The organism is Sphingomonas sp. CFBP 13733, assembly GCF_014841795.1.
Taxonomy (GTDB): domain Bacteria; phylum Pseudomonadota; class Alphaproteobacteria; order Sphingomonadales; family Sphingomonadaceae; genus Sphingomonas; species Sphingomonas aerolata.
Genome location: NZ_JACYUP010000012.1, coordinates 1 through 48,762 on the forward strand (window position 1 = coordinate 1; position 48,762 = coordinate 48,762).

At 58.4% G+C, this 48,762-nt stretch carries 40 protein-coding genes and 3 pseudogenes; 12 read left to right on the forward strand and 31 right to left on the reverse strand.

Going from position 1 to position 48,762, the window contains the following annotated elements; all coding sequences use genetic code 11:
• Positions 1-286 precede the first annotated feature (286 nt).
• From IFT71_RS22060 to IFT71_RS19795, 4 genes and pseudogenes are all read right to left on the reverse strand, one after another.
• Positions 287-855: pseudogene (locus IFT71_RS22060) on the reverse strand (replication initiator protein A).
• Positions 856-1,232: 377 nt separating this feature from the next.
• Positions 1,233-1,517, reverse strand: coding sequence for a CopG family transcriptional regulator (locus IFT71_RS19785; protein ID WP_192071964.1), 285 nt, complete (start codon positions 1,515-1,517; stop codon positions 1,233-1,235).
• Positions 1,518-1,530: 13 nt separating this feature from the next.
• Entirely contained in the window at positions 1,531-2,217 is a 687-nt protein-coding gene (locus IFT71_RS19790; protein WP_342212704.1) for an AAA family ATPase, read from the reverse strand.
• Between the two features lie 224 nt (positions 2,218-2,441).
• The gene (locus tag IFT71_RS19795; RefSeq protein WP_192071965.1) at positions 2,442-3,329 is read right to left on the reverse strand and encodes a hypothetical protein; all 888 of its coding nucleotides are present in this window, start codon (positions 3,327-3,329) and stop codon (positions 2,442-2,444) included.
• Between the two features lie 348 nt (positions 3,330-3,677).
• Between IFT71_RS19795 and IFT71_RS19800 the strand changes: the two genes are divergently transcribed.
• Entirely contained in the window at positions 3,678-4,913 is a 1,236-nt protein-coding gene (locus tag IFT71_RS19800; RefSeq protein WP_192143118.1) for an integrase, read from the forward strand.
• Positions 4,914-4,935: 22 nt separating this feature from the next.
• Here the strand turns inward: IFT71_RS19800 and IFT71_RS19805 are convergent, their stop codons facing one another.
• The 9 genes and pseudogenes from IFT71_RS19805 to IFT71_RS19845 form a co-directional block, all read right to left on the reverse strand.
• Positions 4,936-5,337 (reverse strand): hypothetical protein, encoded by a 402-nt coding sequence (locus IFT71_RS19805; protein ID WP_192143120.1) that lies wholly within the window; start codon positions 5,335-5,337, stop codon positions 4,936-4,938.
• 234 nt (positions 5,338-5,571) lie between these two features.
• Complete coding sequence (locus IFT71_RS19810) at positions 5,572-7,725, reverse strand: xanthine dehydrogenase family protein molybdopterin-binding subunit (protein WP_192143122.1); 2,154 nt, start codon at positions 7,723-7,725, stop codon at positions 5,572-5,574.
• A complete protein-coding gene (locus IFT71_RS19815; protein WP_192143124.1) occupies positions 7,722-8,741 on the reverse strand; it encodes an FAD binding domain-containing protein in 1,020 nt (339 codons plus the stop codon). Before IFT71_RS19815 ends, IFT71_RS19810 begins: the two co-directional genes overlap by 4 nt.
• A complete protein-coding gene (locus tag IFT71_RS19820) occupies positions 8,741-9,355 on the reverse strand; it encodes a (2Fe-2S)-binding protein (RefSeq protein ID WP_197976248.1) in 615 nt (204 codons plus the stop codon). Before IFT71_RS19820 ends, IFT71_RS19815 begins: the two co-directional genes overlap by 1 nt.
• 364 nt (positions 9,356-9,719) lie before the next feature.
• Positions 9,720-10,169: a hypothetical protein gene (locus IFT71_RS19825; protein ID WP_192143128.1), complete on the reverse strand. Its 450-nt coding sequence runs from the start codon at positions 10,167-10,169 to the stop codon at positions 9,720-9,722.
• Between the two features lie 148 nt (positions 10,170-10,317).
• Positions 10,318-10,515, reverse strand: coding sequence for a hypothetical protein (locus IFT71_RS19830; protein ID WP_192143130.1), 198 nt, complete (start codon positions 10,513-10,515; stop codon positions 10,318-10,320).
• 61 nt (positions 10,516-10,576) lie between these two features.
• Positions 10,577-12,208, reverse strand: coding sequence for a methyl-accepting chemotaxis protein (locus IFT71_RS19835; protein ID WP_244655074.1), 1,632 nt, complete (start codon positions 12,206-12,208; stop codon positions 10,577-10,579).
• Positions 12,209-12,717: 509 nt separating this feature from the next.
• Positions 12,718-12,978, reverse strand: a pseudogene (locus IFT71_RS19840) (transposase); the annotation flags it as partial.
• A 644-nt stretch (positions 12,979-13,622) separates the two neighbouring features.
• A complete protein-coding gene (locus tag IFT71_RS19845) occupies positions 13,623-14,171 on the reverse strand; it encodes an FxDxF family PEP-CTERM protein (protein WP_192143134.1) in 549 nt (182 codons plus the stop codon).
• A gap of 407 nt (positions 14,172-14,578) precedes the next feature.
• Between IFT71_RS19845 and IFT71_RS19850 the strand changes: the two are divergent.
• The 4 genes and pseudogenes from IFT71_RS19850 to IFT71_RS19865 all read left to right on the forward strand — a co-directional run.
• Positions 14,579-15,050, forward strand: a pseudogene (locus IFT71_RS19850) (DsbA family protein); the annotation flags it as partial.
• 754 nt (positions 15,051-15,804) lie between these two features.
• Entirely contained in the window at positions 15,805-16,608 is an 804-nt protein-coding gene (locus IFT71_RS19855; RefSeq protein ID WP_192143136.1) for a Crp/Fnr family transcriptional regulator, read from the forward strand.
• Positions 16,609-17,178: 570 nt separating this feature from the next.
• Positions 17,179-17,673, forward strand: coding sequence for a MucR family transcriptional regulator (locus IFT71_RS19860; protein WP_192143138.1), 495 nt, complete (start codon positions 17,179-17,181; stop codon positions 17,671-17,673).
• A 90-nt stretch (positions 17,674-17,763) separates the two neighbouring features.
• On the forward strand, positions 17,764-18,012 hold the full coding sequence (locus IFT71_RS19865) for a hypothetical protein (protein WP_244655075.1): 249 nt from the start codon (positions 17,764-17,766) through the stop codon (positions 18,010-18,012).
• 2,860 nt (positions 18,013-20,872) lie between these two features.
• Here the strand turns inward: IFT71_RS19865 and IFT71_RS19870 are convergent.
• Together IFT71_RS19870 and IFT71_RS19875 are read right to left on the reverse strand one after the other, a co-directional pair.
• Positions 20,873-21,424 carry an FxDxF family PEP-CTERM protein gene (locus tag IFT71_RS19870; RefSeq protein ID WP_159513506.1) on the reverse strand — a complete coding sequence of 184 codons (552 nt, stop codon included), beginning with the start codon at positions 21,422-21,424 and terminating at the stop codon, positions 20,873-20,875.
• Positions 21,425-22,586: 1,162 nt separating this feature from the next.
• Entirely contained in the window at positions 22,587-23,126 is a 540-nt protein-coding gene (locus IFT71_RS19875) for a hypothetical protein (RefSeq protein ID WP_192143140.1), read from the reverse strand.
• 1,373 nt (positions 23,127-24,499) lie between these two features.
• Here IFT71_RS19875 and IFT71_RS19880 point away from each other — a divergent pair.
• On the forward strand, positions 24,500-24,919 hold the full coding sequence (locus IFT71_RS19880) for a BLUF domain-containing protein (protein ID WP_081874117.1): 420 nt from the start codon (positions 24,500-24,502) through the stop codon (positions 24,917-24,919).
• A 1,115-nt stretch (positions 24,920-26,034) separates the two neighbouring features.
• Here the strand turns inward: IFT71_RS19880 and IFT71_RS19885 are convergent.
• Positions 26,035-26,475, reverse strand: coding sequence for a hypothetical protein (locus tag IFT71_RS19885; protein ID WP_156360315.1), 441 nt, complete (start codon positions 26,473-26,475; stop codon positions 26,035-26,037).
• 277 nt (positions 26,476-26,752) lie between these two features.
• Between IFT71_RS19885 and IFT71_RS19890 the strand changes: the two genes are divergently transcribed.
• A complete protein-coding gene (locus tag IFT71_RS19890) occupies positions 26,753-27,487 on the forward strand; it encodes a hypothetical protein (RefSeq protein WP_081874116.1) in 735 nt (244 codons plus the stop codon).
• Positions 27,488-27,636: 149 nt separating this feature from the next.
• Here the strand turns inward: IFT71_RS19890 and IFT71_RS19895 are convergent, their stop codons facing one another.
• Together IFT71_RS19895 and IFT71_RS19900 are read right to left on the reverse strand one after the other, a co-directional pair.
• Positions 27,637-29,820, reverse strand: a complete 2,184-nt coding sequence (locus IFT71_RS19895; protein ID WP_192143142.1) for a TonB-dependent receptor — start codon at positions 29,818-29,820, stop codon at positions 27,637-27,639.
• A 131-nt stretch (positions 29,821-29,951) separates the two neighbouring features.
• Positions 29,952-32,114: a bifunctional diguanylate cyclase/phosphodiesterase gene (locus IFT71_RS19900; protein ID WP_192143144.1), complete on the reverse strand. Its 2,163-nt coding sequence runs from the start codon at positions 32,112-32,114 to the stop codon at positions 29,952-29,954.
• Positions 32,115-32,343: 229 nt separating this feature from the next.
• Between IFT71_RS19900 and IFT71_RS19905 the strand changes: the two genes are divergently transcribed.
• A complete protein-coding gene (locus tag IFT71_RS19905; RefSeq protein ID WP_192143146.1) occupies positions 32,344-32,730 on the forward strand; it encodes a hypothetical protein in 387 nt (128 codons plus the stop codon).
• A gap of 582 nt (positions 32,731-33,312) precedes the next feature.
• On the opposite strand, the gene IFT71_RS19910 is transcribed toward IFT71_RS19905, so the two are convergent.
• Together IFT71_RS19910 and IFT71_RS19915 are read right to left on the reverse strand one after the other, a co-directional pair.
• Complete coding sequence (locus IFT71_RS19910) at positions 33,313-33,765, reverse strand: response regulator (RefSeq protein WP_192143148.1); 453 nt, start codon at positions 33,763-33,765, stop codon at positions 33,313-33,315.
• The gene (locus IFT71_RS19915; protein WP_192003758.1) at positions 33,762-34,868 is read right to left on the reverse strand and encodes a histidine kinase dimerization/phosphoacceptor domain -containing protein; all 1,107 of its coding nucleotides are present in this window, start codon (positions 34,866-34,868) and stop codon (positions 33,762-33,764) included. Before IFT71_RS19915 ends, IFT71_RS19910 begins: the two co-directional genes overlap by 4 nt.
• Before the next feature lie 276 nt (positions 34,869-35,144).
• On the opposite strand from IFT71_RS19915, the gene IFT71_RS19920 reads away from it, so the two are divergent.
• Positions 35,145-37,529: a hybrid sensor histidine kinase/response regulator gene (locus IFT71_RS19920; protein ID WP_192143150.1), complete on the forward strand. Its 2,385-nt coding sequence runs from the start codon at positions 35,145-35,147 to the stop codon at positions 37,527-37,529.
• 431 nt (positions 37,530-37,960) lie between these two features.
• Here IFT71_RS19920 and IFT71_RS19925 read toward each other — a convergent pair whose 3' ends face one another.
• Genes IFT71_RS19925 through IFT71_RS19970 form a run of 10 tightly spaced genes read right to left on the reverse strand, consistent with a single transcriptional unit; the run spans position 37,961 to position 45,188 of the window.
• Entirely contained in the window at positions 37,961-38,851 is an 891-nt protein-coding gene (locus IFT71_RS19925; protein ID WP_192143152.1) for an MBL fold metallo-hydrolase, read from the reverse strand.
• 20 nt (positions 38,852-38,871) lie between these two features.
• A complete protein-coding gene (locus tag IFT71_RS19930; RefSeq protein ID WP_192143158.1) occupies positions 38,872-39,513 on the reverse strand; it encodes a DsbA family protein in 642 nt (213 codons plus the stop codon).
• Between the two features lie 2 nt (positions 39,514-39,515).
• A complete protein-coding gene (locus IFT71_RS19935; protein ID WP_244655077.1) occupies positions 39,516-40,103 on the reverse strand; it encodes a DsbA family protein in 588 nt (195 codons plus the stop codon).
• Positions 40,104-40,138: 35 nt separating this feature from the next.
• Positions 40,139-40,918 (reverse strand): TlpA disulfide reductase family protein, encoded by a 780-nt coding sequence (locus IFT71_RS19940; protein ID WP_244655078.1) that lies wholly within the window; start codon positions 40,916-40,918, stop codon positions 40,139-40,141.
• 29 nt (positions 40,919-40,947) lie between these two features.
• On the reverse strand, positions 40,948-41,730 hold the full coding sequence (locus IFT71_RS19945; protein WP_159513085.1) for a sulfite exporter TauE/SafE family protein: 783 nt from the start codon (positions 41,728-41,730) through the stop codon (positions 40,948-40,950).
• Positions 41,727-42,959: an NAD(P)/FAD-dependent oxidoreductase gene (locus IFT71_RS19950; RefSeq protein WP_192143164.1), complete on the reverse strand. Its 1,233-nt coding sequence runs from the start codon at positions 42,957-42,959 to the stop codon at positions 41,727-41,729. Before IFT71_RS19950 ends, IFT71_RS19945 begins: the two co-directional genes overlap by 4 nt.
• The gene (locus IFT71_RS19955) at positions 42,956-43,390 is read right to left on the reverse strand and encodes a TIGR01244 family sulfur transferase (protein WP_192143166.1); all 435 of its coding nucleotides are present in this window, start codon (positions 43,388-43,390) and stop codon (positions 42,956-42,958) included. Before IFT71_RS19955 ends, IFT71_RS19950 begins: the two co-directional genes overlap by 4 nt.
• A gap of 18 nt (positions 43,391-43,408) precedes the next feature.
• Positions 43,409-43,834: a DUF6691 family protein gene (locus IFT71_RS19960; RefSeq protein WP_192143168.1), complete on the reverse strand. Its 426-nt coding sequence runs from the start codon at positions 43,832-43,834 to the stop codon at positions 43,409-43,411.
• On the reverse strand, positions 43,834-44,271 hold the full coding sequence (locus IFT71_RS19965; protein ID WP_192143170.1) for a YeeE/YedE family protein: 438 nt from the start codon (positions 44,269-44,271) through the stop codon (positions 43,834-43,836). Before IFT71_RS19965 ends, IFT71_RS19960 begins: the two co-directional genes overlap by 1 nt.
• Positions 44,271-45,188 carry an MBL fold metallo-hydrolase gene (locus IFT71_RS19970; RefSeq protein WP_192143171.1) on the reverse strand — a complete coding sequence of 306 codons (918 nt, stop codon included), beginning with the start codon at positions 45,186-45,188 and terminating at the stop codon, positions 44,271-44,273. Before IFT71_RS19970 ends, IFT71_RS19965 begins: the two co-directional genes overlap by 1 nt.
• An 85-nt stretch (positions 45,189-45,273) precedes the next feature.
• On the opposite strand from IFT71_RS19970, the gene IFT71_RS19975 reads away from it, so the two are divergent.
• From IFT71_RS19975 to IFT71_RS19985, 3 genes are read left to right on the forward strand one after another with little or no spacing between them, the layout of a single operon-like run.
• Positions 45,274-45,897, forward strand: a complete 624-nt coding sequence (locus IFT71_RS19975) for a peroxiredoxin (RefSeq protein WP_159513080.1) — start codon at positions 45,274-45,276, stop codon at positions 45,895-45,897.
• A complete protein-coding gene (locus IFT71_RS19980; protein WP_192143173.1) occupies positions 45,894-46,304 on the forward strand; it encodes a metalloregulator ArsR/SmtB family transcription factor in 411 nt (136 codons plus the stop codon). The genes IFT71_RS19975 and IFT71_RS19980 overlap by 4 nt, the downstream gene beginning before the upstream one ends.
• 28 nt (positions 46,305-46,332) lie before the next feature.
• The gene (locus tag IFT71_RS19985; RefSeq protein ID WP_446740778.1) at positions 46,333-46,878 is read left to right on the forward strand and encodes a DsrE family protein; all 546 of its coding nucleotides are present in this window, start codon (positions 46,333-46,335) and stop codon (positions 46,876-46,878) included.
• A 1,108-nt stretch (positions 46,879-47,986) separates the two neighbouring features.
• Here the strand turns inward: IFT71_RS19985 and IFT71_RS19990 are convergent.
• Entirely contained in the window at positions 47,987-48,373 is a 387-nt protein-coding gene (locus IFT71_RS19990; protein ID WP_192143175.1) for a hypothetical protein, read from the reverse strand.
• Positions 48,374-48,762: the final 389 nt, after the last annotated feature.

Consider the following 48,762-nt stretch of genomic DNA (forward strand, 5'->3'; position numbering starts at 1 on the left):
GCTCATCCACGCTCTCCTCACGGAGCATGAATCAGATCGCGCCTCTCACATCAATGGGTCCTGACCCTAGCGGACCGTGCCGAATCGCGGTGTCCGGATAACACCGACGCCCTTCTTGAGGCGATTGCAACGTGGGCTTTGGCGTAATTGTTACTGTATTTGCGCTAGTGTTTGGCCGTTTTCCCTTTTCCAAAGAAATTAATTCCGGGTTCCCTATAACAATGTGATAATCCGGAATGGGGTTTGTCTCGTCAATGCCCTTCATAACGTGACGGAAGTGCTTGAGTCAGTTTTGATAGCCAAGTTGCAAACGCAAATCGTCAAGGCCAACCTGTACCGGACCATCCATACACGTAGATCGAGCTACTTCATATAGTCGCCGTTCCACTGGACCAAGCCGGAAGTACGAGGGAGCATATGCCAGTACCCGTCGATCGCGAAGGATTGCGCGGTAAAGCCAGTCACATAGACGGACTTTTACTCCCGTCAGCCGTTTTTCCCCACGGAAGGTCTTTGTGTAGTGAAGTTGTGCCTCAGATAACCACGAGAAGAATCCTGCCTGTCCCTCGCCACCTGCCTCGATATTAGTCTTAATCTGGGTACCCTGAAGACGCTCGAGCGCATCTGACAGACGTGAGTAGGATCGAGCTGACCCATTGACGCCAGTGACACGAAAAGGTCATGTGCGGTAAAGTAGAAGTCCTGAGCGACTGCTTCTCCAGCATCCAGCTTTGCGACTAGGAGACTAGATATATAAAGTAAAACCTCTTTATCGTAAATGGTTGCGACCCCGCGAGGGCCGGGTTCAATTTCTATTGTTACGGCATCAGTTTTGAGATTAACGATTTTTTCCATGCCGTCTTTGTAAGTGCAAAGAATGGATAAGCCATGAGTGACTGCTCGCCGCGAACTTCGGTAAGCAACGGGCTGTCTAGCACTAGTAGCTCGCCCTGGGGCCCTGGTCGGATACTCACTTCGTTAGCTCCAAGCTGAAACGCCGTTGACCGCCGCGCTCAATGGCACTCTACTCGACCAGGCAGCCCTTTGCCGACGCATTAGGGATTACTTTGGGTTTACACATCAGCAGTCTTGGAATGTAGTCCGAACGCTAAGTCGAATGCGCTACTGGTAAGACAAATCAGCTATCGAGTAGCAGGGCTCAACAGATACTTTCTACAGGCGTCTATTAATAAATAATGTGTGTCAATGGTAATATAATAGAAAACAGTGCCTTACGACTTGAACAGGTCACCTTCGATTGCTTGATATATAGCCATGTTAATAACCGCCGCCCTTGCCTGTCCCGTTCGATTAGCGATTTGATCTACCCGCTCGAGCAGTTCCGGCGCGATCGTCAACGTAATCTGCCGTTTATTTCCCTTCTTAATCCCCTTCTCGTACTCCGCTCCCGCCGCTTTTGTTACCGTCGAACCATCTGGCGCTCCGCTAATAAATGCGTCTTGCGCCGCGGTTTTCAGGGTATTGCCAGCCAATTTTGGCCGTTGAGTGATTGCCATGGCGAACCAGTCCTTATAATTGTATTATAACATTAAAAAGCGATGAAATTAGCATGTTCAGCTCGCCGGTTGCTTTAACATCCCTGCTGGGTAATTCGGAGACTGCGAGGCCCGCACCGGCAGCGTTGCTAAAGGCCTTTCTGCGCCTAATTGGGGACGGGAGGTATTTGAACTGAGGAACATCCTTCACCGCAGCTTCCGCCTCAGCGTTGTCCGTTGACTTATCGCCTGGGTCCGCCTGGTTCATCACGGCAAAACACCGAAGGCCATCTCGCACACTCTTAGCCTCATCGATAAGTGAAGCCATGTCATCCAGCGCCCATACGTCGTACGACCGCGGGGCAAACGGCACGAGCAGTACGTCGGAGAGCACGAGAGCCGCACGAAGTGCGGTGGAGTCGCGTCCTCCAGCGTCAATTATTATCTCCTGCCACTTGTGTCGCTGCTGCTGCACCTGAGCACGTAACGCAGGGCCATCAGGATACTGAGCGCAGGCAATTCCCGGAAGCCGCCCAGACTGTGCCCGTGCTGCGATAGCCGCAGCTGCTGTTCCCTGACGGTCACCGTCAATAAGCCACACATCACGGCCAGAGAGTGCTCGAGAAATTGCTATCTGCACCGCTAAGGTGGTTTTTCCCACACCACCCTTCGTATTTCCTATCGTTATAATCACAAATGTACCCCAAAAGGATATTAACACGACGATATGTATTTGCCTGAGTTTATTGCGTCAATCTGTTAAATCGGAATTCACTCCTTTGGATATTAAAGCACACTGTATTGCATGCTCTTTGCAATGGCTCGTACGATGCTGCCATCCGGTTCGTGGGGGTGTGATAGACGATTATTGATCTGATCTGCTGTAGATCTGACCGGTTGCCACTGGTAGTTGAAAGCCGAACGGATCACCGAGATGTGTGACGATCAAAGACGACTAGAGCGTTCCAACAACCGATCGATATCAGCCATGCTTGCATCGAGGTCGGCCGTGGCAAGGGCCAGCGGCCCGTCCTCCAGGATAGCGGGTTGCTCGACCAAAAGCTGACGTTGCGTCGGTTGAATACGACCGCCTGCTGCGAGGGTAACAAGACCGGCACGAGCGAGCGCATCCGCCTGAATATCGGCCCCGGCTCGAGACAGACTTAGCGCCCGTGCAAGCTGGACCCGCCGCAGCGGGCCTGCCGCAACAATGAGCGCCCACGCGTCGCGCGCGCGCGCGTTGCGGGATAAGCCGGCGAGTGAGTCGCGACCGCGGACGAGTGCGGCCTCGATGCGCTCCAACTCCGAAAGCGCTCCCAATGCCGCATGACTGCTATGGTCAATAAGAGCAGCTGATCGTTCAGTGTCCTCAAGATCAAGGCGAAATGCTGTACGCGGGATGATCCCCGTGACGGACGGCACGGTGCCGCGAGCGAGAAGCGTAAGGTTTAGGGCCCAGCATCCAGCAGGCTCAGCCGCAACGTATTGACGCATTGATCGAGAGGGCAGGGAGATTACGGCGTCATGTCCGTGACCTTCGGCAAAATCCGGCGTGGTGATCAGATTGTCGACCGCAGCAGCGGCACAAGTCAGTCCCTGAAGCGGATGATCTGGACCAAAGTCGGCCAGTCCACAGGCTCGGGTGAGGGGGCCACCGGCAGGCACCTGCCCCACCGCGTCGTGGGCGGCGTTGAGCAACGCCAGCGCATCGGCGTCGAAACCACGCGTCGCGTTGACCATGCGAACAATGGTTGTGGCCGCTTCCGCGATTGCCGACACACCGTTGGCAGCGAGCCAAAGTACGACAGCGTCGCGGCGCGGGTCGTCGGTCATTAGGACCGAGCTAGGATCGCTGCTTGGCTGGTGTGCAGGGCCGACATCACCGCCGCCGGCGTCGCGCCGATACGCACGCCATGCGCCGGCAACGGCTGCCAAGCGGGCAACGCTGCGGATTTCAGGGGACGCAAAGCGCACTGCGCCAGCCAGTCGACCGAACGCGTATCCAAGCGAAATGAGATCAAGGGAAGGCATCGCAAAGGTAATGCGCTAGTAATTCGAAAATTACTAGGCAGCACCTTTTGGCAATTGTGATCACTTACCATAATCGGACATTATGGTAAGTATAGGGGTGTGCTACTATGGCGAAATGCAGGATAAACTGGACCGGCCGGCAGGCGCTGTATGAGTGAGATTGTCGTCCACCGTACAGACGGGGAGGCGTTGCCGGTCCGCACAGCGCGCGGGTTGGTCGAGTCAATCGATGCCCGTGTTACCCGGTTGCTTGGCCTTGCGCTGCCCGCTGATGCCGGCCCTGTCAGCGAGATCGGCTTCGCCGCGCAGCTTGGCGCTATGGCAGCAGCGAGCAAGGCGGCACTGGCTTCGGACCTCGCCTGCTATCTGCGCTGGTGTGAGGACATCCGTGTCGCCCCGCTGCCCGCAGCGCCCGAAAACCTGGTCCGCTACATCGCCATGCTCGAGGCGCAAGGCGCTAAGCCCGCGACGGTCGCCCGGCGGGTTGCCAGTCTTGCCACCGCACACAGCCTGTCAGGAATGCAGGAGAGGGGGCATGCGCCCACCAGCCACGTCATGGTCCGCGCCGCGCTCAAGGGCCTGCGCCGACGGCGTGGCGCTGCTCAGCGCCAGGCGGCCCCGTTGCGCTTCGGGGCCTCGCTAGATCCTCATACCAAGGGGTTCACGTTGACGGCGCTGCTTGGCGCCTGTGGCGGCGATTTGCAGGGCTTGCGCGATGCCGCGCTGCTGTCGCTCGGCTATGACGCTGGATTGCGCGTCAGCGAGCTCGTCGCGGTCGCCGTCGCGCACATCGATCCACACAGCGATGGCTCGGCGCTCCTGTTCATTCCATCATCCAAGACCGATCAGGAAGGGCAGGGGGCCTGGGGCTGGCTGTCAGCGGACACGATGCGCCGGGTCGGGGCCTGGCTGGTCGCGAGCGCCATCACCGAGGGGCCGGTCTTCCGCCGCGTGGGGGTCGATCGGCGCCGTTTGCGCGCCGCGGTCCCGCCGATGGCGTACGAGGCGATTCCAGGGCACACACGGCACTGGCAGGAGAAGCTCAAGGGCAAGAGGGCGGAGCCGGCGCGGACGGTGTATACCGTTGGTACGGCCTCGCTTAGCCGGCAGGGCGTCAACGGGATCTATCGGCGGGTGGCGCTGAGTGCATTCGATCAGGGGCTGGTCGAGATGCCGATCGCGAAGGTTGAGGAAGCTGCTAGGGCGCTATCAAGCCACTCCCTGCGGGTAGGGCTGACGCAGGATCTGTTTGCGGCCGGGGAGGACGGCGTTGGCATTGCCCAGGCACTCCGTTGGTCGTCGCCATCGACGGCACTGCGCTATGGGCGGAAGCTTGCCGCCAGGAGTAATGTTGCGGCGCGCGTGTTGTCGAAGATCAGAGGCTGATAATCGCGTTACCCGGTGAATCTTACGGGACAGACAGCGGTCCCGGCAGCTGCCGCGGAAACCACGTCAGGAGGGCATCCGACAGGGCTGCTGCAACAACCGAGGGTTCGCCCGTTCGCGTCCCGCTCGCGCGCACCGTGGTCGCCTGCCCTTTCCATACGACGTGATTATCGCGGCGCAGCGTCACGGTCACTTCGAGACGGGTCACGATAAGTCCGTGCAATTGATCTTTCCCCGAGGGCAGGGTCAGCGACAGGCCTCCAAGGCCAGCAGCCACGCTTGGTCGGTCTGATCGGTCGTTGCCTGACCGGACAACGCCACGCTGTGTCTGCGATACCTCAACCTTGGCGACGTAAAGACTGTGGTTCGGGTCGGGCAGGGGCAGGAAAGGTGTTCGAAGGAAGGTTCGTTGAACCGCGTCCATGAACGTTCTCGTGATAGCGGGAGACGTGGTCGAACTATCAGCAGCGACGATCGCTATCGTGCCAGGTCTTACCGCAGTGGTGGCAACCGGCGATTGCATGAGCGCTGCGGCTGCAGCGAGAGGAAGTACGTACATCCAACAAGGTCCGATGCTTTAAGAGGCCTTTTGATATAGCTCGGCACGTCGAAGGCATGTGATTTCCCGTCTCAGCCGCGGTCTTTCGCCTCGGTTCGATTACAGAAGATCTTCGATCCTGAACGGCATCTCGCGCAGCCGCTTACCCGTTGCATGATGAATGGCATTGGCAATGGCACCTGCACAGCCCGTCATGGCAACTTCGCCAAGCCCCTTTGCGCCAAGGGCATTGATGAGAGGATCCGGTCGATCGATAAACCCGACGTCTATAGACCCAATGTCGGCATTCACGGGCACGACATAGTCGGCAAGATCGTTGTTCAGCCACCCGCCATAGCGCGGATCGACTTCGGTCGCTTCGCGGAGCGCCGCACCAATGCCCCAGATCACACCACCCCGAACTTGACTCTCGGCCGTGCGCGGCGAGATCACCCGCCCGCAATCGGCAATGCTGACGACGCGTGGCACGCGGACGCGGCGCGTGCCGGGTTCGACATGAACTTCAACGAAGTGAGCAACGTAGCTGTAGGTGGTGAAGGTCGAGTAATCCGGCCCGACCAACGCCATGCCGCCCTTGCGCAGTGCCGCCAAATCCTTCGGGCCCTGGTCGACCGCAACATGCTCGACCTCAACCTGAAGCGAGGGACGTCGCACGGTCGCAAGCTGTCGGTGTAGATTGCCCGCCACCTGACGCCTCGCCAACAGCTCGGCCATGGCAGCGTTCAACTTGGCAGCCGCCTCTGCCGCTGCCGGCACGACACTCGCGGTGCCCCAGGATCCTGCCGTCGTGTGCTGAGGCGCTACACTGGTGTCGCCGATCGCGATCTCCAGCCTCGAAGGATCGATCGCCAGTTCGCGTACGAGAACCTGTTCGATGGTCGAGCGGATGCCTTGGCCCATTTCATGCCCCGCAGCCGAAAACCGGGTCGTGCCGTCTGCGTTCACGCGTAGCGTCACGATGTTGGGATGGGCGGAGCCCGGATACGCCCCCGATGCCACGCCCCAGCCGACCTGCGTGCCATCGGGCAGCGTCATCGATCCCGGCTGAAGACTACGCCGTTCCCAGCCAAAACGACGTGCGCCCTCCGTCAGGCATTCCGACAGATAGCAGGACGAGAGCTTCTGGCCGTGGATCGGATCAGTCGTGGCCCGATGGCGCAGTCGGAAGGCGACCGGATCGACGCCAAGCTTGAGGGCAAGTTCGTCTACTGCGCTCTCGAAGGCGAAGCACGATGGATGCGGCGTCGGCGACCGCATATAACCTGGCGCTTGCGTATCGATCCGCAGATTGGCGGAGGTCCCGTAGTAATTCTCGATGCCGTACAGCATGGGTACGGACTCATGGTAGTCGGGCGGGAACTGGCCTTCGCGCGATTGCTGCTGATCGGCGTCGTAGCGCACCGCGATCATTTTGCCGCTGGCATCCGCACCGATCTCGATCCGGTGACGGTTCTTCGGTCGGAAGGTCGCGTTATGAAAGATCTGCCCGCGCGGCAGGACGAGTTTGACTGGTCGGCCGAGCAGCATTGCGGCGCGGGCGACAAGTGCAGTCTGACGCTGTGCCCCACCACGCTGGCCAAAGCCCCCGCCAATCTGTGGGCTCTTTACCGTGACCTGCTCGGGCGTAAGGCGCATGTTACGCATTACGGCACCCTTCGTATTGCTGCTGCTCTGCGTGCTTTCGTAGATGGTGAGTTGCCCGTTCTCCCATACGGCCGTCGTTGATAGCATTTCGATCGGGTTATGGTGCTGTGGCGGGGAAACATAGTCTGCCTTGTGCCGGGTTACCGCGCGCGCCATCACCCGCGTCGCATCGCCCGCCGTCACCGGCTTGACGGCTTCGCGCACCACCCCCGGCTGCTCGATGAGCGAGGTGAACGCAGGTGCGACTGTGTAGGTCGGACGAATGGCCTCGGCCCCCTCGATCGCGGCCTCGAGCGTTTCGGCAACGACAAGTGCGACCGGCTGGCCCCGATAGGCAATGTCGGCCGTGAGCGTCGCAGGCGGAGGCGGTGCGCCAGGGGACGCAGGAGGGGGCGGCAGAAAGTCAGTCGAAGTCAGCACGCGAACAACGCCTGGTACCTGCATCGCGGCATCGACCGACAGAGCGGCAATCCGCCCCTTCGCAATGGTTGCCGGGACTTGCATGGCGTACAGCAGTCCAGCGACCTGATGGTCGGCTCCATAGCGCGCAGCGCCCATCACCTTCTCACGGGCATCGGCACGGGGACGGTTGGGGAAGGGGGCGGTCATGACCGGTTCCTTACTGCGGCAATAGTCAGGGCATCGGCAACGGTCCGCGCGCCGAGATCGATCTTGAAGCCGTTCTGCTTACCAGCTTTGGCATCGGCAAAGGCAGCGTGCCCTGCCGCCAGTGCGGTCGCCGGGGTCAGAGGCTTTCCAGCCAGCAGTGCTTCTGCCGTGGTCGCCCGCCATGGCTTGGTCGCCACCCCGCCAAGTGCGATCCGAGCGCGCGTTACTGTGTCACCATCCATCTCCAACGCGACCGCTGCCGAGGCAAGCGCGAAGGCGTAGCTCTCGCGGTCACGGATCTTGTGATACGTCGAGTGGCGGCCTGCCTTCGTCTTTGGTACGACGATCGCCGTGATCATTTCGCCCGGCTGCAAGGTGAACTCCAGGTTCGGCGTGCTGCCCGGTAGGCGATAAAGTTCGGCAATCGGGATCGCGCGGCTACCGCTGGCGCCCAGCACTTCGACATAGGCGTCGAGCGCGACGAGCGCGACGGGCCAGTCGCCAGGCGAGACGGCAGTGCACGACGAACTCTGGCCTAGCACGGCCTGACCGCGGTCGATTCCGCCGATCGCCGCGCAGCCCGAACCCGGCTCCCGCTTGTTGCAGGGATAGGTGTTGCCAACCGAAGTTCCGCCGGCGCCGTTGCGAAAATACAGGCAGCGGGTCCGCTGGAGCAGGTTACCACCGACCGTCGCCATGTTGCGCAACTGCTGCGAGGCAGCCTTCCACAACGCCTCGGCAAGGACGGGATAGTCGCGCAGCACGACCTTGTCGGTCGCGACCGTGCTCATCGGTGCGAGCGCCTCGAAGCGTAGCCGCTCACCGTCCGTCTCGACTCCATCGAGCCCTCGGATCGTGGTGACGTCAATCAGGTGCTGAGGCTTCTCGATGTCGAGCTTCATCAGGTCATAGAGCGAGGTGCCGCCTGCGATGTAACGCGCACCGGTGCCCGCCGCTGTGAAGGCCTGGACTGCCGCTACGGCGCTTTCGGGTCGTGCATAGGTGAAGGGGCGCATCAGGCTTTCTCCCTTCCCGCAAACTGCTCGATCGCTGCGACGATGCCGACATAGGCGCCGCAGCGGCAGATGTTGCCGCTCATATATTCGCGAATGCGGTCCTTTGACGTGGCGTTGCCTTCACGCACGCACGCCACTGCCGCCATGATCTGTCCCGGTGTGCAATAGCCGCATTGCAGCGCGTCGTGATCGATAAAGGCCTGCTGCATCGGATGCAGCGTCTCGCCATCGGCAAGCCCTTCGATCGTTGTCACCGCACGTCCGTCGACCTTGGCTGCGAGCGTAAGACAGGATGCTACACGCCGACCGTCGAGGTGGACAGTACACGCGCCGCACTGGCCATGGTCGCAGCCTTTCTTAGCGCCAGTCAGGTGTAGTTGCTCACGCAAGAGATCGAGCAGCGATGTCCGCAAATCGATCTCTACCGGCACCGCCTTGCCGTTGACCGTCGTCTGAATCGCCAATCGGACGCCCACAGGCTTGGCTGCCGGCGCAGCGACTGCGTGATCGCCCTCGGAAATAAATGTAGATGCGGTAAGCGCAGCAGTGCCACCCAGTGCGGTGCGCCGCGTCAGCGGCACACCCAGCAAGTGATCCATATCAGCCATCAACATCTCTCCGGAAGGGCGCCTGCCTCGCGAGGCATTCGTAGCTTAAACAGATGGTTAGCTAAAGCGCTCAGATGAGTCAGGCAGTCGTTGCTGCCATCGTCGCTTGCGGCAGCTAAAGAGGGCAGCTCGCGAGGACGCGCCTACATTTTGGGTGCGGTGCGACCGCGTTGATTGGGCGTCAGTAACTGTTTGCAATCAGCCTGCCAGGGGTGCCGAATTGAAGCCTAGATCACCTATATAGATCGTCGACTTGCCTGGTATCACACAAGACGGCCAACGGTACCTCAAAGCGCGTGGCCCGAAGGCGTGGCTAAGATCGGAGCTAATATCATACAACTCGTGCGTAGATAGGCCTGTGATCTGGCCGTTAGACCGCCTGTGGTAATGAGGGATCGTGATCGGAGCTCGCTAGAATGCTCACTTCAACCGCACATCGTTCGGCCTCTTCGAGCAGCTCGTGATCTGTCAGTGCCCGGTGATCGATCCACCACTTTGCATCAGTTACAAGAACACAAGCCTGGTAGCCGTTTTCCTCTATGACCGGTCGGGTACCGAAACTGCAAAAGCGGCTAGCTCGAAGGGTTGTTGCCCATGCGACCTGACGATCGCTGCCAGTGAGCGATGGAAGATCAAGGTGCGCTATGGCTGCACCGTCACGAACCGCCGCTTCCGCTTGTTCAGCCTGTTTGGTTGCAAGAAAGCAGGTAGTGCACTTAGTCGTCTCCAGCCAGCGGGCTTTCCGCTCCTGCTGGCTTGCGAAGCCAGCGAGATAGTGAATTTGCTCATGCCCGCAGGCGTGCGTGATGATCTTGCTCATAAAGCGAAGATGCTCGACAGCCATGTCAAGGCAACGCGTATGAGTCAGGCTGAATCTGGAATGCGGCAAGCCGTTGACGTGTAACGCCTGCCGGTTGGTTAACATTAGGGTTGGCCCATTGTTTCCGCTCGGCCTGGTCAGGCTGCCGTCAAAGGCTGATATTCCGTTGGGCCATATCCAAGAACGCCAAATCGCCGATCGGCGTGCGAGGCTCGGCTTTGAAGATGTCGGCCAGGTCGAGCAGATCGTTGTCGGCAAGGCTTGTTATGGACGTCTCGATCTTGGCAAGGCGTTCAACGGCGCGATCACCACGATCGGTGATCCGCTTCATTTTTGTTTTGAGCATGCACTCTCCTACCATGCGCGTCTTCGTGCGGGCATCCCACGGAGATGGGGCCGACTTGGCACTACGCTGCCGCAGCATCGTCCGCTTGAAGGAACGAGACGAAAAGGTCGGTCGATGACCGCAAATTTCGCGCGCTAGCCGCCAGATCGCTGGCGCTGCCCCGTACCGACGCCGACAATAGGGCGGCAGACCCTGCAGCTTCCGCCACGCCGTCGATCCGGGTGCCGATTTCCTTCGCGGCGCCGACCGCTCGCGCTGCACCCGCATCCACCTCCTGCGCCGTGAAGCGCTGCTCGCCGACTGCGGTCGCGATTCCCGATGCCGCGACTGAGACCTGGCCGATCGCGGTATTGACGCTACGCAGCTTCTCGCCCGTATCTGCCACGCCCTCGCGAATTCCGGTAAGCAGCATGCTGATCCGATTGCTTGCCTGCTTGGTATCCGCCGACAAGCCTTTTACTTCGCCCGCAACGACCGCGAACCCGCGCCCCGCGTCGCCCGCCCGTGCCGCCTCGATCGTCGCGTTCAGGGCCAGCAAATTGGTCTTGTTCGCCAGCTCTCGGATGTCGTCGAGAATGACTTCGATCTGGACCGCATGATCCTCAAGCATCGCGACCGTCTGCACGCTGCGATGCGCTTCCAGGCTCGCCACCACGGTCAGTTCCGATTGCTGGTCGGCTGCAATCGCGATCGTCCGGATCGATTCCGACAGGTCGCGGATCGATGACGCGACATGCGCGATGTCGCGTGCTGCTCGACCTGCGCCCGATGCGGCCTCAACCGCATCCTGGGTCGCGTCGCCGGTAACGTCCTCGAGCCGAACTGCCGCATGCTCTAGTCGTTCGGTCGCCTGTCCAATGCTCTTCACGACTGACGTCACGGAATGATCGAACTCGTTCGCTAGCACCACCAGCTCGCCGCGCCGCTCGCTCGCGATCCGTGCCGCCTGCTCTTCACGCTGCCGGCGTTCGCGCGTCGCCACCGCCTCCGCTGTGCGCGCCTGAAGCATCGCTTCTTCGGTCTGCCGCTGGCCATCCTCCGCCACTTGGGTCAACTCGCGCGACCGCCGTAACGCCGCACTCTGCGACTGGAACAGCCGCTCGAGCTGGATCGTCAGCACCGTCAATGCGCTACATTGCAGCCCGACCGCCACGACATGAAAGATCACCCGGCCAAGATTGCCCGAGCCGGTGAATACAAACTCCGGGGCCCACCATTGGAGGGCGAGATGATGGACCGCAGTTAGCACCGTCGCCAGCGCGATCGGCCGCCAGTCCGCCAACATTACCAGTGCCGCCATTCCGACGAAGAAATACATGTGCGCATCCATCTGCCACGGATGCCCCTTGAGCAGGAAGACGAGCATCGCCGGTATCGCCGCGGCGAGCGATCCCATCAGTGTCCGGGCCTCGACATCGTAGCGCCCGCTGAGCGCCATCGCGGTTGGCCCTGCCGTGATGATGGTGCCAATGACCAGCAGCGGGACACCCGTGCCCGCGTCCAATACGGCGTTGCCTATCAGCAGCCCTCCCAACGAGGTCCAGCCGATCAACGCCCATGTTTGCACAGCGCGACGCCGCAACCGGTCGAGCGGGTTGAGCCCGGCATCGTGCCCCATTTCCACGGTGGCCCCGAGCTTGGCCCTGAGATCCAACCAGGAGAACGCTGGCTTTAGTGAATTGATGCGGTTCATACTGGCCTCCCAGCGCCGCCATTTGCCCCACAGCCTGCGGGCGGAGCGGCCATGATGACGGTATTCCATGCGACCCGGGGGGCGATGCGGGCCCGATCACCAACGACGACCAGCGATCCCGGAAACGGCCCGGCCCCGAGCAACGCCGCACCGCCCGCTAACGCGCCCTGCACGATTGCTCCGTCATCTGAACCGAGCGGCACCAGAAGCATCGAGCCCGATGCTGGCGGCCACATCGTCAACGCGACAAGCCCAAACGTTGCAGCGACGATCTGCGCAGGGACCAACATCCGGTTTGGCGGGAATTTCATACGCGAACCTATGCACTGCCCGGTTAATGCAAGGTAAGTTCGCGGTCCATGATTGCGCCCGATCTCGCGTCAATAGAGATCTGAATTTGTGACGCAAGCCGGCAGGCATCGCGGAAGACCGGCCATATTGGATTCGCGTCAACAACAAGCGAATTGGTTTGCGATTGGGCGGTCTTGCTTAGGGTGAGGACCCATTGGTCATAGCAAGAAGATGACGGTAGCCGCGAGCGTGATAGTAGAGAACAAAGCGGTCGGGCAGCGGCCGTAGCGATTGGCCACTCGGCGCCAAATCATCAGACGGCCGAACAAGGTCTCGATGCGGTTGCGACACCGGTAGCGGCACTTGTCGTATCTGATTGGCTCGTTGCGCGATCTGCGGTCCGGGATGTAGAGTTGGATGCCCTTGGCTTCCAGGGCGACCCTGAGCCAATCGGCGTCATAATTACGGCCGCCAAGCACCCGACGATTGTCGACCCGAGGCTTGCTATGCTCTTAATAAAGAACGGTTGCAGACGCGCCATCTGCGTATCTGTCAGCCAGTACAGGTCCCTTATCCACGCTCTCCTCACTTAGCATGAGTCAGATCGCGCCTTTTACATCAATAGGTCCTGACCCTAATGGCGCTAAACGTATAGGCGCCATGGGCGCGCTTCCATCGGGCAGCGCGATCAGATTGATAATCCGATCGACGGTAATCACTTTCGAAATCAACCGAACACCATCGCAAGAGGCGATAGGCCGCAGCAGGTGAGCTTCGCCTTGAGGGTGGCAGTAGGCTGGATAACTTATTGATCTGAGAAGTCCGATCTGCCTCGCGCTTCGTGCAAGACCGAGGATGGTGGCGGTGTGTGGTCGTAAACCGATGTATGCCGATACAAGACTTTTTGTTCAATAACACGTATCGATCATTAAGACGCGTTTGCGATCTAGGGTCTTTTACCGCTGAGCGAAGTACCGACTGACTCGCTTTAAAACTTATCGATCAACGGCGTTCATTGCGCGGACCCGAGCTTGCTAAATCTCAAATAAAAACACCCTCCAACCTCGAAAGGCTGGCGGGTGTTTTAAGATAGATGGACACTGGGACCATCTATCAAATGTTCTTAGGCGTATGCGACCTTTGCCTGGCGACGGCGAACACGCATCGATGCACCGATCCCGCCAATACCGAACAACATGATCGCCCAGGTACCTGCCTCGGGAACTGCCGAAGGCTCAAAGGTTGCTGTGCCGGCATAGGACCCATTGCCACGCGACATACCGTTTACAACGATCTGATTCGGAGCACCCGAAGCAATAGCCAGGTTGTTGATCTCGAAAAATTCAGCATTGCCCACAATGGTCTTCGTCGCTGCGAAGCCATTGATAAACACTGATAGGATGTCGAGGTCGGTAGAGCTCGTCAGCCGCGTGGTGTTCGTGCTCAACGTACCGCTAGCCAGACCGGCCTGATCGATGACGAAATTGAAGGTATCTTGGAATGCGCCTATCCCGATACCCGAACGGCCGAAATCTGCCGAAACGGTACCATTCGTGATATCACCGCTGACCGTGAACTCTGGGTCGCCCGGAGTGTAATCAATTGCATGAGCCGCTGGGGCCATCGCGAACGCGGATACGAATGCCATAGTCGAACAAAGTAGACGTTTCATGACGGCCTCCTTCACTTTATGCCTAACAAAGGTATAATGGAGGTCATGACGACTCACAAACCGATATATTGCTGAAATTGGCTGTTAGCCGAATGATGTCTATTTTCGGGACAGCTGTGTTTTTCAATCACAGGCGGCGCTGACTTGAACGCGCCACGATCGCTGATTGTCGGCATGCAGATGGTGGCCGAGGCGATCGATCTGCAGACTTTACGCCATCTTGTCTCAGCAGCTTTCGGCCAGACTTGGACGCGCTGAACATGCAAGAGCCACTTAACCGGAGGCAGGCGGTAGGGCTTGGGGCTGTCGTGGTGGCTGGCTGGGCAGTCGGGCAGGTGCTGCGTCGCACGGCTCCAATCGGTCGGGATGTTGGGCCGACCGCCGACCTGATCCTGACCAGTGGAAANTGCGACGCTCCGGCTTGCCGTTTTCACCGATTACCGCTGCCCCGCCTGCCGTCATGCCTTCCACGCTTTGGAAGAGGCGGTGGAACGCGATAGCAAGGTTAGGGTCATCTATAAGGACTGGCCAATCTTCGGTCCACCGTCCGAACGTGCTGCGAGCATCGCGCTCGCCTGTGCCGAACAGGGGATCTATCCGGCCATTCATCGCCAGCTGATGACCGACAGTCGTATAATCGACGACCACATGCTGCGAGACGTCGTTACCAGTGCTGGAGGGGACTGGCAGCGCGCGACGACGTGGCTTGCTTTACATGCAGAAGTCGTCGCCGCGCGCCTGCGTGCAAACGGCCAAGAGGCCTATTCGATCGGTCTGAGCGGCACCCCGGGCTATCTTGCCGGACGTATGCTGGCGATGGGAGCGATCGAGACAAGTGACTTTAAACGACTGTTTGCGCGGGCGCGAGCGGACGGCTGATGATCCGGGAGGATGCAAACATGATCGAACGCCCTGTCGGAAGAAACGCGTAAGTCGTCACAGGCAGATCGGCGATCGCGTCTTGAGACGATCAGAGGCTGTCGTCGGAGGATATCCCTCTGTCGTGCACCAGTCAGTGACGACAGGTCGAACATCTCAGATACACTCCTAAACCAAGTATTTATGTCCGTCGTTTTGAGTGACGTAGATCCTTCCGCGACGAAAACGGATGTCCGGATTTATGACGCGGGGTGTGCAACATGCTCGCCTGGCGGACGTTAATGGCCGTGTCTAAAGTGAACGGCGAACCAAGGAACGGCGCATGGAAGTGAATACTGAGGGCGAAGACACGGGCTCAGAACGACGTGAAATACACTTTCTTGCGGCCCTATTGGACGAGTTGATGCGAAAGATGCTCGCAACCGGCGCTCTGACGCAAGCCGACTTAAACGAAATAGAATCAGCCGCAGCTAAGCGGGTCGGTGGGCAGCCGCGTGCTTGGTAGTTTCCGGCTTTTTCATCACCGCAGTGACGACCTTTGAAAACCGTGACGAGGTATCCCCCATCAGGTTTGTGATTTGACGAAGGCCCGCGCCTGCAGGGAGCTTGCTGGCATAAAGCACACGTTTGTCGCGCAGCCGTAACTGCGACCGCTTTTCTACATATCTGACCGCGTGGTGACAATAATGCAGAGGGAGGCAGATGCTCCGCTATCGAGGAAGCCGATGCCGTTAGAGGTTATCGCCTAACGCTGATGACCGCGGTAGTGGCCTTCAGCTATCAAGCTGCTGATTTCAAGCCCAATAATCAGCTTGCTTGTTGCCTTGGATTAAGATCTGCAGCAAGCATGGACCAATTAATGACCAAGCTGGAACGGGTTACCGCCCTATCGGACGATGACCGATCAGGCCTGCTCGCGCTTTTCAGCGACACGCATCATTTTAAAAAAGGCGGAAATATTCTACGTGAAGGTGAACAACCCGAGCATTTGCATGTCTTGATCGACGGATGGGCAGCCCAATGCGTGACCTTAGTGGATGGATCGCGGCAAACCACAGCGTTTCTGATGCCTGGTGATTTCTGCAACGGCGAAACGACGCTTCTAAGGCGGTTGGATCACGGCGTAGTCGCTCTAACGCCGGTGACAATCGGCACTGCAAGGCGCGAACGTCTGATAGCCCTACTGCTTGATCGCCCCAATGTGGCGCGAGCCTTCTGGCAGACGACTCTTGTTGATGCGGCAGTGCTGCGGTCGTGGTTAGTCAATATCGCCCACCGGGATTCATATCGACGCATCGCACATCTGATGTGCGAGCTGCATACCCGTCTCTCATGTCTAGGTCTCGTGAGCGGTTCGACCTGCGTTGTGCCACTTACGCAGCAACAACTGGGCAATGCCCTTGGACTTACGCCGGTTCACGTCAACCGAATGCTTAGGCGGCTTCGCGATGAAGGGTTAATGGAGTTTCGGAAGCGTACCTTGACGCTGCATAATGTCGCAGAGTTACAAGAGGTAGCCAACTTTGATTCCGGTTATCTCCATATTAAGCTAGACTAGCGAAAGACAAATAGGCGGTCTATAGTATCACTTTAATATAAGTTAATATCGATGCATCATCACAGTATGACCGCGCGCTGACGCGCGAGCGCGAAATGGTTGGGCTTGCTGCGGCAAAGCGTCGCGGACGCCAAAATGGCCACCCGCTGACGATCGATACCGAAACCCTCGAACGGATTACAGCCGCACTGGACGGTGAGGCTAGTAAGGCGTCTGTCTGTCGGACGTTTAAGGTACCTCGCTTGACGCTAATCGGCACTCTAGCCCGGATCAGCTGGACCGCACCAGCGAAGACCTGATCCGGTCGCATCAAGCAGTCTGTCGGAAGAGCACAACGCTATCGCGAATAGGCTGTGCTGCGTCGCTTATCCTAAATGATATGCTGTAATCACGGCACCAAACGACGCGCAGATCGTGCCTCGTTATATGCGGAGCGTCCCAAGATGGACCATTAAACGGTAATTTCTTAAGCTCTCAGCGGATCACCTCCTCGTTACATATCTATTTAACTTGATAATCGGAGCGATATAACCTATTTGCATGCATCCCCACAAAGATTCAGAGATTATAATGAACGATGATATCAATGCGGTCGAGTTGGCCGCTGAACTGACCGCTGCGTGGTTGGCCAATCCTAACACCCGCACAAATGCGGAGGATGTACCTGCATTTCTGCGGTCAATGCATGCCGCTGTCGCTCAACTGTCAGGCGCAGCTACTTCAGTAGCCCCGGAAGAAGCTGCTCAAGCTTATGAGCCTGCTGTCACGGTGCGTAAGTCGCTGGCGTCGCCCGATCACATCATTTCTTTGATCGACGGCAAGCCATACAGGACATTACGCCGCCATCTGGCGAGCAATGGCCTTACGCCTGAGGAATATCGAGCACGCTACAACCTGAAGGCTGATTATCCCATGGTTGCACCTTCGTACTCGGAAGCACGGCGGACCATGGCAAAGTTGATAGGTTTGGGGCGTAAGCCTGGTCAGACAGCCGAAAAGGCTACTGCTGATTCCCCCAAGCCTCCCCGCAAACCTCGAGCAACGAAGGTCACCGAGGAGGCATAAGCGAAACGGGGAGGCTAGCACTCCCCGTTTCCGTTCCGGCTTCGCTAAGTATCGCGACGGAGCGTTTAAACATTCAAGGCCAATGGTGGCTTGTTTCGTGTCGTAAAAGAAGTGGATTTCGGACGTCAGCGTCGCGACAACATCCATGTTCACGATGGCATCGACGAAGCCGAGTTGGTCGCAACCCGTGAGAAACGCGACGCATCGCTCCCACTACCCGACCTGATGCTCACCGCGCTTCAGGTGAACATACGTGGCGGCCGACTGCCAGATGCCGACGAATGTGGGACGGCGTTTCTCAAAGTGCCTTTGAACCGGTTTGGGCCTGCTGTCTTGTAACTTGGGCCAAGCTAGAGCGGCTTAAGTTTTCGGTGTCAGGATCGACCGAGACCAGACGTGCCGGCTTTGGATGCTCCGCACCTAAACGCTTGCAGGTCGTAGACATTGGTCAAGTTCGAGACACTTTAGGCTTTTGGAACGGAACTAGGGCTAGTCACAGACGATAATTCTGCCATCTTTCTCAGATGATAATTCTGTACAGCGTACTTGCGGTCGTCTGGGGCCTCCCAATTGCTATCATACTGGCAACCTCAGTCGGCTATGGCGTTTCCCCTCGCTTCGCTGAATTTATGCGAACACATCTAGGGTTCTGACAACAGCATCACGTGCCGTGAGCCGGTTATCGATAATGCACGAAGACATCGGCTGTCTGTTTTTGCGTCGACTTGGGAAACAGCCGTTCTGGCTGTACCGCGGAAACGCTCAGTCCGCCTGCCGGAGCTGTAGAGCAGACTGTTCAGACCCACGGATCGGCGTTTGGGGCGGGCAGGTCTGCGCAGGCAGCAACGTGGCAATTCTTGCTCGAGTTAAAAACGGCCTGTATCACCGCGAGATTGCAATTCTAAAATGCGCTTGCGACGTAGACGGCTCTCTGCGAGGCAGACCTAAGAGCCCGCTGACCCAAGACAGTGAGAGCTCGGCATCCCGCTCGCGACATCAAGCGTGTCACACAAGCGGGCGGGGTGCTTTACGAATATTCAACTATCAAGCGTGTAGCCAAAAACCGAGGCTATGGCCTTCAGTACCGCGTACCTTTTTAGCGCCTCGCCATGTTTTTTCGCACAGCCACGCGGGGCGCTTTCGCTTGATCGAACTAGCGCGTGTGGCCATTAACACCTTCTTTACCATAAGGTTTTATCAACAATCGTCTTGAAGAAATTCGTCGAGCGCTTGTGCATTGATGATGATTATCAATGAGGTGCAGCATGAATGCCTCCCACCGATCGAACTTCCCTGTGGCGCACTCTGCGGCCCACACTATGGTTAGTCGGTACGGGGTGGATGCTGCGTTCGTCGCCCAGCGCGAAGTCGATGCCAAGATTGAGCGCGGAGACCTCCAGGGGGCACTCGAACTTGATCAAGTACGCCGTGAACTTCTGGATCTCATCATAGATATAGAGCCTCCTGCGCATTACTGACCTACCGACGAACGAATTCGTGAAATTGTCCAATTCTCTTTTGCGCGCCGGGGGTTTGAGCGAACACCTGCTCGCTGGCGACGGCGGGACGAATCAGCGAGGCATGGCAGGCGGACTACAACACCGTGCGTGTCAACAGCACTCCTGCCAGGATGGCACTCGGCAACTCTACGACCCGCCCCGCCACGGGCATTTGGAAAACGCGCGAAGTTATCCGCGGCCGGGCAACATCCGCAGCGTCAAAGAGCAAGCGGACCGTGGTGCCGAAGAAGCGGCAAAGTAGGGCTTACTCAGTAAGCGCCAAAGTGCCGGCGAGACGCCTGCTAAATGCAGCGAATTCCAAGCTTGTGGCCATTGGTCCTCAGGCGATTGCACACTCGGGTCGCAACTAGGTGAGGGCGAGGCGGAGGTTCTGACCGGCATCCATATCGTAGGCCAATCGCCTGGAACGTCGCTTCTAGCGTAAAGATGAGGGTGGTCTGCCCCTACTCTCAGCACGGTCCGCTTATGCGGACGGCTACGGGGACTTTGATACATCACCACTCGAGCAGAGAGTCAAAAAAACCTGCCAGTCGCGGTTAATGCGCCTTTCACCGTATGGAATTACAATTACGAAATAGAGTTCCTGCATAAGTCCCCTTGTCGAAAGACAAACACTTTCAACTCGGGGGGTTCACATGCGCTACTGGCCTATCGGTAAGCCCATCAGGGCTTAATAGTGTCAACAGCATAAGTAGCTATCATCTTTTACTGGCGCATTTTGCAGGGGATAGCGCAATGCGTCGCTGAAACAGTGGTGAGGCTTACAGAGGCTACTGACTTATACCTTTGTCTTTAACATAATATATCCAATATGCGATATTAGAATAACGCAAAGCCTGATAACGGCTAAGCTCGAAAATGCCCGGCTTCCCAGCCGGGCATTTTTTCTATCAAGACCTGGTCATGTCCTTTACCGGCATCTCAAAAGTAAAGGCCCGAGGAACAAGCCCAAGCACTTTTACGGCCTTTCGCATGGCTTCGTTATGTGTTGATATCGTGAAGTGGATTTCGGTAAACCACCCGTTTAGGTGAACCTTCCGGAACCGCGAAAGTACGGCAGCAAAGGCTGCAGGAGCAGTAGGCGAACCCCAGGCAAACGTGATTGTGAGCGTTCGATCATCATGGTCCTCGCCCCAATTGATACCGCCAACGCAAGTTCCGCTTTCATCAAAAGCGAGAATTGCTGGATGGTCCCATTTGCATGGTGGATATCTCAGCCAACCATTGCGCTGATGATCGACACCCGCGGCGTAAGCAGCCCTCAGGCCTTCCTTGCTATGTGCGAGTTTGGTAACATGCTCCAAGCGTAGACTCATGTTATAGTTCTCCGCCCACGCTTGAACATCATGACCCCAAAATGGCGCACACCGGTGGTCATTACCAGTCCCAGCCGCGTACGTGGCTCTGCGTGGCTGTAGATCGATGGATGCCGATACCATGACGTGTGCTCGGTACCTGACGGCGTCCATTCAGGCGCGTTCGCGATCTCGGGGTTTGAGCTGTTGGGCGCAGTATGGGCCATCCCGCTTGCCCAATTATCGATCGACAGCGCCCACCGCGCCACATGGACTCTTCGGCAAACCCATTGCGCCGGCGGTTAAACAAAAACAGCCGCCAACCTCGAGAGGTTGACGGCTGCCTTCACACAGATGGCCACTGGGACCAGCTGTGAAATAGGCTTAGGCGAATGCGATCTTCGCCTGGCGACGACGAACGCGCATCGATGCGCCAATCCCGCCGATACCGAACAGCATGATTGCCCAGGTACCAGCCTCGGGAACTGCTGCCGTCGGCTCGAAGGTCGCGGTGCCGGCATAGGAGCCGTTGCCACGCGACGTGCCGTTCACGACGATCTGGTTCGGCACACCCGATGCGATCGAGACGTCGTTGAGCTCGAAGAACTCGGCGTTGCCGACAATGGTCTTCGTGGCTGCGAAGCCGTTGATGAACACCGACAGGATGTCGAGATCGGTCGAGCTTGTCAGCCGCGTGGTGTTCGTGCTCAGCGTGCCGCTAGCCAGACCGGTCTGATCGATAATGAAGTTGAAGGTATCCTGGAAGGTGCCGGCCGCGATGCCCGAACGGCCAAAATCTGCCGAAACGGTACCATCGTTGATATCGCCTCGAACGGTGAATTCCGGATCGTTCGGGGTGAAGTCAACTGCATGAGCCGCTGGGGCCATCGCGAAGGCGGATGCGAATGCCATGGTCGAGATGAGTAGACGCTTCATGTTGGTTTCCTCGAGTTTGTCCTTAACGAAAGGATAACGGGGGCCATGGCGACACGCAAACCGCTCTATCGCAAAATCCAGCTATGACCTTCATAATGTCGATTTTCGGGAAAATCGTGCTTTTTCCGTCACAGACGATGCTACGGAAACCGCTCCCGTAGGCTTTGGGCAAAACTTTCCCTGCAAAAAGACCGGCTCAAGACGACCCCTGCGGGAATCGAACTCGTGCTTCAGGCGTGGAGCCGTAATTCGCTTCATTTTCAATGATGCTTGCCTGAAACCGCCTCAAAATCGGCGTCATGTTCAGCAATGGGTTGCGGCGCAGGGGCCATCAGCGATGGTATACTGACGAGTTTGCTGAAGCGGCCTGAGCGTTACCGCAACTAAGCTAGTGCGGCGTTTTCCGTGTCAAAGCACGAACGTGCGGCTTTGACCACTCCACCTCTCCTCATCGAGATGGGGCTGTCAGGTTCGCCGCGGATCGTCATGTCGTGGCTTAGTGCTCGGAACGATCCGCTGCCACTGGCCGCTGATTGCCTACGGGAGAACCAGTATGCTGCGCACCTCGAGGCCTGAAGTTCTGAACGTCTCAGCAGACGAGGGGGCGGGCTGTTCGATGGGCCCGGCCTTGCTCTCAAACTCGACATCGAAGCGGCGTAAGCGTCGCCCGATCAGTTGCTCTCCAGATGCGCCTTGGCCCGTCAGCAGCGGACAGTGATTAGGCAAGCGCCCCACTCGGGCCCATCCTCGTCGGGGTGAAGCGCTTGCGACATAGCCAACGCACAGAAAAAGGCCGCTTTCAGTCGCCCAGGGAAGGGGTGAGACTTTCGATAGGTCTCTATCGATTGGCCGGGCGTTAATACGGGTGCTGTCCTGCAAATACAAACCAGTTTTTGGTTGATCAAAACTTCAGAACTGTTTGACCCACCTCGACCATATAGTCGGAGCGGGGACATAGGTGCCAAATTTATCAAAACTACTGCTGCTTTAGGAACTGGGGCTGGCGCAATCGCGGCCACCCCTCGCGTTGGAGATGTCGGCCTTACAACTGCAGGCAGTCGTTCCGAAGTGCCAGCGCTGCAAGGCTTTTAGTTTAGGCGCAGTCGCTTGCGGTATGCTCGCCCAGTCCTGCTGCACAGAAATCCGGAAATCCAGACATTTCTTAGGTTCGGGGCAAGCCGTTCTTCGTGCGGGCAGTCAGATAGTTTGCCGTCGATAGTCTGGCCCGCGACCCGACCAGCTTCGAAAGTTTGCTCCATAATTCGATCAATGCCTTGCATGGCAAAGGAGGTAGAACCCGACCCCTTTCTACCGAGCGAACAAAGTTCCTTTCTACCGAATGAACTAAGCCCCAAACACCGGCCCTATCCTCATCTGGATAGAACGCGCGGGGGAATCGTACACCGGTCGATCCGCAGGCCGAGCCAAGCGGGGTGGCGGGCGTTTCGGAACATCGGGGACGGGGTTGGGTAGGAACGCGACCTGCGAAGCGGATCCGGATGTAGGCTCCGCTTCCGTGCATTGCCTGAAAAACGGCGACTGTTTGGCTTTCCTTCATCCGCTTGCCGATCAGCAGCGCGCGCTCGGCGCTGACATAGCCCAGATACATGCCGCGGTCACTGACGATGGCAGCGGCATTATCGTCGGGCCGGTTGGCCAACCTTAAACGCAACTCGACCACGGGGCTAAGCGCACTGGCCATACTGCCATAGCAAGTGTGTCATAAAGAGAATTGCGAAGGCGCGGCGGGCCTTTGCATCACGTTAAATCGAAAGTCTAAAATGCTATGATTTAACGGAGTTTTAGGCGTGCTGACGGACGACGGCCCCATGAACACCCATCGCGGCCCTGTGGCTAGTGCCGGCAAAGACCGGCTTGATCGTCGGTATTCGAACCGAACGGCGATGAGTCTTCCAGCCGTGCTCATCACACTCTTGCAGATGAGCATCCGGCTATCATTCAAAACGTGTCAACTCTGGGGTTCAAGCTTCGCTCGGAATACAGAGTTACGGTCGGACGGTTTGTTTCGCTCGATATACCGGGGCTCACTGTCTACTCGGGATGGGTCGCGTGGTCGTATCTTGACCAATTTGGGCTCGATGTGGCTAACGCCATTCCGGAGCCGGTCATCGAGTACATCATCGCGATGGCGTTACAGGCCAGCGAGAGCTCTCGCCCCGAAGTCGAGCGCCGAAACCTCGACATTTGATGGCCCGGTCAGCCCCCATAAGTAATCGAGATGCCTGGATACAGGCGGGCGCCATCCTTGCAGAACACGGCGAACATACACCAGGTTATATCGTCGATCAGATGGTCGCTGCCATCGGCGACCCCATCGCCGTAAAGGATTGGCACCGCATTGCCGCTGCAGTCGATGTTATTAAAGGCACTTGGGCATCTACTGCAAATTGCTGATCTCGAAATACGCTTCGGATGGTCGCAGATGTCGCACAATCCCGGTGAGGGAGGCCGTCACACTCTGGCTCTGGCCGATCTCGTTATCTTGCTACGCACCCTCCCAGAACATGACGAGCGGCCAGCGCTCGGGGCAATGATGCCAGAGGCACCGCAGGGCTAGGCGCACCGCTGGCGTGTCCACGCGACCGCTGACAGTCTCACTGAGCGTGGCTCACAGAACCTGGACCGCCAGATTGATTATGAGTCGTGTTTGATGATGCATTTGCCACGGCACCTATCAGGAACAGGCTTGTAAGGAGTCGATGTGACGGGACGGTGTCGCCTATGCACGAGCAATGATGAGGACGCGATGATCGAACACGTCGCAGCCTATATGTCAGGCAGCCGGATAGAGCGGCTCGAGGATCGGGCGCCATGGAAAGAGGCCAGCGCTACTTGGAAGGCCGCGTTTAGAGAAATGGCTGTCGCTGCTTGGCAGGCACTCACGCTGCCAGCGGTATTTGGATCCGGTTACTTAACCCGACCGACGGACACTATCCTCCTAAGGATTCACTTGTCAGCCCTTAACTATTTCTTAACCAGAAAAAACCGAGAATGTGTCAGCGAGCGGAGTCATTTCGATCGACATGACTTAGTGCGATACGATCCGAGGGCTCTATGCAGATCATTATTTATATCAGCAGAGCCAAGCAGAACTTTACGTCAGGTGATTTGGCCGACCTTCGCGACCTCGCTGATGCCAGAAACCGTTCTGAAGATATTACTGGTCTTCTCCTATCTGACGGTGCCCGCTTCATACAAGCGCTGGAGGGAGACGCTGCCGCAGTGCAGGCTGTGATGGATCGGATTGCTAAAGATTCGCGTCACGATAATATTAGCTACCTTAGGCCTATTACGACCAATTGTCGCCAATTCAGAAAATGGACAACCGAATATCTAGCTGAGAGAGACCTTGGCGAAGAAAGGGGATTCCTTGATCGTGTGATGAGACATGTCGCAGATGTTGAATGCGACTCGATAAAAGCGGTTTTTATTGGATTTGCCGCTCTTTCACTAAGTCGGCGATTGACATTCTAAATCCGACTCATGCAGTCCCTTGTTATCAAAAGGGCATATCTGATCTGTGGCTGTGAACGACATAAGAAGGTCAACGTAGACCAGTTCTTGGGGTCCGAGGCTGTGCCCTTGATGATCCGGTTCTTCCGGTGCGGGCGGCGGCAAGCGCCCGAAGACCGCGCGGCCTAGGGCGGCTGCATCGGGGCGCGCAGGCTCGACGACGAGCCGATCAATGAACCTGACCGAAAAGCGCTAACTGCCTTGGGACGAGGCGCTGCTGGACTATTATCGCACGTTCAGCCGCTCAGCTCGAAGCGTAGCTCGACAGCGTCGCCAGACGAGCAGAGCATACACGCCATACGCCGGTTGCTCTTTGCTATTGCGTTCGCTTGGGAAGTCAAAGCTGGCTGTGGCAGTCGTCAGTTCGTCCATTGGAAAGGTACGCCCCTAGAAGAGTGGCCAGCGCTCGCCGCCAACCGAGTTTGCGCGGCTGCCACTACCGTTCGCCATGTATTTTACCCCACCAGTAGCAGCGACATACGCTGCACGACTTGCCTGCTGAAAGTGGAGCGCCTGCTGCCGGGGCACTGATGCGGCGTTTGGGTTGCCGAATGGCTGCTTTCAGATAGCGGATCTCCAACCCCAGCGTCTGACCCTGGGCGTACATCTGCCCGGCCGCTTTTGAGCGCCGACTGTCCGCCATGCAGTGTCGGAAAATCCACGATATTCGCCAATCGGGGTTGGCGACGGCGTTTTGCGGCGATCGGGAGGCTGCCGTCCGAAATCACCTGTTGTTGCACAGTTGTCATTACGACCGGGCTTTCCACACATTTGACTAGGGTATGACGATCATGGGAAGAATTAAGGCCCGACCGCTTTAGGGACGCTCAGATTGCGCGAGTGGCCGTTTGTTCACCTCGAATTGCGGGCGTACGCGCCCGTATTTCGGCTATCAATGCTCATAAATAGCCCATCCCGTAGCAGACATTATGACAGTGGCCTCTGAGACCTGTGAGTCGACGCCGAAAGTGGAACCCTGGTAGATCTTTGCGAAGCCATTGAGTCTGCGTCGAAGCTTTACAGGGGCTGGTATACCAAACAGCGCTGATCGGCACTCCTGTATTAGTGCGGGGCATCTAATTATATGACCGCGTTGCGATATCTGCGGCGTTTAGTAGTTTGACCTGATCGTCAAAGCGCAGAATCGTAGTCGGGCGCTGTCCGACCTCGACGACTTGCAAGACTTCGGTCACGACGACTTCCGTAAGGTTTTCAAATGCAGGATGACCAGAGAGACGTCCTACGGGGCGTCCGACGGCCGCAGCAGCGACTTCAGGCGACAACTCCATGCCCGGAAGGGATATGCTGGCGTTCTTACCCGTAATAACAGTCATGCGTCTCGAGCCGTACGGCATCGGCAGCAGAATCGTTAGCGATAGGTGACCGTCAACAAGACGCACCTCGCTTATCTCGATCGCATTCGTACGCGGAACTGCTCGCACGACGGCGAACTTCTCCGGGTCCACCCCGTGGTAACGCAATATCGCGGCAGAACAATTGCTAATTGTAACGGCCACTGGCCGATCCGCTGGTTGCCGATCCTCAGTCGGAACACGTGCAGTCATATCAGGAAAACCGGTTTTATCATTTGTGCTCCGGCGTATTTATGTCGGTACTGACGGCCTATACCTTTGGAATGCTTTAGATTTGGTTGTACTTACGGGAGCGTAGGAATGCGGTGGATGAACCATAGCCGCCAATGGCTTTCATTTATCTATGCCATCAAGTATTCTTAATCAGACTTTAACCATCTATGGGGCAAGCATGCGGGGCCGTAAGGGATGATACTAGATTATGGATAACCTTCTAATAACGACGTTCGCCGAATCGGATAAGGTAGCGAATGCGGCTGATGAAATAGAGAAAGCTGTCTGGTCCCGTATGGGATTTTTAAACTTCTCAGAGCCGTTCGTTCATTACTTTGATCTGATGGAGCGATATCCGGAATATCAAATTGCCGTCATCGATCGTGATCGTGACTATGTTGTGGCAACTGGCAACCTCATCCCGATGTTTTACGACGATCCGTCTAACTTGCCGGAGCGTGGCTGGGATTGGGCGCTTCAGTGCGCTGCCGAAACGACTAGCTGTGCACCGAACATGGTGGTGGGCCTCTCTGTTTCCGTACCGGACGCACATCGTAATCGTGGGTTGGCCCGCGTGGTGCTCGGTGCGATGCGCAACCTTGTAGAGAGCAAGGGCCTGGGCAAGCCGTTTCTCCCAGTGCGGCCGACCATGCTTGAGCAGCATCTCGATATGGATATCGCGGACTACGCAATATTGCGGCGGGAGGATGGTCGGCTCTACGATCCATGGTTGCGAAGTCATGAGAGGGCGGGGGGGCGCATGGTCAGTCTTTGCCGCAAATCCATGGTCATCGAGAAACCGGTCGGTTTTTGGGAGGCGTGGTCGGGTCAGCTTTACGAACGGTCCGGGAACTACCCTATCGCGGGCGGGCTGGCGCCTGTGGCGATCGATCTCGAGAGAGGGATGGGAAGCTATGTGGAGCCGAACGTCTGGTATAATTGATCGGCGCAGGCCGAGCCTGACCTCCATCGCGGTTCGAAAGCCTGCGACCACGCAGGCGCGCTCAATCATCCGTTATCAACTAAGCAATGCGGACTAGAGAAGATCCCATTCCTTCTGGAGCACGGGATACGGGACGGGAAGAACAGGACCTAGAAGCGTCGCGTAAGTGCTAGTCCCGCGGTGCGCGCAAGGATCGGGCCCCACAGAGTGGCTGGCGAGATCCCTCCGCCGTTGTCGGCACCGGCGTAGCACAGCGAGTTCGTCACGTTGCGGACGTAGCTTTCCAAACTCCATTCTGCATTACCGGCATATCCCAGCCGCACGTCGCCTCGGGCGCAGACAGGCACCCGCCCAAAGCCCCGGTCGTCGAACGAGCCCCGTGCGCGGCTGGCGTAGAACGCCTCGCTCTGCACGTACAATTCGCCGTTTCGAAGTGGCGTTTGTAGGCGCAAAATCGCGCTCGTGGTTAGCGTAGGATTGCCTAGACCACCGCAGTCGGAAAGCGTGCAGCCGCGATCTCCGGTCTTAACCGTACGCGTCCAGGCGCCGGTGAGCGCCAGACTGACGTGACGGCCAAACCGCAGCGCCGCCTCCGCCTCAATGCCGGTGCCCCGGACCCTACCGATATTGATGACCTGCGTACTGCGGAGCACCGGATCGAAGACGTTGGCCTGCAGGTCGTTGTAGATGTAGTGAAAAGCCGTAATGGCGGCGGTGCCGCGACCGTCAGGAAGTCGGCCTTTCACGCCCAGCTCAACGCTGCGGACCGTTTCCTTACCATAGTCATCGGGCTTTGTGCCGGCGGGAACGAGATCGTAATCATCAAGCGGTTCGGAGGCGACGAGGCTGAACGTTCCAAACCCTCCCGCCTTCATGGCCTTGGTAGCGCTTAGATAGATCGTCCAGTCATGGTTTGGGGCCCAACGTGCGTAGACGCGCGGCGAAACGCCGTCCCAAGCCTGTGCCGCCCGGACGTAACCGCCAGTGTAGTAGGTCGAGAGCCAAACATTTCCCAACGTGCTCGCGACTTGCGGCACGTCGAGATCGAACCGCTTGTGATCCCACGTGTAGCGAGCACCTGCTCCGATTGTGAAATCCGGGCTGGCCTTCCAATCCACCGCCCCGTAGGCCGAGATACCCCAGTTGGCCGCTTTGGCGCGGTTCACGTCGGTCAGAATGCCGTCCGCCGCAGGTACAAAGACCCGATCGCTGCCATAGATGTCCGCCACCAACTGGTTGCAGTCCGGATATCCATAGCCTGGGCCGCAGACGATCTTCTCCGATATGCCGTTGGTATAACTGCCTTTCACGCGCTCATGGTAAGCCGAAATGCCTGCCGCCCATTGCAGCGGACCTTTGCCCGTCGAGACGGCGGTGAACTCCTGACTGGCATAGTCGCCGTGCTGTCTGACGCCGAACGAATCGATGACCAAGGGTGTGCCGTCGTAGTCCTCAAGATACCGATAGCGATGAGCACGTAGTCCGGTCAGCGAGGCAAGCGTCACCGAGCCTGCATCGTGATCGATCCGTAGGGTTAGCGATCCGACACGGCTGTGGTCACGCAGCTTCGATAGATCACTGTCGACGTCCCGCCGACCGCCCCGGATCTCCAGTTGTGGATTCAGTTCGCGTAGCAGGTCAATCACCGCCGCATCGTTGATCCTAGCGCGATGCGGTGTGCCGCCAAGTTCGCGGTCGTCATATTCACCCGTAAGCCGTACCGTCGTGTCATTGCCCCGATGAAGCAGTGATACACGAGTTGCGGCCACGTCGCGGGATCCCAATTGTTTCGCATTGGGGAAGCTCGCATTTTGTGACGATCCTCTCTCGGTTTCCCGATCAACGGCCGCGCGAAGCGCCCAACCATCGCCTAAAGCGGCGTTGTAAGCCCCCTGAACCTCAAAGCGGTGCCTAGTGCCCGCACGGATCGTCACGTAGCCTTCGGCCGCGTCCGGTTCGGGCGCCTTGGTGACGATTGCCAGAGCTCCGGAAATCGCATTGCGACCGAACAGGAACACCTGCGGCCCGCGTAGCGCCTCAACGCGTTCTAAATCATAGGCGGTGGTGATCACCGAACCTGTCCGACCTTGGTGAACGCCGTCTCGAAAAATTCCAATCGAGGGGTCGCCACCAAGCCCGTAGTCGTTTGAAACGATGCCGCGAATGGCGATGCCGTCGACGAAGTTGTTCTCTGCGAAGCCGGAAAAACCGGGCGTGAACCGTATAACTGCCTTGGTATCACCCAAATCCGCTGCGTCGAAGCCTTTTCCGGACAAGGAAGTGATCGCGGCCGGTACGTCTATTTGACGCTCCGATCGACGCTGTGCGGTCACGATGATGTCCCTTGGTTCGTCGACGTCAATTCGTGATGTGGGAAGCTGGGCTGATGACGTGGTCGAGACCGATCCCGTCAACATCGCACCTGCCACCAGTCGCGAGAGCAAGATTTGTGAGATACGAATTGCTATTTCGCCACGCGCAGCGACGCTACCGGATCGACGGTGAACCCCTGGGATACAAGTGTGTTCAATTCTCGTACATGGTCAGTTGCTTTGATAGGTGGAAGCGCTCGTCCGTAGAGCCACCCCTGGAACTGATAGCAACCGAGCGCCTGAAGAATCCGCGCTTCGCTAAGGTACTCGACGCCTTCGGCCACCACTTCGATGCCGAGTGCACGGCCAACGTCGATGACGGCCTTCACCAAGGAAGCAGAGCGCGGGTCCTGCAGCTTGCCGTCGCAGATGAAGCTGCGGTCTATCTTAAGTTTGTCGAAGGTAAAGTCTTGGAGGTAGCTCAGGCTTGAATAGCCCGTTCCAAAGTCGTCGAGACTGATCTTGAAGCCCATAGCTCGAATGGCGTCAAAGGTTTTCCGGGTATCGGCAGTTGAATTCAGAAGGAGACCCTCCGTTATCTCGAACATTATGCGCGCAGGGTCAGCGCCGCTTATGCGTAGTTCGCGACTAAGGGTGTTGATCAGGCCAGCGGTGCTGATCTGCAGCGGTGACAGGTTGATAGAAACCCATAGCCCCGGCCACCGCAGGGAATCACGGAAGGCCTGTGAGATGATCCAGTCCCCAAGTATGGGCATCAGTCCCGCTCGCTCGGCTATCGGGATGAATTCTGCTGGCGGCATCGCTGCCGCATCGTCCGCCGGCCAGCGCAGCAGGGCTTCCATGCCGCAGACGCAGGCGCTGCGGATATCGACGATGGGTTGGTAGTGGAGTTCGAAGCGGCTGGCTTCAAGCGCATCCTGAATCCGCGTTTCACGTTCCTTCCGCACAACGATCTGGTCGTGCATGCCGCGGTGATACACTGCGCAACGCGCGCGGCCGCCGTCCTTGGCCTCGTATAGGCCAATATCAGCGTTGCGCAGCAACTCGCTGCTTCCGCGGCCGTGATCTGGCGCAATCGCAATACCGACCGATACGCCAATGCGTGACGGCTTTCCTGCGAGATCGAAAGGCTCTGCGAAAGCGCGTTGTATGCGATTTCCAAAGTCCTCTACCGATAGCCACTTTTCCGCATGCACCAGAGCAAACTCGTCGCCGCCGAAGCGCGAGACGAGAACACTGTCCGGGAAACCATTTCGCAATCGTTTGGCGACGGTCTTGATGAGAACATCGCCGACCTCGTGGCCCCATGTGTCATTGACGGTCTTGAAGTTATCGATGTCGCAAAATGCTACCATTGCGGGATTTGAGTCAATCAGGTGGGAAGCAAGCAATTTGTTGAAGTGTTGCATGAAGAGACGACGATTGGGAAGCGAAGATAGCGGATCAAAGTTGGCAAGGAAACTGGCCTCTCGCTCTTTGTCAATCAGCGAGATTGTCATTTTCTGCATTCGGCGGAATGTTGCGACTAGCAGAAATGCGGCGATCGCGGTAACGATGACGAAGAGCGGCAAGACGTATTGTAAGAGGATCCGGCCTGGGCGGCGGGAGGCCCATACAAGTTGGACGATCGGTTGGCCCTTATCATCTGTTAAAATATATGTGCCCGAATATTTATGCGAGGACGTTAGCGGTCTTACATGAAGCCCGTTGATCAGCAACGTGTCGGCATAGGTCTGAATGCGCTGCTCATTGATTTTGACGGCGCTGACGATCAAATGCGGCCGCTGCCGCAAGACCACACGTTCAGTGACTGGCACGATCGTCATGACCGTTAGTATCACAGCCTCGCCGGCATCCCCGATGATATGCGAACTCCAACGGCCACGCGAGTTGCTGCCGAGGGAGCCAGGGTACGCTCCACGATGTGTCTCAATGTTCGCGTCGCGTATTCGGCGACCGTCCTCTTTGCCGCTGCGCACGATCCTGACCAGTTCTGCTAATTCGCCGCCGTAAGGTCGAAGCGAAGAGGGGGGAAGCTGCCGACCGCCTTCGTAACCGTAGACTGGCTTGTTATCCTGATCGAGTATCCAGACGGCATCGTGTCCGTTCACCTTGCTGAGATATTGACCGATTTCATTGTTAAACCAGTCAACATCCATAACCGATGTCGTGGTCTTCTCGGCTGCGACGTCCCAAAATGCGATACTCTGAATTTCGTTTAAGGCTTCCACCACGTCTTGGCTGACAGCATTGTCAATTAGCTGCCTTTGCGTGTTCATTGCATCGGAATTCATTGAGAGTCCGGCAAGCAAGATCGCAAGGATCCCGGCGAGAGCCAGGCATAACACGACGCTTGCAACGGTTGCAGTGGGCTTCACATGACGGGGCATACTGATCGTTGGAGGAACGTATGTCATACCCGATCGGCCTTCTCGTCTGCCTCCCCTAGAAGTCATAGGCCAATAGTGTTTTAGCATCGTTTGAGCCTATGGTTAGCATATGCTTTACAGGCGGTTAAGAGGCATGTGCGGTCTGAACCGCGTGCCCGAGCCAATCAAGTGGTTGACCGATAACGGCAGCTGCTACACCTCTCGCAACACACGTGCGTTCGCGGTTGCTGACAACGCCGATCTACGAGATGCAGAAGTGCGCGGCAGCGTTAGCAGAGCGTTCAGCAGACTGGACTATGGCGGCGGCATGCCCATCACCGATCCAGACAATCGCGCCGAACTGATCGAAACCATCCATCAGCCTTGGAAGGCAACGCTAGGCGAATGCCTGCGTCGCTGGAACGGACTTGATCCACTTAGGCGCAGGCAAAGCTATCTGGTGATTGAGAAGAACAGCGGTAATAGGCTGACGCTGAATGCAGCTATGATCGCTATCATGGCTGAACGCCTGGTGTCTTGACGCCTATCGGGCGGGTCGCTCAGCGAGATTTGGCTCTCGCCGCACGATCGTCATCGGGAACCTTCACTATTTCCCGAGCGACCGTGCCGGATCCACTCCGCTTGGCAGCGCGCGGTGCCGAGGACACGATCGCCGGCATCCGTGCCCGGCTCATCGCGAAATCTTCAGCCAATAGATGATGTGTAGGTTGATAAGCCCCGGTTTCTCAATATGCAGCCAGAGAATTGGAGATGCAGGTGTCATATTTGCTTTCAGAAGCCGACACGCAAGCGGCCCAAACGCCTATTAGGCGGCGCAAAATACACGATAAACGCCAGTAGGGGTTGGCGACGGCGTTTTGCGACGGTCGGGAGGCTGCCGTCTGAAATCACCAGTTTGTCGCACAACGATATTTACGACCGGGTTTTTCACACATCTGATCGCCAAATGACGATAACGGGGGAGGAAGGCAGCCCGTCCGTTATTGGAAGTGCATGTGGCGTTAGCGGATGCCGCCTGTTGGTGGGGCCGTTACTAAGGTTCGTATTTCTCAGATAGTGGTATGGTGGCGATGTGCCATCCTAGTCGGCGTCGATAAGGCTTCTACGCTACCGTCCTCGCCCACCGGCCTTCGAGGCTGGGTGATGGAATGAGGCTCGCTGGCCGCGGCATGCTAGGCGGTGGTGCAAACACACCTTTCGCCAAGTAGTTGATGGCATTAACGACACCTGCATGGGAGAAAGGTTTGGCAATCACTCCATGCGCACCGGAGAAATCCGCCGGTATCTTCGAGACGTTGGCCGTGACGAAAACGATCAGCGCGTCCGGCCAGTGCGTCCGTATGTAACGACACACGTCTAGGCCGCTCGAGCCATGCGCTAGATGAATATCAACAAACGCGAGCTGCGGATTGAGATCGTCGGGTAGCGCCTCAACGTCATGGAGGCTGGCCGCCTCAGCCAGAACGCGATGTCCACTATCCTCGACCATCGCCTCCATATCCATTGCGAGGAGCATTTCGTCCTCAACAATCAAAACTTGCATTGTATTGGTCATGATCGCGCTTCGGTCTGAGGAAACGTGATCGTCACGCATGTTCCAGGCATATTGTTGCGCCAAGTAGCCTCCGCGCGAGCTTGGCGCGCAAGACGAGTAATCAGCGACGTGCCAATGCTCTTGCTGCGGGCGGCTGAAGGCATGCCCGGGCCGTCATCGCATATTTGGATGGTCCCATAGTCGTTACCTCCTTCGACAACGAGACTGAGGTGACCCGAGCGGCCATCTGTGAAGGCGTGCTTGACGGCATTCGTTAGAATCTCGTTGAGGATCAGCCCGAGCGCGGATGCATTGGCTGCATCCACGAACAGAGGCTGAGCCTTAACGTCCAACGTGATGTCGCTACGACCACTTGACCCGACCACATCCGATACCAGGCTTTGCGCGAAGCTACCTATATCGAACCGTGCGATGTCGGAGGATTGGTAGAGCTGGCGATGGACCACCGCGAGGGCATCGACACGTTCGAGCATGGAATCCAGCTTCGATGCCACGGAAGGATCGTCGATAGTGCGAACCTGAAGGCGCAACAGCGATCCGATCATCGTAAGGTTGTTTTTAACCCGATGATCGACCTCATGAAGAAGGATGGTCTTGGCATCCAGCGCGGCGCGCAGATCGGCGGTACGACGCTCGACCTCGCGTTCGACCAGCAGCTTCTGATCATTGATAATATTTTGAGCCTCGACACGATCGCTAACGTCAAGCTGTGATGCGAAGAAAAAGCGGACGATCCCCTCGTTATCCCTGACTGGCGACAGATACAGCGCGTTCCAGAACGTCGTTCCGTCCTTGCGATAATTCAGCAGATCGACGTCAACGGCTTGCCCGACCCTGATGGCTTCGCGGACTTTATCGATTGTCGCAGGGTCGGTTTCGGGGCCTTGTAGAAAGCGGCAGTTTCGTCCGAGGATCTCGTCACGGGAATAACCCGTCAACTCCTGAAACGCAACGTTGCAAAACACGATCGGGTTATCATCGCGGGCCGGGTCGGTGATGACCATCGGCATCCGTGTAGCGCGAACGGCTGCCGCAAAGGGGTCGCCTCGGCCATGCTCGTAATCCAGTACGTCAGTTAGATGCCAGTCGTCACGTTGTTTCAAAGCTACCTCCAGCGAAGGCCGGAAGGCTCCACGCGTGCGTGAACGTCGTTTACAGGAGTATCGTTCCATTAGAGCCAGATCGCAGGCGACATTTCTTGTCGCGATCGTTGATTGTGGCATGGCGATTGTGCATTCTCGACATTGGATGCTCGCCGGGAACGGGCTAGTTTTCGATGCGGCGGATCGTTTTCGCCTGTCGCACGGCAATGCCCGTAGCGCGCTGATAAGATAACGGAAGGTATGCCCCTTGCCGTTGTGCAAGGAACTCCAGGCTCAATGTCGAAACAGTCCGAGGCAGACCAGACGATGCCCTTAAGCGGTTCCGGCCATGCCAGCGAGCACGAAGCGGAAACCCGGTTTCGGAATATGGCCGACCATGCCCCGGTCATGATGTGGGTTACAGAGCCAGATGGCTACTGCAGCTATCTCAATAAGCGTTGGTATGAGTTTACGGGGCAAACCGAGGAAGAAGCGCTCGGTCTGGGCTGGACGGCAGCGACTCATCCGGATGACCAGAAGCTAGCCGAGGACACTTTCCTTGCTGCGGTCGCCGTTCAAGGTCCGTTTCGCGTCGAGTATCGGCTGCGCCGTGCCGATGGCGTGTATCGGTGGGCAATTGACGCTGCCGCGCCGCGCTTCGCCGATGACGGAAGCTTTCTTGGTCATGTCGGCTCAGTCATCGACATCGACGAGCGTCGAGAGGCAGAAGACAAGCTGGCACTCAACGAAGAGCGACTTCGTCTCGCACTTGAGGTTGCGGAGATCGGGCAGTGGCATGTCGATACCGACACCGGAATTATGTTCTGGCCACCGCGAGTGAAAGCGATGTTCGGTATTTCGCCCGATGTTCCGGTGACGCTGGCAGACTATTCCAACGGCGTGCATCCGGATGATCGGGAAAAGACCCTTGCAGCTTACGAAGCAGCCTCCGACCCCCGGAATCGTCCTCTTTACGATGTCGAATATCGAACGATCGGCAGGGAAGACGGCGTCGTTAGGTGGGTGGCCGCAAAAGGCCGTGGTTTGTTCGATGCCGAGGGCACATGTTATCGCATGATCGGCACGGCTGTCGACATCACGTCGCGCAAGGCTGACGAGTTGCGGCTTCGCGAGCTAAACGAGTCTCTTGAAGCGCAGGTGGCCGAACGCACGGCCGATCGTAACCGTATGTGGCTGCTTTCGACGGACCTGATGTTGGTCACTCGGTTTGACGCGACGGTCACAGCCGTGAATCCTGCGTGGACGACCCTTCTTGGCTGGGCCGAAAGTGAATTGGTCGAGAGGCGCTTTATCGATCTCGTCCACCCGGAAGATGTAGCAACCACGCTGCATGAAGTGGAAAAGCTGTCCGAAGGGCGGACCACCATGCGGTTTGAAAACCGATATCGACGTAAGGACGGCACTTATCACTGGCTGTCATGGACCGCCGTGCCCGGTGAAGGTTTAATCCATGCCGTCGCCCGCGACATATCAGGCGAGAAGGAGCAGGCCGAAGCACTGAAGCTGGCTGAGGATGCCCTGCGCCAAGCACAGAAGATGGAAGCGATCGGGCAACTTACTGGTGGGGTTGCTCACGACTTCAACAACCTCCTCACCGTGATACGGGGGTCGGTCGATCTGCTGCGGCGTCCGAACCTTACGGCCGAACGGCGCGACCGATATATCGCCGCAATCGGCGATACTGCTGATCGGGCCGCGAAGCTGACGGGTCAGTTGCTGGCCTTTGCGCGCCGCCAGGCGCTGATGCCAGAGCTGTTTGACGTAGGTCAGAGTATTCTGGACGTGGCCACGATGGTACGGACTCTAGCGGGGGGGCGTATTGAATTAGAATTGAAATCCCCAAAAGAGCCGTTGCTGGTCAAGGCTGACCGAAGCCAGTTCGACACCGCGATCGTTAATCTCGCGATTAACGCGCGTGACGCCATGAATGGCGAGGGAGTGCTTACAATCGCTTTAGGCGCCGTTTCAGGTTTGCCTGCACGTCGAGCGCATGAGGCGGTTGCTGGCGACTTCGTCGCTGTGGCGGTGACGGATGAAGGGACCGGTATTGCTCAAGAGAATCTCAACCGTATCTTTGAACCCTTCTTCACGACCAAGGGGGCCGGGCACGGCACGGGACTTGGTCTGAGCCAGGTCATCGGTTTTGCCAAGCAGTCCGGCGGCGATATCAGGGTGGAGAGTGAGTTTGGAAAGGGAAGTACCTTCACACTCTATCTTCCACGGATGCTGACAGACGCCGGAAGACAGGACGAGCCGTTGGCTGAGGAGAGCATAGACGGACGCGGCATCTGCGTACTCATCGTCGAAGACAATGCTGACGTCGGAGACTTTGCGACCAGCGCGTTGCAGGACTTGGGCTATGCCAGCGTCCTCGCCCGGGACGCAGAAAAGGCCCTCGCTGAATTGGAAAAGGACGCTGAAAAGTTTGATGTCTTATTCACTGATGTAGTCATGCCCGGAGTAAGCGGCGTTGAATTGGCAGAGCGCGTTCGACGTCACTACCCGGATCTACCGATAATTCTTACGAGCGGCTACAGCCATGTTCTTGCAGAAAACGGTGCGCATGGGTTCGAGCTTTTGCATAAGCCCTACTCCCTGGAGCAGCTTTCCCACATTTTACATAAGGCTATTCGCCGGGGAGCGACAAACTTACAAACGTGATCGATTAGTATACAAGACACCTTTTTGTCTATGTGCTGATATACGACGACATTGTTTCAGGGCGTGACGCCCCGCCTTAAATTGTATTGGTTGGGGGCCGACACGGAACGGCGGGCAACATGGTCAAGCGAACGCCCACCGCTGCAAGCCCGCTTTCCCAAAAACCGTTCCCAAAACGTTTTCCGAAATGGCGCCGGTACATAGAACGGACCCAGATATACGCCAGCGCCGTCAGCCCATTGCAAGCGTCCGAAATCACCCGTTTGTCGCACAGTCGTATTTGCGACCGGGTTTTCCACACATCTGACCGCTGAACGGCAATAATTGGTGGTTAGGCGACAGGCCGCTTTCGGGATCGCGATGGTTGAAGGCTGCCTTTAAGCCGGTGTCACAACCGTTCGGTTGTGACACTTGAAACAGCGCGGACTGAGCTATGAAGCAGCAGGTCCAAACCGGTTCAGTGGCACCTTGAGAAACGCGGTCCCACATTCGTCGGCATCTGGCAGTCGGCCGCCACGTATGTTCACCTGAAGCGCGGCAAGCATCAGGTCGGGTAGTGGGAGCGATGCGTCGCGTTTCTCGCGGGTAGCGACGAACTCGGCTTCGTCGATGCCATCGTGAACATGGATGTTGTCGCGACGCTGATCGGCGACGGTCGAGCGACCAAGTGCGTCCCTGCCATCCTTGCCATAGTCATGCCCAACATAGGTTGCGGTTTCGGGTGGCAGATTGAAGATGGCGCGAATCGAGCGCCACAGCGCATGAGCATCACCACCCGGGAAGTCTGCTCTGCTTGTGCCGCTATCGGGAACCATCAGCGTGTCGTGAACGAACGCGGCGTCACCGGCGACATAAGTGATCGAAGCGAGCGTATGGCCCGGCGACAGCATGACATGAGCATCGAGCGTGCCGATCCGGAAACGCTCGCCATCCGCAAACAACCGGTCCCACTGGCTGCCGTCGATGGCGAGATCGGGCAGGCAGTAGATGTCCCGCCATAGCTTCTGCACTTCCATGACCTTGTTGCCGATCGCGGTTTTGCCACCGGTCTTGCCGGCGAGGTACGGAACGGCTGAAAAATGATCGGCGTGTGGGTGGGTGTCGAGCACCCATTCGACGGTCAGCCCCTTCTCACGCACATAATCGAGGATCAGATCGGCGTTGCGGGTCGCGGTCGCACCGGCGCGCGGATCAAAATCCAGGACCGGGTCGATGATCGCAGCCGTCTTCGTGGTGTCGTCGCTGACAACATATTGGAAGCTGCCAGTGTGTTCGTCATGGAGCGACGCAACGGTCATGCCATCGTGCTCATACTCGATCATGTTTTCATCCTCTCGCTCTGTTAGCTTTCCGTCCGCGCCCGCGCGAACAACCGTTCAAAATCACCCGCTTCGATTGCGCCCATCACCAGCATGCGTCCGGCAAGAAAGCCCGGGGTGCCGGCCAAACCGATCGAATAGGCCTCTCGGCCGTTCGCCCGCAGGCGTGCCGCGACAACCTGTGCATGCGCATCAAGCCAGGTCGTCGCGCGCAGCCAGTCCCCGCCAGCGCCGGTGACAATGTCCCTCAGCATGTCGTCGTCGATCAAACGACTGTCGGTCATCAGCTGGCGATGAACGGCCGGGTAGATGCCCTGTTCGGCACAGGCGAGCGCAACGCTCGCGGCGCGTTCGGACGGGGGACCGAAGATCGGCCAGTCCTTGTAGATAACCCGAACCTTGCCATCGCGTCGCACCGCCTCTTCCAATGCGGGGAAGGCGTGACGACAGGCCGGGCAACGATAATCGGTGAACACGGCAAGTCGCAGCGTGGCATTGGCAGGGCCGTATTCAGGCGAACCGCTGCCCGCCAGAATCAGGTCAGCGGTCGGACCAACGTCCCGACCGATCGGCGCTGTGCGTCGCAGCACCTGTCCCACTGCCCAGCCAGTCACGACGACGGCTCCAAGCCCGACTGCCTGCCTGCGATTGAGCGGCTCTGGCATGTTTAGCGAGCCTGAGGCTTGCTGCGCGCCGTTGCGACAAGCCGGCGTAGCGTCGGCAGATCAACCGCGCCGGCCACCACTTGTGAGCCGACGATCAGCGCCGGTGTTCCGTTGAACCCGATCGCTTGAGCGATAGCGTTGGTACGAGCGAGGAGCGCATCGATTTCTGCACCGCGGGTCTTCAGATCGCGTTGCAGACGTGGCCAGTCCACCTTGGCTTTCGCGGCAGCGGCCTTGATCCCGGCACTGTCGAGCCGTGCCGGCGAGGTCAGCAACGCCTCATGAAAGGCGGCATGCTTGCCCTGCCACTGGCTTGCGACCGCAGCCCGTGCGGCTTCCCGGGATGCAGGGCCAAAGATCGGCCAGTCACGATAGACGATCCGTACCTTCGGATCGGCCGCGACAAGCGCGTTCAGCACCGGCTCCATTCGCCGGCAATAGGGGCAATTATAGTCGGAAAATCCAACGACGGTGACGTCATAGGCTTGGCCGACACGCTTCGGAGCGACGGGATCGTCGACGACCGCCTTACGCGACAGATCGGGTTGCTGTGCGACTGCTGGCACCGTCGGCACGGCGACGGCGAGCAACGCCAGAAAGCTGCGAGAGAGAAGGTTGCGTCGGTTCATCGGTGTTTCCTTGCCATATCGATCCCATCAGCGAGGGCGGCGCGTGACAGCTCGCCAAGCTGGAGCTGCACGATCGTTCCGTCCGCAGCGACGAAGGCGGTTGCGGGATAGCCAGCGACTTCGAGGGCTTGGGAGAGCCCACGGGCAGGATCGAGCGCGACATTGCTCACGCCGATGCCTTCACGGGTAAGAAACCCGGTGACGATTGCTGGAGCTTCACCCTGATCTGCGAGCAGGATCGGCACATCCCGATTGCGTGTTGCCGCGGCGTCAAGCATCGGCAGCTCGCGCCGGCACGGCCCGCACCATGTCGCCCATAGATTGAGGACGAAGGGGCGGCCTCGGAAACGTTCAAGCGGAAGCGGAGCCCCGGATGGCGTCGTCAACGTTAGATGATAGGGGAACGGACCGTAGGTCACGGGCGGGATAAGCGCTTGGAGCGTGAACCACAGGCCAGCCGCTATCGCCAATGCGCCCCAGCCCACCGCCAAGGCGCGTGTTCGGCCGAGTTGGAAGGCCAGCATGGCCGAAGCACCAATGATGCCGGCGATGGCGGAGAAGCCGCCCTGCCATACAGCAAAAATAGATAGCGGGGCCTCAGCATAGCTCGCCCAATGTGCCGCGACATAGCCGATCCGCGCCGCCACCAGTCCAGCGACGATGGCACTGGTTGCGACCGTGGACACCCGCGGGAAGCGGAACCGCCCTGCCAAGGTTGTCAGCCCCAGGAACACGACGATGCATAGCACCGCCAGTCCGCGGTCGACCGCCATCATGATCGGTCCGATGGCAATCGCGCTCCCCATCAGAGAAATGCGCCTGCGCTCTTCCAGAGCATGTAAGCTGCCACGACGAAGATCAGCACCGCGAAGACGGTGGTAAGCGTTCCGCCCGAGCCAAGGCGCTTGGCGATGCGTGTGCCGATCAACCCGCCGACGACCCCGCCGCCAATGAAGACGAAGGCAAGCGGCCAGTCGACCAGCCCGGAGAATGCATAATTAGCGGCGGTCGTCAGGCCGAAGGCGGTGACAGCAATCAACGACGTGCCGACAGCGTTGAGGATCGGCATACCCGTTGATCCGATCAGGCCCGGAACGATCAGGAAGCCACCTCCGATGCCGAAAAAACCTGAAAACAAGCCCGTCCCAAGGCCGTAGCCTAGCACCTTGGGTGCCTTCTCCCGGTTACATTCCGCACCGGGATTACCTGCATCACCCCGCCCGCGAAGCATCAGGACGCCGACGACGACCATGACAAGCGCGAACAGAAAGAGCAGCTTGCCGCCATCGACGGCCTTGCCAACGGTGGACCCCAGCAGCGCACCGATGACGCCCGCTGTGGCGTACATGCCCCCGCACCGCCATTTTACGGTATGAGCCTTGGCATGACCTATCAGACCGGTCGCGGCATTGGCTGCCACGGCAAACGCGCTTGTGCCGATGGCAAGGTGCGCATCGGGCACGCGCACCAGATACACCATCAGCGGTACGGCGAGGATCGAGCCTCCGCCGCCTACGAGGCCAAGAGTGAATCCGACCAGGCTGCCCGAAAGGGCGCCAAGCAGATACTGGATCGGTTCGAGTGTCATGCTGCCTTGCCGATTTCATGCGGGGTGGCCATCCACTCGCGGCCCTTCAGCATGCCCTGCCAATAGATTGGGGGAAGCATCCGCTCCTTCAGGAACCAGGCGGCGCGCGTGGGCCGCGTTCCGTCCAGCAGCCAGGATGGGAAGCTGGGCAGCAGCTTTCCGCCATAGCCAAACTCGGCGAGGACGATCTTACCGCGTTCGACTGTGAGAGGGCATGAGCCGTAACCATTATAGTCGGCAACGGGGGGTCTGCCATCGAGCGCGGCCAGCGCGTTGACCGCGACTACAGGCGCCTGGACGCGAGCAGCAGCGGCCGTCTTGGCGTTGCTGGTGCCAGCGGCATCGCCAAGGCCAAAGACGTTTTCAAATCTCTTGTGCCGCAGCGTAGTCTCGTCGACCTCGACGAAGCCGTTCGCGGCCGCGAGCGGGCTATTGGCGACAACGGTATGCGACACTTGAGGCGGAACGACGTGGAGCATATCGAACGGGCGTTCGATCCGTTCGGAAAGGCCGTCCTGCTTGCGCTCGAACGTGGCGACACGACGATCGGCATCGACCGCGACCAGATTGGACTCAAGCCTGAGATCGATGCCATACTTCTCGACATATTCCATCAGCGCCGGGACGTAGGTCGGGACCCCGAACAGGGCGGCGCCTGCGTTGTGGAATTCGACATCGATCGCGGGGAGGACACTGCAGTCTCGCCAGATATCACATGAGAGATACATCGCTTTTTGCGGTGCGCCGGCGCACTTGATCGGCATCGGTGGTTGCGAAAACAGCGCCCGCCCCTGCTGTAATTCCTTGACGAGCCGATAGGTGTAGGGCGCCAGGTCATAGCGATAGTTGGAGGTGACACCGTTGCGACCGAGGGATTCTGGTAGCCCCTCGATCTTCTCCCATGCCAGGCGCAGCCCAGGCGCCACTATCAGGACGTGATAACTAATCGAGCTTCCGTCTCCGATCTGTATCGCGTGGCGGTCGGGGTCGATGGATATCGCGGGTAACCGTATCCACCGGACGCCCTTAGGCATCACATCGGCCTCGGCCTTGCGGGTTTGCTCGGACGTGAAGACGCCGGCCCCGACCATCGTCCAGCCAGGCTGGTAATAGTGGTCCGTGGCCGGATCGACGACCGCGATCGTCACTTTGGCGTTGCGCTTCAGAATGCTGGAGGCGGTCGCGATGCCGGCGGCACCGCCCCCAATGATGACGATGTCGTAGGTCATTGATCCACCCTCTCGGAACGGCGCTTCAGCGCAGGCGTCAGATCGGAAAGGTCGTACCCGGCTGCCTTTGCCTGACCGATGATCGTCGCCGAATCGGCGCGATCGGCCTCGGCCAATGCCCACAATGTCGCCGCGCGCGTCCCGCTGCGGCAGAAGCCGAGCGTCGGCTGTGGCAGCGTGGCCAGCGCCTCCTTCATGCGATCCGCATCGGCGTCAGTCGCTTTGCCCGGTACGATTGGAACATGCGCAAACGCGAGACCGTGTTCGCTGGCCAATCGAGCCATTACTTCCGCGCTTGGCTGGCCTGCCTCCTCGCCGTCCGGGCGGCTTGAGATGATCGAGCGATATCCTGCCTGCGCGGCAGCGGCGAGGTCGGCTTGCGTAAGCTGGGGGGCGGCAGAGAAGGACGAGGTGATCTGCTTGAAAGCCATGTGATGTCTCCTGTCTGATCAGGCCGAACGGCGGGAAGTGAATGCAAAGCGGTGGACGGCAGCGCCGAGGGCCATTGCGGCGATGAAGACCAGTGCCGGCAGAGGCTGGATCGCCAGTGCGGCAATGGCAGGGCCTGGGCACAATCCGACGATGCCCCAGCCTATGCCGAACAAGGCCGCACCGCCGATAAGGCGTCGGTCGATCGGCGAGGTGGCAGGTGTGTGGAATTGTTTGGCCGCAATCGGGGTCGAGCGACGCCGCACGACGAACCACGCTATCGCCATTGGCAGGATTGCGCCTGCCATGACGAACGCCAAGGTCGGGTCCCACGCGCCGGTGACATCGAGGAACGCCCGCACGCGCGCCGGATCGATCATTCCGGAGATGGCAAGGCCGGCGCCGAACAGCGTCCCGCTGGCAAGTGAAATGAGGTTCTGGCGCATCACAGTATTACCCCGGACAGACGCATGATCGTGACGGTGACGACGCCGGTCGCCATGAACGTGGCGGTCGCGGCGATGGACCGGGGCGACAGGCGGGACAGGCCGCATACGCCGTGACCACTGGTGCACCCGGACCCGAGCCGCGTTCCGACACCAACGATCAGACCGGCGACGGCAATCAGCGAAAGCGATGTCGGAAAGCTGGCCTCCACGTCCAAACTGGCCGCAGCAATACCCGCGCCCAAAGGCAGACCCGCGGTGAAGAACAGCGCGATTGCCCATGGTGGACCTCCATCGGTAAGGCCCAAAACTCTCGCGAACATGCCGCTGACTCCGGCGATGCGGCCGTTCCCCAGCAGCATGATCGCCGCGGCGACACCGATCATCAGTCCGCCGATGAAGCCTTCGAGCGGCATGGCATGCGGAAAGCCCGGCATCACAGCGCATCCAGCGGGATCTTGAGGTAGCGGGTACCGTTGGCTTCCGGCTCCGGCAGATGACCACCGCGCATGTTCACCTGGATCGAGGGCAAAATGAGCTTCGGCATCGACAAGGTGGCGTCGCGACTGGTCCGCATCGCGACGAAGTCGTCTTCGCTGACCCCTTCGTGGACATGAACGTTGCCGACACGTTGTGCGCCTACAGTCGTCTCCCAGACATATTCGTCGCGGCCCACCGCCTTGTAGTCGTGGCAGAGGAATAGGCGCGTCTCGTCCGGCAGCTGCATGAGCCTGCGGATCGAGCGGAATAGCTGGCGCGCGTCGCCGCCAGGAAAGTCGGCTCGCGCGGTGCCGTAATCGGGCATGAAGAGCGTATCGCCGGTGAAGACTGCGTCGCCGATGATATAGGCCATGTCGGCCGGCGTATGGCCGGGCACATGCAGCGCAATGGCGTCGATGTTGCCAATGGCAAAGCGGTCGCCGTCCTCGAACAGCCGGTCGAACTCCGAGCCATCGCGCTCGAAATCTGTGCCGGCGTTGAAGATTTTGCCGAAGACGTTCTGGACCCGGATGATCTCACGACCGATCGCGAGCTGCCCGCCAAGCGCCTGCTGAAGATAGGGTGCCGCGGACAGGTGATCGGCGTGTGCATGGGTTTCCAGCAGCCAATCGACCGTCAGCCCCTGATCCCGCACGTAAGCGATCACTGCGTCCGCCGACGCGGTTTTGGTCCGGCCCGCTGCGGCGTCAAAATCGAGGACGCTGTCGACGATCGCAGCCCTTTTCGTTGCTGCGTCCCAAACGACGTAGGTCGCTGTGTTGGTAGGCTCATCGAAAAAGGACTGAACGACCGGCGATCCGGCCGTTTTTGCGCGTCTGATCTGGGTGGTCGCTTCGTTCAGAACCGAGTCCATGACCAATCTCCGTTTATCGATCTCACGTTTTATGTAGTTGTGTAATCGTATTGCGTCAACGGGGTGTCTATGCCATTTAAGAGGAATGGAAATGATGGATGCAAACATGCCGCGCTCGCTGCGCATCGGGGATGCAGCCCCGAACTTTACCGCCCGCACCACGCAGGGCGAAATTGTGCTCGATCAGTATCGTGGGCGCTGGGTGGTGTTCTTCTCGCACCCCGCCGACTTCACGCCGGTTTGCACAAGCGAATTCGTGGCATTGGCCAAAGCGGCACCCCATTTCGAGGAGCTGGATTGCGTGCTGCTCGGGTTGTCGGTCGACAGCCTCTATTCGCACGTCGCGTGGATGCGGGCGATCAAGGATGTCTTCGGTGTAGAGGTGCCATTTCCGGTTATCGAGGATCCCTCGATGGCGGTGGGTTATGCCTACGGGATGCTCGACGAGCAGGCCGGCGATGCCTCAACCGTGCGCGCGACTTACTTCATCGATCCTGAAGGCATCATCCGCGCGCTTAGCTGGTATCCGATGAATGTCGGGCGCTCGGTCGACGAGATGTTGCGCACCGTAAGGGCGTTGCAGCGTTCGGCGGATGGCGAGGCTTACACGCCCGCTGACTGGCAGCCGGGCGACGACGTGCTGCTGCCTCCTGCTTTGCCGGGCAGCGCGGGAGCCGACTGGTTTCACCAAACGAAGGCTGACCGGTGACGGCGATTTACCAGTCCCGCGCGCTCGCCGACGTTGCAGTCGAAAAGCTGCGCGTGTTCGCGCAGCCTCAGCGGCTTATGATTCTGTCCTATCTGTTGGGCGGCGAACGGCAGGTAGCTGACATTGAGGCCGCCACGGGCGTGACTCAACCGGCGCTCAGCCAGCAGCTTGCCGAACTGCGGCGCGCCGATCTGGTGAAGACCAGGCGTGAGGCGAAGCAGGTTCACTACCGTCTTGCCGATGATGCAGCCGCACTGTGTGTGCGCACCCTGGAGGCGATGTTCGGAGCCGACAATCTGTCGGCTCCCCAAACGGCCCCGGCTCCCCGCCCAGTGCGACCGCGCGAGACGCCGTCCGTGGTTCGACCGCAAAATATTGGTGCGGCCGTTTTTGCGAGAGTTGGCTGATTATTTCGGCTGAAGAAGGAAAAAGCGGATGCGTATGCCAGTCATTGCTCTTGCAGGATGCTTGTCACTCATGAGCAGCGCCAGTGCTTCAGCCAGCGTGCCCAGTCAGGCGGTGATACCGGGATATGGCGCGATCACACCCATCGAAGGTGCTGCGGAACGGCCTGATCGCAAGTTGCGCTATCGCGTGCTGTTCAATGTGACCAAGGCTGCGGCAACACCGGATAAAATCAATCCATCGCTAGAGAAAGTCGCCCGTTTTCTCAACCTGCTAGGCAACGATGGCGTTCGTCCAGAACAAGGCGATGTCGTCGTGATTGTCCATGGTCCGGCGACGCCCATCGTTACTGAAGATCACGCCTATGCGACAAAGACGGGAGTAGCTGCGAACCCCAACCTTGCCTTGATTGAGGCGTTGAAGAAGGCGGGTGTGTCCGTTCGGGTATGCAGCCAGGCCCTTATTGGAAACAAGATCGACCCCGCTACGGTAGGAAAGAGTGTCGAGACCGACGTGTCTGCGCTGACTACTTTGGCGACGTTGCAGCTGCGTGGTTGGGCGCTGATCCCAGACTGATCGCGCCGATACGCTTCCTGCTTTATCGTTCCAGTTGGTAACGCTGCTAGTGTCATAACCGGTCGGTTTTGACGCTGCAGCTTAACCCGAGCTTTCCTGCGGGTCGCAGAGTATCAGAACTCCGGTTCAAAATGTCCGCTTTAAAGAGCGGCCACTTTTTCTGGCCATGACGAATCTTGGGCGGGAGCGGCATGGCAGCTTCTGAGCGCCGCGCCCCGTCGGAAACTCACGATTGTCGCCGATCGGCGTTAGCGACGGCGTTTTGCGACGATCGAGATGATACCGTCCGGAATCACCTGTTTGTCGCACAGTCGTGATTGAGACCGGGTTTTTCGCACATCCGGCCGCTGAACGGCGATAATTGGTGGTTATGCGACGGTCCGCTTTCGTGCGTTAAATAGCCAAAACAAGACATCTCCTGCATGGCGTTTGCATTTGGTGCGGGTAATCTGCCCAGATGGACACCATTTCGTCACCCTCTCGCATTCGCCAATGGACCCGCATTGTAACGCGCGCGGCGGTCTTAGTCCTTGCTGCCATTGGCCTCTGCTGGCTTGTCGGCGGGCCAATGCTGCGATTGCTGCTGGCTCCGGCTTATGATCGGCAGATCACAAAGCGCGTTTACTCGCCCAACCGTGCGGCAGTCTCAGAAGTAGAAGTAACTAAAGGCGGTCTTGGAACCGTTTGGACTACTAGTGTTTACCTTCGACCGGTCGGCCAAGACGGATGGACCGTATATCAGACCAGAGACAGTGATTTCACTCCGTCCATCAAGTGGAAAGGTAATGATACTCTTGTCGTTGGATTGCCGTGCCAGCGATTCGATTATCTGTCTAACCCTGACGATTGGCCGCGTAGCAAGCCGGCCGAGCCTCGGCTCAAGGTTCGCTTCATATACATTCGGAACTGCGACGATCTCGCCAGCGGCACCATACAACGTCCGATTTAACGCAAGCAGTTGGACTGAAACAACGTCCAAGGATGGGCGCTTCCCGCCGGTCCTCTTTTTGGTTCTGCTTATCCGCCAGTGAATGCCGCAACGTTGTGGAAAGTGGCCGTTCGCGATTCTCGTCTTCCTACTATGATCGATCGGATCAGGACATCATAGTCAGCCAAGAAATTTGCTCCATCGGTACGTCAGCCAGCCAACCACGGCGGCCAGAACCGGAAGGCCAAATATCAATGCGAAGAACTCAATCCGCTTGTTAGCAAGGCAGTCGGACACCTCTTGATGGTCGTGAGGCAGACACTCGCCCATCGTGCTGGTTAGCAGCACTGGCAGACCGATAAGCATCAGAAAGCCACTAGCGAAGACCCAGCCTACAATTCGGTGAAAACGATTTGGGTCGGGCGTCTTGGCCATCTCCTTCCATGTAGCCGATATTTGAATGTCCGTTAATGGGCGGAAGCGGAATGGCTGGGATTGGTGGTCAACGGACAGGCCGCTTTTGGGTACGAATGTGGCGATAGCTGCCGTTAACAGAAGCGCCGACATCGAAAGGAGACCACGCGCCGAAGAAAGTCCGAGACTAAAATGGCGGGGGATACCTCCGATATATTTGTAAGGAGATGATCGGTTTATAACCTGTCACCTCCACTACCCACATGTCATCTTGCCAAAACTGAAGTTCCGTTGCCGGCCCGCGAACCGAACTTGGCAAATCGACGTTCCCCAGATGGCGCCAATTGAGCCCGGCCAGCACGCGGACTCCATCGCACCGGTTACCCTTAGGAGTGGTGTCGTCTAAGCAAGTGACCGGAACCGAAGCACGGCCCGTCGTTGCTGCCCCGACTGAGAGATCGAGAACGGCCTCGACAATCCCGCGACCGAGCTGTGGTTCACCCGGTGGCAATTGAGCAAAGTTTTCCACGCGAGCGCACTCG

What these genes read in the sequence shown, in the direction of transcription:
- IFT71_RS19845 (WP_192143134.1), bottom strand. Translation starts at nt 14,171, where the DNA reads ATGAAACGTCTACTTTGTTCGACTATGGCATTCGTATCCGCGTTCGCG.
- IFT71_RS19800 (WP_192143118.1), top strand. Translation starts at nt 3,678, where the DNA reads ATGAGTGAGATTGTCGTCCACCGTACAGACGGGGAGGCGTTGCCGGTC.
- IFT71_RS19940 (WP_244655078.1), bottom strand. Translation starts at nt 40,918, where the DNA reads ATGATGGCGGTCGACCGCGGACTGGCGGTGCTATGCATCGTCGTGTTC.
- IFT71_RS19875 (WP_192143140.1), bottom strand. Translation starts at nt 23,126, where the DNA reads ATGGCCAGTGCGCTTAGCCCCGTGGTCGAGTTGCGTTTAAGGTTGGCC.
- IFT71_RS19825 (WP_192143128.1), bottom strand. Translation starts at nt 10,169, where the DNA reads ATGAGCAAGATCATCACGCACGCCTGCGGGCATGAGCAAATTCACTAT.
- IFT71_RS19970 (WP_192143171.1), bottom strand. Translation starts at nt 45,188, where the DNA reads ATGGACTCGGTTCTGAACGAAGCGACCACCCAGATCAGACGCGCAAAA.
- IFT71_RS19860 (WP_192143138.1), top strand. Translation starts at nt 17,179, where the DNA reads ATGAACGATGATATCAATGCGGTCGAGTTGGCCGCTGAACTGACCGCT.
- IFT71_RS19890 (WP_081874116.1), top strand. Translation starts at nt 26,753, where the DNA reads ATGGATAACCTTCTAATAACGACGTTCGCCGAATCGGATAAGGTAGCG.
- IFT71_RS19945 (WP_159513085.1), bottom strand. Translation starts at nt 41,730, where the DNA reads ATGACACTCGAACCGATCCAGTATCTGCTTGGCGCCCTTTCGGGCAGC.
- IFT71_RS19925 (WP_192143152.1), bottom strand. Translation starts at nt 38,851, where the DNA reads ATGATCGAGTATGAGCACGATGGCATGACCGTTGCGTCGCTCCATGAC.
- IFT71_RS19920 (WP_192143150.1), top strand. Translation starts at nt 35,145, where the DNA reads ATGTCGAAACAGTCCGAGGCAGACCAGACGATGCCCTTAAGCGGTTCC.
- IFT71_RS19930 (WP_192143158.1), bottom strand. Translation starts at nt 39,513, where the DNA reads ATGCCAGAGCCGCTCAATCGCAGGCAGGCAGTCGGGCTTGGAGCCGTC.
- IFT71_RS19975 (WP_159513080.1), top strand. Translation starts at nt 45,274, where the DNA reads ATGGAAATGATGGATGCAAACATGCCGCGCTCGCTGCGCATCGGGGAT.
- IFT71_RS19830 (WP_192143130.1), bottom strand. Translation starts at nt 10,515, where the DNA reads ATGCTCAAAACAAAAATGAAGCGGATCACCGATCGTGGTGATCGCGCC.
- IFT71_RS19795 (WP_192071965.1), bottom strand. Translation starts at nt 3,329, where the DNA reads ATGACCGACGACCCGCGCCGCGACGCTGTCGTACTTTGGCTCGCTGCC.
- IFT71_RS19880 (WP_081874117.1), top strand. Translation starts at nt 24,500, where the DNA reads ATGCAGATCATTATTTATATCAGCAGAGCCAAGCAGAACTTTACGTCA.
- IFT71_RS19950 (WP_192143164.1), bottom strand. Translation starts at nt 42,959, where the DNA reads ATGACCTACGACATCGTCATCATTGGGGGCGGTGCCGCCGGCATCGCG.
- IFT71_RS19835 (WP_244655074.1), bottom strand. Translation starts at nt 12,208, where the DNA reads ATGAACCGCATCAATTCACTAAAGCCAGCGTTCTCCTGGTTGGATCTC.
- IFT71_RS19965 (WP_192143170.1), bottom strand. Translation starts at nt 44,271, where the DNA reads ATGCCGGGCTTTCCGCATGCCATGCCGCTCGAAGGCTTCATCGGCGGA.
- IFT71_RS19910 (WP_192143148.1), bottom strand. Translation starts at nt 33,765, where the DNA reads ATGACCAATACAATGCAAGTTTTGATTGTTGAGGACGAAATGCTCCTC.
- IFT71_RS19805 (WP_192143120.1), bottom strand. Translation starts at nt 5,337, where the DNA reads ATGGACGCGGTTCAACGAACCTTCCTTCGAACACCTTTCCTGCCCCTG.
- IFT71_RS19960 (WP_192143168.1), bottom strand. Translation starts at nt 43,834, where the DNA reads ATGCGCCAGAACCTCATTTCACTTGCCAGCGGGACGCTGTTCGGCGCC.
- IFT71_RS19855 (WP_192143136.1), top strand. Translation starts at nt 15,805, where the DNA reads ATGACCGCGGTAGTGGCCTTCAGCTATCAAGCTGCTGATTTCAAGCCC.
- IFT71_RS19905 (WP_192143146.1), top strand. Translation starts at nt 32,344, where the DNA reads ATGTGCGGTCTGAACCGCGTGCCCGAGCCAATCAAGTGGTTGACCGAT.
- IFT71_RS19820 (WP_197976248.1), bottom strand. Translation starts at nt 9,355, where the DNA reads ATGTTGATGGCTGATATGGATCACTTGCTGGGTGTGCCGCTGACGCGG.
- IFT71_RS19985 (WP_446740778.1), top strand. Translation starts at nt 46,333, where the DNA reads ATGCGTATGCCAGTCATTGCTCTTGCAGGATGCTTGTCACTCATGAGC.
- IFT71_RS19870 (WP_159513506.1), bottom strand. Translation starts at nt 21,424, where the DNA reads ATGAAGCGTCTACTCATCTCGACCATGGCATTCGCATCCGCCTTCGCG.
- IFT71_RS19810 (WP_192143122.1), bottom strand. Translation starts at nt 7,725, where the DNA reads ATGACCGCCCCCTTCCCCAACCGTCCCCGTGCCGATGCCCGTGAGAAG.
- IFT71_RS19990 (WP_192143175.1), bottom strand. Translation starts at nt 48,373, where the DNA reads ATGTCGGCGCTTCTGTTAACGGCAGCTATCGCCACATTCGTACCCAAA.
- IFT71_RS19900 (WP_192143144.1), bottom strand. Translation starts at nt 32,114, where the DNA reads ATGAATTCCGATGCAATGAACACGCAAAGGCAGCTAATTGACAATGCT.
- IFT71_RS19815 (WP_192143124.1), bottom strand. Translation starts at nt 8,741, where the DNA reads ATGCGCCCCTTCACCTATGCACGACCCGAAAGCGCCGTAGCGGCAGTC.
- IFT71_RS19955 (WP_192143166.1), bottom strand. Translation starts at nt 43,390, where the DNA reads ATGGCTTTCAAGCAGATCACCTCGTCCTTCTCTGCCGCCCCCCAGCTT.
- IFT71_RS19785 (WP_192071964.1), bottom strand. Translation starts at nt 1,517, where the DNA reads ATGGCAATCACTCAACGGCCAAAATTGGCTGGCAATACCCTGAAAACC.